At 68.4% G+C, this 56248-nt stretch carries 57 protein-coding genes (2 of these 57 only partly in view); 19 read left to right on the top strand and 38 right to left on the bottom strand.

What is annotated here, in order from left to right; genetic code table 11:
- Both pepN and AB7I40_RS17975 read right to left on the bottom strand, forming a co-directional pair.
- Positions 1–191 carry the 5' end (the start) of an aminopeptidase N gene (gene pepN, locus AB7I40_RS17980; RefSeq protein WP_428344510.1) on the bottom strand. The gene continues 2281 nt to the left of window position 1, outside the view, so the window shows 191 of its 2472 coding nt (coding positions 1–191); its start codon is at positions 189–191; its stop codon lies off the left edge, out of view.
- Positions 192–493: 302 nt separating this feature from the next.
- Positions 494–1165, bottom strand: a complete 672-nt coding sequence (locus AB7I40_RS17975; RefSeq protein WP_428344509.1) for a peptidylprolyl isomerase — start codon at positions 1163–1165, stop codon at positions 494–496.
- Between the two features lie 143 nt (positions 1166–1308).
- On the opposite strand from AB7I40_RS17975, the gene AB7I40_RS17970 reads away from it, so the two are divergent.
- The 8 genes from AB7I40_RS17970 to AB7I40_RS17935 all read left to right on the top strand — a co-directional run bounded on the left by AB7I40_RS17970 (position 1309) and on the right by AB7I40_RS17935 (position 8667).
- Positions 1309–2328, top strand: a complete 1020-nt coding sequence (locus AB7I40_RS17970) for a class I fructose-bisphosphate aldolase (protein ID WP_428344508.1) — start codon at positions 1309–1311, stop codon at positions 2326–2328.
- A 62-nt stretch (positions 2329–2390) separates the two neighbouring features.
- Entirely contained in the window at positions 2391–2735 is a 345-nt protein-coding gene (locus AB7I40_RS17965) for a spore germination protein GerW family protein (protein WP_428344507.1), read from the top strand.
- A 42-nt stretch (positions 2736–2777) separates the two neighbouring features.
- Positions 2778–3464, top strand: a complete 687-nt coding sequence (locus AB7I40_RS17960) for a phosphoribosyltransferase (protein WP_428344506.1) — start codon at positions 2778–2780, stop codon at positions 3462–3464.
- 69 nt (positions 3465–3533) lie between these two features.
- Positions 3534–4055 (top strand): flavodoxin domain-containing protein, encoded by a 522-nt coding sequence (locus tag AB7I40_RS17955; RefSeq protein ID WP_428344505.1) that lies wholly within the window; start codon positions 3534–3536, stop codon positions 4053–4055.
- Between the two features lie 123 nt (positions 4056–4178).
- On the top strand, positions 4179–4796 hold the full coding sequence (locus AB7I40_RS17950; protein ID WP_428344504.1) for a 2-oxoacid:acceptor oxidoreductase family protein: 618 nt from the start codon (positions 4179–4181) through the stop codon (positions 4794–4796).
- Positions 4789–6033 (top strand): transketolase C-terminal domain-containing protein, encoded by a 1245-nt coding sequence (locus tag AB7I40_RS17945; protein WP_428344503.1) that lies wholly within the window; start codon positions 4789–4791, stop codon positions 6031–6033. The genes AB7I40_RS17950 and AB7I40_RS17945 overlap by 8 nt, the downstream gene beginning before the upstream one ends.
- Entirely contained in the window at positions 6030–7028 is a 999-nt protein-coding gene (locus AB7I40_RS17940; RefSeq protein WP_428344502.1) for a thiamine pyrophosphate-dependent enzyme, read from the top strand. Before AB7I40_RS17945 ends, AB7I40_RS17940 begins: the two co-directional genes overlap by 4 nt.
- 1 nt (position 7029) lies before the next feature.
- Positions 7030–8667 (top strand): NAD(P)-binding protein, encoded by a 1638-nt coding sequence (locus AB7I40_RS17935; RefSeq protein ID WP_428344501.1) that lies wholly within the window; start codon positions 7030–7032, stop codon positions 8665–8667.
- Between the two features lie 4 nt (positions 8668–8671).
- On the opposite strand, the gene AB7I40_RS17930 is transcribed toward AB7I40_RS17935, so the two are convergent.
- From AB7I40_RS17930 to AB7I40_RS17900, 7 genes are all read right to left on the bottom strand, one after another.
- Entirely contained in the window at positions 8672–9466 is a 795-nt protein-coding gene (locus AB7I40_RS17930; protein WP_428344500.1) for an ABC transporter permease, read from the bottom strand.
- Entirely contained in the window at positions 9405–10364 is a 960-nt protein-coding gene (locus AB7I40_RS17925; RefSeq protein ID WP_428344499.1) for an ABC transporter ATP-binding protein, read from the bottom strand. The genes AB7I40_RS17930 and AB7I40_RS17925 overlap by 62 nt, the downstream gene beginning before the upstream one ends.
- Positions 10365–10399: 35 nt before the next feature.
- Positions 10400–11449, bottom strand: a complete 1050-nt coding sequence (locus AB7I40_RS17920) for an alcohol dehydrogenase catalytic domain-containing protein (RefSeq protein WP_428344498.1) — start codon at positions 11447–11449, stop codon at positions 10400–10402.
- 149 nt (positions 11450–11598) lie between these two features.
- Positions 11599–13713, bottom strand: a complete 2115-nt coding sequence (locus AB7I40_RS17915) for a peptidoglycan DD-metalloendopeptidase family protein (protein WP_428344497.1) — start codon at positions 13711–13713, stop codon at positions 11599–11601.
- A 154-nt stretch (positions 13714–13867) separates the two neighbouring features.
- Entirely contained in the window at positions 13868–14209 is a 342-nt protein-coding gene (locus tag AB7I40_RS17910) for a cupin domain-containing protein (RefSeq protein ID WP_428344496.1), read from the bottom strand.
- Complete coding sequence (locus tag AB7I40_RS17905) at positions 14206–14670, bottom strand: TspO/MBR family protein (protein WP_428344495.1); 465 nt, start codon at positions 14668–14670, stop codon at positions 14206–14208. Before AB7I40_RS17905 ends, AB7I40_RS17910 begins: the two co-directional genes overlap by 4 nt.
- A gap of 29 nt (positions 14671–14699) precedes the next feature.
- Positions 14700–16241 carry a gamma-glutamyltransferase gene (locus AB7I40_RS17900; RefSeq protein ID WP_428344494.1) on the bottom strand — a complete coding sequence of 514 codons (1542 nt, stop codon included), beginning with the start codon at positions 16239–16241 and terminating at the stop codon, positions 14700–14702.
- A gap of 59 nt (positions 16242–16300) precedes the next feature.
- Between AB7I40_RS17900 and AB7I40_RS17895 the strand changes: the two genes are divergently transcribed.
- Positions 16301–17008: a M50 family metallopeptidase gene (locus AB7I40_RS17895; protein ID WP_428344493.1), complete on the top strand. Its 708-nt coding sequence runs from the start codon at positions 16301–16303 to the stop codon at positions 17006–17008.
- A gap of 121 nt (positions 17009–17129) precedes the next feature.
- On the opposite strand, the gene AB7I40_RS17890 is transcribed toward AB7I40_RS17895, so the two are convergent.
- The 10 genes from AB7I40_RS17890 to AB7I40_RS17845 form a co-directional block, all read right to left on the bottom strand.
- Positions 17130–18257 carry a hypothetical protein gene (locus tag AB7I40_RS17890; RefSeq protein ID WP_428348113.1) on the bottom strand — a complete coding sequence of 376 codons (1128 nt, stop codon included), beginning with the start codon at positions 18255–18257 and terminating at the stop codon, positions 17130–17132.
- Positions 18257–18862: an ABC transporter ATP-binding protein gene (locus AB7I40_RS17885; RefSeq protein ID WP_428344491.1), complete on the bottom strand. Its 606-nt coding sequence runs from the start codon at positions 18860–18862 to the stop codon at positions 18257–18259. The genes AB7I40_RS17890 and AB7I40_RS17885 overlap by 1 nt, the downstream gene beginning before the upstream one ends.
- A gap of 32 nt (positions 18863–18894) precedes the next feature.
- Positions 18895–19791 carry a hypothetical protein gene (locus AB7I40_RS17880; RefSeq protein WP_428344490.1) on the bottom strand — a complete coding sequence of 299 codons (897 nt, stop codon included), beginning with the start codon at positions 19789–19791 and terminating at the stop codon, positions 18895–18897.
- Between the two features lie 152 nt (positions 19792–19943).
- A complete protein-coding gene (locus tag AB7I40_RS17875; RefSeq protein ID WP_428344489.1) occupies positions 19944–20438 on the bottom strand; it encodes a hypothetical protein in 495 nt (164 codons plus the stop codon).
- 121 nt (positions 20439–20559) lie between these two features.
- Entirely contained in the window at positions 20560–20856 is a 297-nt protein-coding gene (locus tag AB7I40_RS17870; RefSeq protein WP_428348112.1) for a hypothetical protein, read from the bottom strand.
- Between the two features lie 601 nt (positions 20857–21457).
- Positions 21458–21892 (bottom strand): hypothetical protein, encoded by a 435-nt coding sequence (locus AB7I40_RS17865; RefSeq protein ID WP_428344488.1) that lies wholly within the window; start codon positions 21890–21892, stop codon positions 21458–21460.
- Between the two features lie 90 nt (positions 21893–21982).
- Positions 21983–22681, bottom strand: a complete 699-nt coding sequence (locus AB7I40_RS17860) for an alpha/beta fold hydrolase (RefSeq protein WP_428344487.1) — start codon at positions 22679–22681, stop codon at positions 21983–21985.
- 30 nt (positions 22682–22711) lie between these two features.
- On the bottom strand, positions 22712–25063 hold the full coding sequence (locus tag AB7I40_RS17855; RefSeq protein ID WP_428344486.1) for an ATP-binding cassette domain-containing protein: 2352 nt from the start codon (positions 25061–25063) through the stop codon (positions 22712–22714).
- Positions 25064–25153: 90 nt separating this feature from the next.
- Complete coding sequence (locus tag AB7I40_RS17850) at positions 25154–25564, bottom strand: VOC family protein (protein ID WP_428344485.1); 411 nt, start codon at positions 25562–25564, stop codon at positions 25154–25156.
- Between the two features lie 10 nt (positions 25565–25574).
- Complete coding sequence (locus AB7I40_RS17845) at positions 25575–25946, bottom strand: helix-turn-helix transcriptional regulator (RefSeq protein ID WP_428344665.1); 372 nt, start codon at positions 25944–25946, stop codon at positions 25575–25577.
- 159 nt (positions 25947–26105) lie between these two features.
- Here AB7I40_RS17845 and AB7I40_RS17840 point away from each other — a divergent pair, with 159 nt between their 5' ends.
- Together AB7I40_RS17840 and AB7I40_RS17835 are read left to right on the top strand one after the other, a co-directional pair.
- Positions 26106–26447 (top strand): nuclear transport factor 2 family protein, encoded by a 342-nt coding sequence (locus tag AB7I40_RS17840; protein ID WP_428344484.1) that lies wholly within the window; start codon positions 26106–26108, stop codon positions 26445–26447.
- Positions 26444–27250 carry a putative protein N(5)-glutamine methyltransferase gene (locus tag AB7I40_RS17835; RefSeq protein WP_428344664.1) on the top strand — a complete coding sequence of 269 codons (807 nt, stop codon included), beginning with the start codon at positions 26444–26446 and terminating at the stop codon, positions 27248–27250. The genes AB7I40_RS17840 and AB7I40_RS17835 overlap by 4 nt, the downstream gene beginning before the upstream one ends.
- A gap of 5 nt (positions 27251–27255) precedes the next feature.
- Here the strand turns inward: AB7I40_RS17835 and AB7I40_RS17830 are convergent, their stop codons facing one another.
- Positions 27256–27777, bottom strand: coding sequence for a ferritin (locus tag AB7I40_RS17830; protein ID WP_428344483.1), 522 nt, complete (start codon positions 27775–27777; stop codon positions 27256–27258).
- A 375-nt stretch (positions 27778–28152) separates the two neighbouring features.
- A complete protein-coding gene (locus AB7I40_RS17825; RefSeq protein ID WP_428344482.1) occupies positions 28153–29169 on the bottom strand; it encodes a zinc-dependent alcohol dehydrogenase family protein in 1017 nt (338 codons plus the stop codon).
- A gap of 54 nt (positions 29170–29223) precedes the next feature.
- On the opposite strand from AB7I40_RS17825, the gene AB7I40_RS17820 reads away from it, so the two are divergent.
- Positions 29224–30753, top strand: a complete 1530-nt coding sequence (locus AB7I40_RS17820; protein ID WP_428344481.1) for a UDP-N-acetylglucosamine 1-carboxyvinyltransferase — start codon at positions 29224–29226, stop codon at positions 30751–30753.
- Positions 30754–30943: 190 nt separating this feature from the next.
- Here the strand turns inward: AB7I40_RS17820 and AB7I40_RS17815 are convergent, their stop codons facing one another.
- Together AB7I40_RS17815 and AB7I40_RS17810 are read right to left on the bottom strand one after the other, a co-directional pair.
- Entirely contained in the window at positions 30944–31225 is a 282-nt protein-coding gene (locus AB7I40_RS17815) for a GIY-YIG nuclease family protein (RefSeq protein ID WP_428344480.1), read from the bottom strand.
- Between the two features lie 381 nt (positions 31226–31606).
- Positions 31607–31873 (bottom strand): zf-TFIIB domain-containing protein, encoded by a 267-nt coding sequence (locus AB7I40_RS17810; RefSeq protein WP_428344479.1) that lies wholly within the window; start codon positions 31871–31873, stop codon positions 31607–31609.
- Between the two features lie 91 nt (positions 31874–31964).
- Here AB7I40_RS17810 and AB7I40_RS17805 point away from each other — a divergent pair, with 91 nt between their 5' ends.
- The 3 genes from AB7I40_RS17805 to AB7I40_RS17795 all read left to right on the top strand — a co-directional run bounded on the left by AB7I40_RS17805 (position 31965) and on the right by AB7I40_RS17795 (position 34703).
- The gene (locus tag AB7I40_RS17805) at positions 31965–32771 is read left to right on the top strand and encodes a glycerophosphodiester phosphodiesterase (RefSeq protein WP_428344478.1); all 807 of its coding nucleotides are present in this window, start codon (positions 31965–31967) and stop codon (positions 32769–32771) included.
- Entirely contained in the window at positions 32758–34146 is a 1389-nt protein-coding gene (locus AB7I40_RS17800) for an MFS transporter (protein ID WP_428344477.1), read from the top strand. The genes AB7I40_RS17805 and AB7I40_RS17800 overlap by 14 nt, the downstream gene beginning before the upstream one ends.
- Positions 34147–34319: 173 nt before the next feature.
- On the top strand, positions 34320–34703 hold the full coding sequence (locus AB7I40_RS17795) for an RNA polymerase-binding protein RbpA (protein ID WP_428344476.1): 384 nt from the start codon (positions 34320–34322) through the stop codon (positions 34701–34703).
- Between the two features lie 24 nt (positions 34704–34727).
- Here AB7I40_RS17795 and AB7I40_RS17790 read toward each other — a convergent pair whose 3' ends face one another.
- From AB7I40_RS17790 to AB7I40_RS17755, 8 genes are all read right to left on the bottom strand, one after another.
- Positions 34728–35225 carry an FxsA family protein gene (locus AB7I40_RS17790; protein WP_428344475.1) on the bottom strand — a complete coding sequence of 166 codons (498 nt, stop codon included), beginning with the start codon at positions 35223–35225 and terminating at the stop codon, positions 34728–34730.
- Positions 35222–35983, bottom strand: a complete 762-nt coding sequence (locus AB7I40_RS17785) for a polyprenol monophosphomannose synthase (RefSeq protein ID WP_428344474.1) — start codon at positions 35981–35983, stop codon at positions 35222–35224. The genes AB7I40_RS17790 and AB7I40_RS17785 overlap by 4 nt, the downstream gene beginning before the upstream one ends.
- Positions 35980–37509 (bottom strand): apolipoprotein N-acyltransferase, encoded by a 1530-nt coding sequence (lnt, locus tag AB7I40_RS17780; protein WP_428344473.1) that lies wholly within the window; start codon positions 37507–37509, stop codon positions 35980–35982. The genes AB7I40_RS17785 and lnt overlap by 4 nt, the downstream gene beginning before the upstream one ends.
- A gap of 433 nt (positions 37510–37942) precedes the next feature.
- Positions 37943–38344: a hotdog domain-containing protein gene (locus AB7I40_RS17775; RefSeq protein ID WP_428344472.1), complete on the bottom strand. Its 402-nt coding sequence runs from the start codon at positions 38342–38344 to the stop codon at positions 37943–37945.
- Positions 38344–39081 carry an OAM dimerization domain-containing protein gene (locus AB7I40_RS17770; RefSeq protein ID WP_428344471.1) on the bottom strand — a complete coding sequence of 246 codons (738 nt, stop codon included), beginning with the start codon at positions 39079–39081 and terminating at the stop codon, positions 38344–38346. The genes AB7I40_RS17775 and AB7I40_RS17770 overlap by 1 nt, the downstream gene beginning before the upstream one ends.
- Positions 39078–40667 carry a lysine 5,6-aminomutase subunit alpha gene (locus tag AB7I40_RS17765; RefSeq protein WP_428344470.1) on the bottom strand — a complete coding sequence of 530 codons (1590 nt, stop codon included), beginning with the start codon at positions 40665–40667 and terminating at the stop codon, positions 39078–39080. Before AB7I40_RS17765 ends, AB7I40_RS17770 begins: the two co-directional genes overlap by 4 nt.
- Entirely contained in the window at positions 40664–42211 is a 1548-nt protein-coding gene (locus tag AB7I40_RS17760; protein ID WP_428344469.1) for an amidohydrolase, read from the bottom strand. The genes AB7I40_RS17765 and AB7I40_RS17760 overlap by 4 nt, the downstream gene beginning before the upstream one ends.
- Positions 42211–43257, bottom strand: a complete 1047-nt coding sequence (locus AB7I40_RS17755; protein WP_428344468.1) for an L-erythro-3,5-diaminohexanoate dehydrogenase — start codon at positions 43255–43257, stop codon at positions 42211–42213. The genes AB7I40_RS17760 and AB7I40_RS17755 overlap by 1 nt, the downstream gene beginning before the upstream one ends.
- Positions 43258–43428: 171 nt before the next feature.
- Between AB7I40_RS17755 and AB7I40_RS17750 the strand changes: the two genes are divergently transcribed.
- The gene (locus AB7I40_RS17750; protein ID WP_428344467.1) at positions 43429–44895 is read left to right on the top strand and encodes a KamA family radical SAM protein; all 1467 of its coding nucleotides are present in this window, start codon (positions 43429–43431) and stop codon (positions 44893–44895) included.
- A 1-nt stretch (position 44896) separates the two neighbouring features.
- Here AB7I40_RS17750 and AB7I40_RS17745 read toward each other — a convergent pair whose 3' ends face one another.
- Entirely contained in the window at positions 44897–45337 is a 441-nt protein-coding gene (locus AB7I40_RS17745; RefSeq protein WP_428344466.1) for an Lrp/AsnC family transcriptional regulator, read from the bottom strand.
- A gap of 40 nt (positions 45338–45377) precedes the next feature.
- Between AB7I40_RS17745 and AB7I40_RS17740 the strand changes: the two genes are divergently transcribed.
- From AB7I40_RS17740 to AB7I40_RS17730, 3 genes are all read left to right on the top strand, one after another.
- Positions 45378–46328, top strand: a complete 951-nt coding sequence (locus AB7I40_RS17740) for a 5'-3' exonuclease (RefSeq protein ID WP_428344465.1) — start codon at positions 45378–45380, stop codon at positions 46326–46328.
- Between the two features lie 34 nt (positions 46329–46362).
- Positions 46363–47052 (top strand): SDR family oxidoreductase, encoded by a 690-nt coding sequence (locus AB7I40_RS17735; protein WP_428344464.1) that lies wholly within the window; start codon positions 46363–46365, stop codon positions 47050–47052.
- Positions 47053–47213: 161 nt separating this feature from the next.
- Complete coding sequence (locus tag AB7I40_RS17730) at positions 47214–50519, top strand: S8 family serine peptidase (protein ID WP_428344463.1); 3306 nt, start codon at positions 47214–47216, stop codon at positions 50517–50519.
- Between the two features lie 90 nt (positions 50520–50609).
- Here the strand turns inward: AB7I40_RS17730 and AB7I40_RS17725 are convergent, their stop codons facing one another.
- The 6 genes in view from AB7I40_RS17725 to AB7I40_RS17700 are tightly spaced (at most 45 nt apart) and all read right to left on the bottom strand, a layout consistent with a single transcriptional unit that may run on beyond the window.
- On the bottom strand, positions 50610–53405 hold the full coding sequence (locus tag AB7I40_RS17725) for a DEAD/DEAH box helicase (RefSeq protein ID WP_428344462.1): 2796 nt from the start codon (positions 53403–53405) through the stop codon (positions 50610–50612).
- Complete coding sequence (locus AB7I40_RS17720) at positions 53402–54283, bottom strand: diacylglycerol kinase (RefSeq protein WP_428344461.1); 882 nt, start codon at positions 54281–54283, stop codon at positions 53402–53404. Before AB7I40_RS17720 ends, AB7I40_RS17725 begins: the two co-directional genes overlap by 4 nt.
- 29 nt (positions 54284–54312) lie before the next feature.
- Complete coding sequence (locus tag AB7I40_RS17715) at positions 54313–54723, bottom strand: hypothetical protein (protein WP_428344460.1); 411 nt, start codon at positions 54721–54723, stop codon at positions 54313–54315.
- Entirely contained in the window at positions 54720–55556 is an 837-nt protein-coding gene (gene tatC / locus AB7I40_RS17710; RefSeq protein WP_428344459.1) for a twin-arginine translocase subunit TatC, read from the bottom strand. The genes AB7I40_RS17715 and tatC overlap by 4 nt, the downstream gene beginning before the upstream one ends.
- 18 nt (positions 55557–55574) lie before the next feature.
- A complete protein-coding gene (tatA, locus tag AB7I40_RS17705) occupies positions 55575–55850 on the bottom strand; it encodes a Sec-independent protein translocase subunit TatA (RefSeq protein WP_428344458.1) in 276 nt (91 codons plus the stop codon).
- 45 nt (positions 55851–55895) lie between these two features.
- Positions 55896–56248: the final stretch of a helix-turn-helix transcriptional regulator gene (locus tag AB7I40_RS17700; protein ID WP_428344456.1), read on the bottom strand. It continues 631 nt past the right edge of the window; 353 of the gene's 984 nt are visible here — the last part of the coding sequence; its start codon lies off the right edge, out of view — the gene reads right to left on this strand; the stop codon is at positions 55896–55898.

Here is a 56248-nt window from a genome sequence, read left to right as displayed (position 1 = left end):
GACACCGGCTTCAGGTCCACGAAGGTCGGACCGCCACGGCTTTCGAAGCGAATGGTCGTGACCGAGCCGAAGTGCTCGGCACTGCTCGCCAGATCCAGCCGGACGTCGTAGGAGGTGATCGAGAGCTGGTGGAAGCGGTCAATTGCCTCAGTGAGCTGAAGGCTGTGCGAGGACAGGTCGAGGGACGCCACGAATCCAGCCTAGGCCCCGGTGTGCGAGATCACGTCGGATGTGGTCGTGTGCGCATTAATTGTCATCTAGAATGTAATAGTCAGACAACCTGAAAAGACCATTACGAAACCAGTCGTTCGAGAACGACCTCGAGAGGTGTGAAACCGTCATGTACACGCAGTTGCAGCTGGCCCAGGGGATTCAGAACGGGCGAGTCCACTCGCGCCGGGACTCTGCTCAGATCCGCAACGTGGAACTCGCGCTCGAGAGTGAGCGGCGCGCCCGTCGTGCCCGCCGTTCCCAGCACAAGGGCTGACCGCGCCTACGAGACCGAGGTGATGTCGACAGGCACCTTGGGGGCGCCGTCGATGCCGCCGTCGGTGGTGCCTTGGGCGGCCGCGTCGGCGATCAGCTTGGTGCTGGCGGCATCGATCGTGCCGAAGACGGTGTACGACGGGGGCAGCGGCGAGTCGCCGTACACCATGAAGAACTGTGACCCGTTGGTGTCAGCGCCTGCGTTGGCCATCGCCAGCGTGCCCGAGGAGTAGGTCTCCTTGCCGGACAGCTCGTCGGCGAACGAGTAGCCGGGACCACCACTGCCGGTGCCCGACGGGTCGCCGCACTGGAGCACGGAGATTCCGCTGCCGGGCATCGTGAGGCGATGGCAGGTCGTGCCGTCGAAGTAGCCCTGTTCGGCCAGTGACAGGAACGAGTGCACCGTGCAGGGCGCGGATGCCTGGTCGAGCGTCGCCTTCAGGTCGCCGATGCTGGTGGCGATGGTGACCTCCACCTCGCCTTCGTCCGGGGCCTCCGAGGACGGCTTCGTGGCGTCCTTGGCGGCCGCTGCGTCGTCGGGGTAGTCGCAGGTGGTCGTGGATCCCGCGGCGGTCGACGGGTCGCTGGCCGACTCAGGGGAGTCCTCGCCCCCACCGCACGCGCTGAGACCGGTCAGGACGAGAAGCAGGGCCGTGATTGCGATGGGGCGCTTGAGCATGGTGCAGATGGTAGGCCAGCGCCGGTGGGCGCCCGGGTGGAGGTCCCACAAGGGCGGGACCAACGACCGTGGTGCCGCGTCGGGGCCGATGCTGGACTGGTCGGCATGGCGGGCGGACACCGACGAGAGGGACGAGGCGAGCCATGGACATCGAGACCATGTCAAGGACGGCAGAGGCCCTGGTCGCACCGGGCAAGGGCATCCTTGCCGCTGACGAGAGCCACCCCACCATGGCGAAGCGCCTGGCCGCGATCGGTCTCGAGTCGTCGGAGTCGGTGCGCCAGACCTACCGAGGGATGCTCCTAGGGACGCCGGGACTGTCGGAGTTCATCAGCGGGGTGATCCTGTTCGACGAGACCATTCGCCAGCGCACCCCTGACGGCACACCCATTCCCGAGCTGCTGCGTCGGCAGGGCATCATTCCCGGCATCAAGGTCGATGGGGGCATCAAGCCCCTGGCCGGGTTCCCCGGCGAGGTGGCGACCGAGGGACTCGACGGACTTCGGGCACGCCTGGCCGACTACGCGTCGCTGGGGGCGCGGTTCGCCAAGTGGCGCGCCGTCATCCGCATCGACGGTGCGCTCCCGAGTGCCACCTGTATCGAGACCCACGCCCATGCCCTGGCGCGCTATGCGGCGCTGGCCCAGGAGGCCGGGCTCACGCCCATCGTCGAACCCGAGGTGCTGATGAACGGCTCGCACACCGCGCAGCGGTGCGCCGAGGTGACCGTGACCGTGCTGCGTGCCGTGTACGAACAACTGGGCCACCAGCACGTCGTGCTGGAGGCAAGCCTGCTCAAGCCCAACATGGTGCTGCCGGGTGTCGACTGCCCGCACCAGGTCAGTGACGAGGAGGTGGGCCGGCTCACGATCAGGACGCTGCGCCAGGCCGTTCCGGCGGCGGTGCCCGGTCTCGTGTTCCTCTCCGGAGGCCAGAGCGACGAGCAGGCCACGGCGCGTCTCGCAGCGATCAACCGGCAGGGACCCCAGCCGTGGCAGTGCAGTTTCTCGTTCGGCAGGGCTCTGCAGGGTCCGGTCCTGCGCGCCTGGGCCGGCGAGGAGACCAATCGTGGCGCTGCTCAGGCGGCGCTGCTGCACCGCGCCCGGCTCAACAGCCTGGCGAGGTCCGGGGAGTACGCCCCGTCCATGGAGGCAGTTTCCTGACCAGGCGCCGTGCTCGGTCTCCGGGCAGGGATGAACCGCAAGACGAGTGAACGGAGTAGGTGATGGACGTCGATCAGCTCATGAGCACGGCCCGGGAGTCGTTGACGGCTCGCAGGGTCTACGGCGAACCCGTGGAGCGTGACGGCCTCACGCTCATTCCAGCAGCCTCGGTCGCCGGCGGCTTCGGCGGCGGCAAGGGAGCCGATGCCAGTGGGCAGGAGGGCGAGGGGGGCGGTTTCGGGATGAGCGGACGACCGGCTGGTGCCTACCTGATCCGGGACAACCAGGTCTCGTGGCGTCCCGCCGTCGATGTGAACCGCGCGGTGCTCGTGGCAGGAGTCGTGGTCGTGGCCTATCTGCTCATGCGGCCCAGGGTCGCCCGGGCCCGGTCAATGGCCAGCGACTAGGTACAGGTGCGTCGCCGGTGCGGGCGCGGCAAGGACCCGGTCGTGCGTCGTTTCCGTGATCGTGTCGACGCGGGGCACCAGGTCGCACGGCTTCTCGTGCACCTGCGCGGCCAGGACTGCGTGGTGCTCGGTCTGCCGCGCGGCGGAGTTCCAGTCGCCTCGGAGGTCGCCGAGGCGCTTCATGCCCCGCTTGACGTCCTCGTCGTACGCAAGCTCGGTGTGCCCTTCCACGAGGAACTGGCGATGGGCGCCATCGGTGAGGCGGGCTTCTTGGTCGCAAGCCAGGACGTCGTTGAACAGGTAGGCGTCACCGCACAGCAATGGCAGGCCGTGGAGAGTCGCGAGCGCGCTGAGCTGGAGCGGCGGGTCGCGCGCTATCGGCAGGGACGAGAGCCTGTGGACCTGCGGGGACGCGTCGCGGTGATCGTCGACGACGGCATCGCCACCGGATCGACGGCGCGGGTGGCCTGTGACGTCGCTCGCCACTTCGGCGCCTCTCGGGTGGTCCTCGCGGCGCCGGTCGCGCCGGCCGAGACCCTGAGGACCCTGGGCTGCGCCGACGAGGTGGTCGTCGTCGAGACACCGGACCGGTTCGGCTCAGTCGGCCAGTACTACGACGACTTCTCGGCCACCGAGGATCACGAGGTGATCAGGCTGCTGGCCTCTGGGCCGGGCCTTTCCGGAGAACCGGGAGGTCTCACACCTGACGTCCGGCCGCCGTCCGGATGACCAACGGCCCTGCCGGCCCACCGTCCCCGTAACGAGCATGGAGCAACAGGTACCGCGGAGGTGGGAGCAATGAGGATCTTGGTCACGCATGCCAGCAAGCACGGCGCTACGGCTGGCATCGCCCAGCGGATCGGGGACAACCTGCGATCGGCCGGTCACAGGGTTGACGTGTGCGCCGTGGGTGACGTCGACGACGTGGCGTCGTACGACGCGTTCGTGGTGGGAAGTGCGCTCTACCTCGGGCGCTGGATGAGGTCTGCGTCGTCCTTCGTGCGAGGCGCCCAGGAGGTCCTGGCCACGCGGCCGGTGTGGTTGTTCAGCAGCGGGCCGCTCGGTGACGAGGTCGTGGACGAGCACGGTGCCGACCTGCGCACCGTCACCCGGCCACGCGAGCTCCTCGATCTCCAGGAGGCCGTGCGACCACGGGACCACCGGGTCTTCTTCGGTGCTCTCGATCCGAGCCGGCTCACGTTCGCCGAACGATCCATGCGCCGCCTGCCCGCTGGGCGCGCGCTCATGCCGGAGGGCGATTTTCGCGACTGGTCGGACGTGGACGAGTGGACCGCCGAGATCGGGCAGGCCCTTGCCTGACATGCCGCTGGGCCGAGCAGGGGAGCTGTGACCATCGGTCACGAGACCAGGGACGAAGGGCCCCTGCCTCGCCGCGCGGACCCTGCGAGGCTCGAAGCAGGCAGTGACCAGAGAGGACCAGCCATGGCTCCGCGAGACAGCGACGACGAAACGAGCCGGATGTTCGCAGTACGCTTCCACGGCCGGGGAGGACAGGGAGTCGTCACCGCGGCGGAACTCCTGTCGGTGGCCGCCTTCGACGAGGGACGCGACGCCCAGGCCTTCCCCACGTTCGGGTCGGAACGGACCGGCGCGCCGGTCATGGCGTTCTGCAGGATCGCGGACCGACCCATCCGTGCCCACGACCCCATCACCCGACCGGACGCACTCGTGGTCCAGGACCCCACGCTGATGGGGCTGGCCTCGGTGCTGGAGGGTCGAACCGCTGAGACGTACCTGCTCGTGAACAGCTCGCGGACGCCACAGGAGCTGGGGTTGGACTCCCTGGAACCGGTCCCGGTGGCCGGGCGGGTGGTCACCGTGCCCGCGACCGAGTTGGCGCGCAAGCATCTCGGCAGACCGCTTCCCAATGCAGCCCTGCTCGGCGCCTTCGCGGCGTTGACCGGTGTCGTGTCGCTGGACGCGGTGACCACTGCCATCCGTGCCCGGTTCCCCGGGGATCTCGGGGAGGCCAATGCCGCGGCAGCGACCGAGGCCCACGCCGTGGTGCTGCGAGGCTCGGGAGCGTACGTCGATGCGTGAGCAGGTCGAGGGATCCCGGGCCGTCGCCGACGTCGTGGCCCGCTGCCGCCCGCACGTGGTGGCGGCGTACCCGATCTCACCCCAGACCCACATCGTCGAGGCGCTCTCCGACCACGTCCGGACCGGGATGCTCACCGGTTGCGAGTACCTCATGGTCGAGTCGGAGTTCGGGGCCATCAGCGCGTGTCTCGGCGCCAGCGTGGTCGGCGCCCGCAGCTACACCGCGACGGCCAGCCAAGGGCTGCTCTACATGGCCGAGGCGCTTCCCAACGTCTCGGGGCTGGGGCTGCCGATCGTCATGACGGTCGCCAACCGCGCGATCGGGGCACCCATCAACATCTGGAACGACCACTCCGACGTGATGTCTCAGCGCGACTGCGGCTGGATCCAGCTGTTCGCGGAGTCCAACCAGGAGGCCGTGGACCTCCACGTCCAGGCGTTCGCCATCGCGGAGCGCTGCTCGCTCCCGGTCATGGTGTGCATGGACGGCTTCGTGCTCACCCACGCCGTCGAGGCGATCGACGTGCCCGACCAGGACCAGGTCGACGCGTTCCTGCCTCCGTTCGTGCCACGGCAGGTGCTCGACCCGAACGACCCGGTCACCATCGGGGCCATGGTCGGGCCCGACGCGTTCTCCGAGGTCAGGTACCTCGCCGCGGCGCACCAGCTGCTGGCACTCGACGAGGTCCGCTCGGTCGGGGCGGAGTTCGAGCGCAGCTTCGGGCGCGCCTCAGGTGGGCTGACCCACCACTACCGCACCGAGGGGGCCGAGACCGTGGTGGTTGCCATGGGGTCCGTGCTGGGTGCGGTCGAGGACGTCGTGGACGACCTGCGTGACGAAGGCGTGGCGGTCGGGGCCTTGGCCGTGACCTGCTTCCGGCCCTGGCCCTTCGACGAGGTGCGCGACGCGTTGTCGACGGCCTCCCGGGTCATCGTGCTCGAGCGTGCATTCGCGGTCGGCTCCGGCGCGATCCTCGGGACCGATGTCCGGCTCTCCGTCCTGGGCCGCGTGGACCAGGTCTTCGAGGTCGTCGCAGGTCTGGGAGGACGGCCGGTGACGCGCGCCTCGGTCCGTGCCCTGCTCGACGACGTACTGGCCGACCGGGTGGACCCGCACGCCCTGCACTTCCTCGATCTCGACCGCGCCTTGGTGGAGCACGAGCTCGAGGCTGACGCCGTACCACGCTCGGTCGTCTCGGCCAGTCGTGGCCGCAACCCCGGAGGTGGTGCGCGATGAGCGAGGATCTCAAGCTCTACCAGGTCGGCACCTTCGCTGCGGGCAATCGCCTCCTGGAGGCTGACCAGCGAACGGTGCAGTCCGACAGCGCTCGTTCCAACGCCATCACCAGCGGACACCGCGCCTGCCGTGGTTGCGGCGAGGTGCTGGGTGCTCGCTACGTCCTGGACGCGACGATGCGAGCCAGCGACGGGAAGGTGGTCGTGGTCAATGCGACCGGGTGCCTGGAGGTCTTCTCCACGCCTTACCCGGAGTCGTCGTGGCAGGTCCCCTGGGTGCACTCGCTCTTCGGCAACGCGCCCGCCGTGGCGTCCGGGATGGCTGCGGGCCTGCGCGCTCTGGGCCGCGACGACATCCGAGTGGTGGGGCAGGCGGGGGACGGCGGCACGGTCGACATCGGCTTCGGTTGTCTCTCGGGGATGTTCGAGCGCAACGACGACGTCCTGTTCGTGTGCTACGACAACCAGGGCTACATGAACACCGGCGTCCAGCGGTCCGGGGCGACGCCGCCGGCGGCCAGCACCGCCAACACCAAGGCGCTCGGAGCCGACCCGGGCAACAGCTTCGGCCAGGGCAAGGACGTGCCGCGGATCGCCATGGCCCATGGCATCCCGTACGTCGCGACGGCCACGATCGCCGACCTGCACGACCTCGAGCGCAAGGTGGACAAGGCCATGTCGATGCACGGGGCGAGGTACCTGCACGTGTTGGTGCCGTGCCCGCCCGGCTGGAGGTCGGCGACCGAGGACACGGTCCGGCTCGCTCGGCTCGCCACCGAGTCGGGGTTCTTCGCGGTGTTCGAGGCCGAGCACGGGGAGGTGAGCGCGGTGTCGAGGATCCGGCGGCAGGTTCCCGTGTCGGACTACCTGAGGTTGCAGGGGCGCTTCGCCCATCTGTTCGGCGATCACCCGCGGCCCGACGTCGTCGCGAAACTGCAGGAGATCGCGGACCGCAACATCGCCCGGTACGGACTGCTCGAAGAAGGACGTGCGTGAGATGGACAGGAAGCCTTTTGCGATCACGCTGGACCCGGCGTCGAGCCGGGCGGACAAGACGGGGTCCTGGCGCACCGAACGTGCGGTGTACGCCACCAGCACCTCACCGTGCGGCAACGGCTGTCCGGCCGGCGAGGACGTGCGCTCCTGGCTGTACGACGCCGAGGAGGGCGGGCCAGGCTACCAACGGGCCTGGCATCGCATCGTGGAGGACAACCCGTTCCCGGCGGTGATGGGACGGGTCTGCTACCACCCCTGCGAGACCGCCTGCAACCGCGGACAGCTGGACGAGGCGGTCGGCATCAACTCGGTCGAGCGCTTCATCGGCGACCGCGCCATCGACCAGCACTGGGCCCTGCCCGCGAACGCCCCGGCAACCGGAAAACACGTGCTCGTGGTCGGGGCGGGTCCCAGCGGTCTGTCGGCTGCCTACCAGCTGGCCCGCCGAGGCCACCGGGTGACGGTGCGGGACTCGGCCGCGCAGGCCGGCGGCATGATGCGGTTCGGGATTCCCGCCTACCGGCTGCCCCGCGAGGTGCTCGACGCCGAGATCCGGCGCATCACCGATCTCGGCGTGGAACTGCAGTTGGGCTCAGGGGTCACCGATCTCGACGCCACGATGGCTGACGACGGGTACGACGCCGCGTTCCTCGCGGTCGGTGCCCAGATCGGCCGGCGGGCCTACGTCCCGGCGGGTTCGGCTGCCCACCTGGTCGACGCTGTCGCCCTGCTGCACGACCTCGGCGAGGGGGAGCGGCCGTTGCTGGGCCGGCAGGTCGCCGTCTACGGCGGGGGCAACACCGCGGTGGATGCCGCCCGCACCGCGAAGAGGCTGGGCGCCGACGAGGCGGTCATCATCTACCGGCGCACCCGGGACCGGATGCCGGCGCACGAGAGCGAGGTGCGTGAGGCCGAGGACGAGGGGGTGGTGTTCCGCTGGCTCTCCACCATCGACCACGTCGAGGGACGCACGGTCGTGGTCGAGCGCATGGAGCTCGACGAGACCGGCTTCCCGCAGGCCACCGGGGCGCTCGAGGAGTTGTCGGCCGACACTGTGGTCCTGGCCCTGGGGCAGGAGACCGACCTGTCTCTCCTCGACGGCCTGGACGGGGTGGAGGTGCACGAGGGCATCGTCCACGTCGACCGTACGCAGATGACGGCCCACCCGGGCATCTTCGCCGGTGGCGACATGGTGGCGGGGGAGCGGTCGGTGACCGTGGCCATCGGTCACGGACGCCGAGCGGCACAGGCCGTGGACGCGTGGCTCGCGGGCGCTTCGGTGCCGACGCCGCCACCGGTCCGGCTGGCCGACTTCGCCTCCCTGAACACGTGGTACTTCGAGGACGCCCCACGCACCCATCGGGCCCGTCTGGAGGCTGTCCGCCGCCAGACGAACTTCGAAGAGGTCGTCCAGGGCCTCGACGAGGAGAACGCGGCGTACGAGGCTCGTCGCTGCCTGTCGTGCGGCACCTGCTTCTCCTGTGACAACTGCTTCGCCGTGTGTCCCGACAACGCGATCTCCAAGACCGGGCTGCCAGGATCGCCGTACCTGATCGACCTGGACTACTGCAAGGGCTGCGGGCTGTGCGTGAGCGAGTGCCCGGCGGGGGCCATCGAGATGGTGCCCGAAGACATCTGAGAGGTCAGCTGCTGGCGCCGATGTCGCGGCGAGCCCAGAGCGGGAGCACCGCCAGGCAGGCCAGCACCGACACGACCACGAGCCACAGCATTGAGGCTGGGAGGTCCGGGGCCAAGGGGCCGGCGCTCAGTGCCTGGTCGAAGGGGGACAGCACACGCCACGGGGAGAGCGCATCCACGAACATCCCCGCGACGTAGAGCACGTACGTGGCGAGGCCGAGTGCCGAAGTGAGTCCGAGTGCCAGGCCCCGGCGACCGGTCAGGGCGCCGATGGCGAGGGCGAGCACGCCGAACTCGAGCCCGAGCAGGGTGACGGCCAAGGACCCGGAGAGGGCCGCGACGACGCTCACCTGCAGTCCGAACGCGGCGCTGCCCAGAATCGTGGCGGTGAAGACGGCAGCGCCCAGCGCAGCCAGGCTGGTGGTGAGCGCCAGGGCCTCCTCGACCAGGAATCGGGTGGTCGACAACGGAGTGACCAGCAGCAGATCCAGTGTCCCGGCCGCCTCCTCACCGGCGACCATGCGCGCTCCGTGGAGTACGCCGAAGACGACGAACATCATCGGCAGCATCAGCGTGAAGAGCTCCGCGTTGAGGAACCCCTGCCCGGTCGACATCTGGTCGATCGAGAAGACCTCCTTGAGCGCTGACGGGAAGTCGTCGAGGTAGGCGTCCAGTTCGCTCATGTCCGACAGCGAGGGCCACATGGCGGCCTCCAGGAACACCATGAGGGCCAACGCACTAGCCCAGGCGGGAAGACTTCGCCGCTGGTCCCACAGCGCTTTCGTGTAGATGCTGCGCATCGGAGACTCCACTCCTCTCGTCGTAGAAGCCGAGGAAGACGTCGGCCAGGTCCGTCTGGTGGGTGGTGGCGTCGACGACGCCGTACGGCGCCGCCACCCGGAAGAGGTCGGCCAGTGACCCGGTGACGGTGATCTGTGCGGTCGGGCCGGTGACCTCGACGCAGCGCACCCCGGCTGCGGCGCGAAGGGCCTCGGCAGGCACCCGGTCCTCGAAGGTGAGGTCCATCCGGCGTACGGCGTCGGCGTGCAGCTCGGTCATCGTGCGCGTGGCCAGCAGCCGGCCGTCGTCGAGGATCCCGACGGTGTCAGCCACGGCCTCGACCTCGGAGAGCACGTGCGAGGACAGCAGCACCGTGCGTCCCTCGTCGCGGACCTCGCGCAGGAGGGCCAGGAACTCGCGTTGCATCAGTGGGTCGAGTCCTTGGGTCGGCTCGTCGAGGATGAGCAGCTCGGGCCGCCCCATCAGAGCCTGCACGATCCCCACCTTCTGCCGGTTGCCGTGCGACAACGTGCCCATCCGGCGGTCGAGGTCGAGATCGAGGCGCCGTGCCAAGGACCCCACGTGATCCCAGTCCGCGCCACCGCGCAAGGCACCCAGCAGGCCGATGAACTGGCGTCCCGTCTGGTCCAGGTAGCCGGTGAAGTCGCCGGGGAGATAGCCGATGCGGGCCTGCACCCCGTCGCGGTCGGTCGCCACGTCCGAGCCCAGGACGACCGCGCGTCCCGACGTCGGCCGGTAGAGGCCCGCGAGCAACTTGATCGTCGTCGTCTTGCCGGCGCCGTTGGGACCCAGGTAGCCGAAGATGCTGCCCACCGGCACCTCCAGGTCGAGGTCGCTGAGGGCGACCCGGCTGCCGAAGCGCTTGGTGAGGCCGAGGGTGCTGACCGCGAGCTCCATTCGGCCTCTCCGCTCGTCTCCTCGTTCCAGGCTGCTCAGACGACGGTGTCGGGGTTGAAGAGCGCGACCTTGAGTGCTCCGGTCTCGCCGGCCTGGGAGAACACGTCGTAGGCGTCCTGCATCTCGTCGAGGCCGAAACGGTGCGTCACCAGCGACGACACGTCCAACTTGCCCTCACTGAGGAGACGAAGGAGCAAAGGCGTGGTCCGGGTGTCGACCAGTCCGGTCGTGATGGTGACGTCCTTGATCCACAGCTGCTCGAGGTGAAGGGTGGCGGGCTCGCCGTGGACGCCGACGTTCGCCACGTGACCGCAAGGACGCACCAGCGCGGTGCAGAGCTCGAAGCTGCTCGGGACTCCCACTGCTTCGACCACGACGTCCGCTCCGGCGCCACCGGTGAGCGAGGCGACCAGGGCCTCGGCGTCCTCGGGCGCCACGGCGTGATCGGCACCTGCTGCCAGGGCGCTCTCGCGACGGGAGGCAGCGGGATCGACCATGACGACCTGAGACGGGGTGAAGAGTCTGGCGGTGGCCAGAGCTGCCAGCCCGATCGGGCCTGCGCCCACCACGACCACGGTGTCGCCGGGGGACACCCGGCCGGCCAGGACGCCGACCTCGTACGACGTCGGCAGGATGTCGGCCAACATCAGTGCGTCCTCACTGCTCACGTTCTCGGGGAGGACGTGCAACGAGTGGTCGGCGAACGGGACCCGGACCAGCTCGGCCTGCGTGCCGTCGATGGTGTGGCCGAGGACCCAGCCACCTCCTCCGAGGCACTGTCCGTGGCGCCCCTCCTTGCAGTAGCGGCAGCGTCCACACGCCGAGATGCAGGAGACCAGCACACGCTGGCCGACCTGGATGTCGCGCACGTGTGAGCCGATCTGCAGCACGGTGCCCACGGCCTCGTGGCCGAGGATGCGGCCGGTCTCGACCTCGGGCACGTCACCCTTGAGGATGTGGAGGTCGGTTCCGCAGATGGTGACCGCGTCGACGCGCACGATGGCGTCCTCGGGGTCCTTGACCGACGGGTCGGGTACGTCGGTCCATGATCGGTGGTCTACGCCGCCGTACACGAGTGCCTTCATGGCTGTTGCGCCCCTCTCGATGTGGGGTGGGCAACGGACAGACCCATGGCCCACCAACTCCTCCACCCATGCTGTCAAGGGCGTTGCTGGGGCGGTGGAGGCTTGGTTCCCCGACCGGGGGGACCTTGGTCCTCACCAACGACGGGCCGTCAGGAGATGTTGCCGAACTCCCAGTGCCAGGGCTCCGGGCGTCCGCCGCCGGGCTCGGCCCACTCCGGGTGGGTCCACCCGAAGGCGGGTGCCGTGGACTGCAACCAGGCATGCTCGGCACTGGCGGGGTCCTCGATGCCGCCGCAGAGGTCGACCGCGAGTGCCCAGCCGTGGTTCGAGGTGCCGGGCACCGCGGCGAGCCCGGGCTTGTTGGCGAAGGTGGTGACCTGCGAGGCGAAGGTCCGGTAGGAGTCGGTGATGCACATCTCGCTGCCGAACTGGCCGCGGTAGGCGCGGGCCAGGGCGTCGTAGGCCCGTGCGGCGTCACAGCGGAGCAGCTGGCCGGGGGCGGACTCGAGGCCGCAGAGCTCGGTCGTGGGGATCATGCCGTTGAGGAAGCCGCCCCAGCCGGCGCTACCCTCCGGGCCACCTCCGCCGAGGAACAGCTCGGGGTCCACGGGAGTGCCCAGGATGACCACCTCGAAGTGCAGGTGCGGGCCGGTGGTGTTGCCGAGCTGCCCGACGGCGCCGATGCTCTGTCCGGCCAGGACCTCCTGGCCGGGCTTCACGAACACCGAGGACAGGTGGGCATAGGTGGTCGTGAGTCCGTTGCCGTGGTCGACGGTGACCAGGTTGCCGGCCCAGTCAGGGTGCGAGATCGAGACCGTCCCCTCGCGCGCAGCCACGACCGGCGTGCCGACCGGGGCCGCGAAGTCCAGGCCGGTGTGGAAGCCGGAGCCCCAGTGCACGCCGGGCTCACCGAACCTGCTGCTGAAGGTGAACTCACCCGGTGCGACGGGGGAGACCATGCCCGCCGTGGTGACGCCGCCGGCGATCAGCTGCGAACCACAGGTCATCTGCTCGGTTCCGTCGCCGGTGGGCGCGTCGTGAGCCTTGCCGACGGGCAGCGAGGGTCGGGTGACGGCGTACGGCTTCTCCGGCAGGGGCAGTACGGCGACCTGGCTGGCCGGCCCGTCGGCGGCGATCATCAGCTCGCCGCCGAGGTAGATGCCGACGTGGTGGATGCCTGCGCCCTCGGTGGCGAAGAAGACCAGGTCGCCGACCTGGACGGTGTCGCGCGGCACCGGACGGGTGTGCTCGAAGAGGTCGGCCGGGGTGCTGCCGCGTCCGGGGTACGCCGCGGCGACGAGGCCACCACAGTCGTAGCTCTCCGGACCGAGACCACCGGCGACGTAGGGCTTGGCCAGCTCGGCAAGTGAGGACGTCACGGCGGTGACGACGGGACGGGGCAGGACGGTCAGCGCCCGGTTGTCGGCGCTGAGAGCGACGCCGGGGATCCGTGCCTTGTGCTTGCCGGTGAGGGCCACCAGGCCCGGCGGCAGGTGACGAGGGTCGCGCAGGGCCTTCGCGCTCGGCAGCTTCACGTGATCCTCACGCAGCCGGCGCTGGTAGCCGCGCCACAGTGACCCTGCCGCCTTGTTGCGCGCGGACTGCTGGACGTCGTTGAACTCCGCCTCCTGGCTGTTGTCCTGGAAGCTGTCCTCGGCCGCCGCGGTGACCTGGTCGGCACGCTCGGAGATGTCAATGAGCACCGCCTGGACCTTGGCCTCGGCCTTGTCGGCCTCCTCCTGGCGTTTCTCGGCCTCGGCCTGCAGTGCGATCGCCGCGCTGCGGGCGATCTGGGCACGCTCGACGACGGTGGCCTGGTCGCTCGTGACCTGTTCGAACACCAGGTTCTCGCGCCACATGGTGTCGTCGTGGGTCAGTCCGGTGACGAGCACCATCAGACCGGAATCCATGCTGGGGCCCTGGGTGTAGAGCGTGTCGACGTAGGTGGCGAGGTTCTGGGATTCTCGATCGGCGGTGGCCTGGGCTCGCTCGGCGCGCACCTCGGCATCGGCAACCTCGCCCTGCGCAGCGGCCAGCTCGAGTCTTGCCTGCTCCAACTCCAGGGATGCCCGCACGAAACCTGCCTGGAGCTTGGCTGCTTCCATCTGCAGGTGGGGCAGGTCCAGGCTCTCGACCCTCGCGCCGGCACGGGACGCGCTGCGCGAGGTGTCCTCGGCGTGCGCTGGCGAGGTCAGGCTCAGGGGCGCGAGGAGGAGCGCGAGCACCGCAGTGGTCGCGACCGAGCCAAGCTTCCTGATGGACACGTCTCTCCTACCCCAGGGATGTAGACGTGTCGAGTCTTGGGCGGTGACGCGGTTGGGGAGGGGGAATGTCCTAGTTCCACCTGAAATGACACGTCTGGGTAGCCCGTTGTGACCACGTGGGTCACCCGATCATCGTGCCCGGGGCTCATCAGGGTCACTCAGGTGCGATGTAGACCTTGCGCAGCGTCTCGTGGACGGTCCAGGAGGTCTGCTCGCCAGCCGACAGTCGGACAGCCACCCCGGGGGACAGCGCGAGCTCCTCGCCGTCGTCGAAACGAACCGTGCCGCGACCGGACACGACGATGAACACCTCGTCGACCTCGGTGTCACGGGCACCACCCACGGTCATCTCCCAGATCCCGATCTCCACCCCGCCCAGGGAGTCGAGAGGGGTCGAGGCAGCCGTGGGTTCTCCGTCGATCAGGTCCTCGACCGGCAGCGGCTCGTGCTGCAGGGCAGCTGCGACCACATCGCTGCTCAACAGCCGAGCGCTCACCGGTTCCTCCGCCAGATCGAGGCGTTGAGGGTCGAGGCGAACCCCACCCAGAGGGCGTACGGCGTCAGCATGGCAGCGGCGGCCCGATCGACCTTGGCGGAGCGGCGCACCAGGTCGAGACACGACACCTCGAGGACGGCGATCTCCGCGAGGGCGAGGTCGGGGCGGTGCGCCTTGAAGAACAGCCAGTTCCAGCCGCCGTTCAGCACCAGGTTGGCACCGAAGGCAGCCTCGAATTCCCTGGCCTCGTCGGCAGGGAGTCGGTCGATGGTCCGGGCCGCGCCGACGGCCATCAGGGCGTACAGGGTCGTCCACGCAGGCCCGAAAGCCCACCCCGGGGGTTGCCAGGCCGGCTTGTCGAGCCGCGCGTACCAACCCGACCTGACATCGGTGCCGAGGCCACCGATCACGGCGGTGGTCGTCACGGCGGCAGCGGTGCGGACGAGGGTGCGAGCGGCCATGTTCGCCAACCTACCCACCCCGCGGTGACTCAGCTGACCCCGGTGGCGGCAGCACGCCGGGAGTCTCCTGCGGCGGTGAGCTGGCCATCGGGGGAGTGGTAGGCGGCGCCCACTCCGCCGAAGTACATGTGCGGTTCGGGGTACTCGTGCCCGGACAGGCCGCTCGCGGCGACCGCGGCCTCGATGTCGCGATCACGTTCGTACTCGACGCGGAAGGAGCCGTCCTCACCGAGACGCAGGTGCACTCGTGGATCCGCGATAGCGGACTGCAGGTCGGCGTGCCGCAGGCAGCCCTGGCCCAGCACGAGCATCAGCGCCGTCGTGATCCGGTCCGCGCCGGGAGAGCCGATGGCCAGGACTCGTCCGTCGTCGGTCCGGCCGGTGGTCGGAGCCATGTTGGAGGCCAGGCGGGTGCCCGGGGGAGCGGCATGCAGCCCGCGTCGGTTCAGTTCCATCTCCCCGAGACTGTTGTTGAGCAGGATCCCGGTGCCAGGGATGGTCATGCCGGCGCCGTACCCGCTGCTCACCGTGATGGCGCACGCGTTGCCCAGGGAGTCCACCGCCGAGATGTGGGCCGTGGAGGGTGAGGTCCGCAGGGCCTTCAGGCCGTCGGCGCCGACCGCTCGCAGCAGGGCCAGCCCGTCGGCTGTGAGATCGCCGGACAGGTCGTGCACGGAGGTCCGGTAGCCCAGTACGGCGCGCTGGATCTCGATGGCGTCCGCCCAGGTCCAGCCGCCGTGTTCGGCATCTCGCCGCGCCAGCTCACCGAGCATGATCGCCAGCATCGGGCCGCCGACCGACGGGGGCGGGTTGGTGGCGATGTGCCAGGCACCCACGTCGAGGCAGTACGCCGGCCGCACGACGGCCTGGTAGGCGGCGAGGTCCTCCGCGGTGATGAGACCACCGTTGGCCGCCATGTCGTTGACGAGCGCCCTGGCCACCGCACCGTGGGTGAAGAGTGACGGTCCTTCGGTGGCCAGCTGCTCGAGTGTGTCGGCGACCAACACGTTGCGGGTCCGCTCACCGCCGGCCAGCACTCCGCCATCGGGTCTGGTGACGAGCGCGTGCGCCTCGGGGTCCGAGCCGAACAGGGTGTCGGCGGTGAAGCCCAGGTAGAGGGAGGCCGCCGAGCTCATCGGGTAGCCGTCCCGACCCGCGGAGATGGCCGGAGCAACGAGCCGGGCCCAGTCCAACCGGGCGAAACGTTCGTGTGCCACGTCGAAGGCGGGCACGATGCCTGGCGTGGCCACCGAGCCGTGACCGGCGTGCATCGTGACTCCGCCCCCGTAGGTGGTGACGACTTCACGGACACCGCCGCCGCGCCGTTCGGGCGGGAGCCCGCGCCCCGGCATCTCCACGTTGCCGTCGATCACGATCGGCTCGCCGCCGGCCGGCCAGGCCGAGATGAATCCGCCCCCGCCGATGCTGACCACCCCGGGTTCGGTCACCATGGCGACCAGCGCGGCGGCCATCGCCGCGTCGAAGGCGTTGCCACCGTCGGCAGCCACCCCGAGTCCGGCCTCGAGAGACTGCTGGCCGGTGGCCGCGACGGCGACCTGGTGCGAGCTCACCGGTCCATGATGTCAGCCGGAGCGGCGTGGGGCTTCGCCTGCGCCCGTACGGTGACCCCATGATGGAGCCGATCACAGACGTCTGGCGCGAGGTGACCGGCACCCAGCCGGTGCCCGACGGGGTGGTCCTGGCGTCGTTCCTGTTCGCGCTGCTGCTCGTGGTGGTGCCGCGGCCGTGGCGGATCGCTCGGCACGCGCTGACGATCGCGCACGAGGGGAGTCACGGGGTCGCCGCTCTGGTCACGGGGCGGCAGCTGGCGGGCATCAGGCTGCACTCGGACACGTCGGGCCTCACCGTGTCCCGTGGTCGTCCGACGGGACCGGGAATGGTGGTGACGGCGGCGGCGGGTTATGTCGGGCCGGCCGTGCTCGGTCTGGGCGCCGCCTCCCTGCTCGGGGCCGGCCACGCCCTCGCAGTCCTGTGGCTGGCGGTGCTGCTGCTGGCGTTGCTGTTGCTCCAGATCCGCAACTTCTACGGCCTCTACGCCGTCCTGGTGGCCGGGCTCGGCGTCTTTGCCGTGTCGTGGTGGGGAAGCGCCGGGTGGCAGTCGCTGGCGGCGTACGCCGGCACGTGGTTCCTGCTCCTGGGGTCCCCGCGCGCTGTGATCGAGCTGCAGATCCATCGCCGGCGGGGGAGAGGGGGGTCCTCGGATGCCGATGCCCTGGCTCGGCTGACCGGGCTGCCTGGGCTCGTGTGGGTCGGCTTCTTCCTGGTCGTCACCGTGGCGTGCCTGGTGGTGGGCGCCGCGCAGCTCGTCGATCTGTGAGAGGTCAGGTCAGGCAGCGATCATGCGTTCGGCGACCGGTCAAGACCCCGTGGCGTTCGCTGAACTCACGGATGGAGGCGCCGGCCGGGCTGCAGATCACCCTGTTCGAGGAACTGGCTCCCTAGCGCTCCTTGAGAGCATCCAACGGCGACGGCCGCGGAAGGAACGCCCAGATCGAGGCCACGGCGGTCGCGGTCAGAGCGCTGACGAGGCCGTAGCGCATCATCTCGGGCCACAACACGAACCAGCTGGTACCGGATGCGGCGGCGAACGATGCCGCGGCCGCCAGCCCGATCGCCACGCCGGGGACCAGGTGGAGGGAGAACTCGACCTCCCTGATCACGAGCAAACAGACCCTGCCGGCCCCGAGCGTCGCATAGAGACCGTCGTCCGCCCGAGTGGTCCATCGCATCAGCAGCCAGGTCAGGGCCATGAGGAGGCCAGCGATCCAGGGACCCTTCCGCAACGGGCGGCTCTCCCAGAGTGCGGCATAGTCCTGGGCGTACTTTCCGCCCACGAGCCGGTCTGCCACCGTCACATGACTGTCGGCCCCATCGGCACCGACCAGGGCCGGAAGCGCATCGTGGAGACTCTCGCGAGCAGCAAGGTCGGCGCGCACGTAGCAGGCGTCCGCCAGGCCGGTGGGGGCCTGCTCGAGGACAACTCCGGAGCCGTGCTCCTCGGCCAGGACCGCGAGAGTTCGCACCGCTCCCACCTGGACGGCGCCGAGTGGCAGCGTCACATCGCGGGTGACGGGGTCGGGCGGGCCGGACCGCTGGTGCCGCGCCGGCTGCGATCCAAGCGCCACATGAGAGCCGACCCGCCATCCATACTTCCGGGCCAGATCCTCCGAGACCAAGGCACGTCCACCGAGTTCGGCGGAGCCGAGCACACGAGTGATTCCAGGGGTGACGCCGAGGATGGAAATCGGGTCGCCGGGTGCCACCGAGAGCTGAGCAGCTGGCAGCAGGGTCACGGCGCCGGCTCCCCACACGCCCTCGATCTGGTTGAGCCGCTCGCATCCCGCACGACCGACGCCTTGCTCGCTGCTGGCGACCAGGACGTCTCCACCGTCGTGCAGCCAGTCGCTTTCCTGGCTGAGCAATCCGCTGACGTGCTGGAGATCCGCACTCAAGGGGACGGCCACCACGGCCACGAAGACGACGTGGAGACCGATGGTTCGCCATCGTCCATGAAGCCAACTATGGCTCGCCTCTCGAAGGGCCGCTCCGAGGAGCCAGCCACTCATCAGCGCCTCACGGTCGCTACGTCGCTCAGGCGACCGTCGGTGAGCCGCAGGACCCGATCACACCGCTGCGCCAGCTCGGCGTCGTGGGTCACGAGCACCAGGCCACGTCGCTGGCTCGCCGCCAACAGGGCATCCATGACCAGGCGGCTGGTTGCCGAATCGAGCTGGCCGGTCGGCTCGTCGGCCAGGAGGAAGGGACGTCGGCTGGCCATCGCGCGCGCGATGACGACCCGCTGTGCCTCGCCCCCGGACAGGAGCCGCAGGGGCTCGTCGGCGCGTGCCCCGAGAGCGACCCGCTCGAGCGCCGCCCTGGCCCTACCGTCGGCCTTGCGCCAAGTCGCAGCGTCGGCGAAGCAACCGAGTCGGACGTTGGCGAGGACGGATCGATCGCGCAGCACGTTGGTCGTCTGGAGAACCCAGGAGACCCACGGCTCGGGTGGTTGCAGGCCGTCCCTCCCACGGGTCTGGACTCCGACCCGACCGGAGTCCGGTTCGATCAGGCCTCCCAGGATGGCGAGGAGGGTGGTCTTGCCCATGCCGGAGGGCCCCACGATGGCGATGCTCTCGCCTCGCCGCACGTCGAAACCGACCTCGTCGAGAACCATGCGCCCCGCGAAGGAGTGGACAAGTCCGCGACCTAGGAGCCGCACGTCAACTCATCCAGGATCTGGGCCGGGTTCGCGAGCACGCCGCGCAGGCCATCGACGGGGTCGAGGTCCACGACGCCGAGCTCCCCGGCACGAACCGTGACTGGCACCGCCGGACCGTGCCGGTCGGGGTAGACGCAGGTGGTGCCGTCGGCATCCACGATCACACTGGCTGCGGGCACGCGCATGACGGGCGCAGCGCGACGTGCCCTGACGGTTGCGGCGGCCTCGCGGTCGACGGCGAACGCAGGGGAGAGGCGCCTGACCAGCTCAGGTGTGGTGACCGACTCGGCGCCTCCTTGGTAGAACACGCTGAGCTCACCCAGTCGGAGCGTGTAGCCACCCGGTACGGCAGGTACGCCGGCAGGTGGCTCGGCGACGTCGACCCGCTGCAGTGTGGAGCGTGACCTCAGGATCACGGAGTCCAGGGCCACGCGGTCTCCCACCTCCACGACGATGGAGGAGTGCAGGAGCGGACGCGGGCCGATCCAGGCAACCGACGACGCCAGGAAGGTCGTGCCGGACGTCTCCCGCCCGGTGGCGAAGTTGTGGTCGCGAACGGCCCGGGCGGTGGAACTGCCGAATTCTGGTGAAGGTGCCGTGTGCAGGCGCCCGATCGACACCAGGAACCGGTCGAGGCGAAGGACGTCTGTGCCCATGTCACCCGGAGCCAGGTCACGGAACAGCGGAGCCGGTCCACCCATGGCGAGGATCGGGGTGTCGTCAACGGCAAGCAACTGCTCGGTTGGCCGCACCGCGCTGCCGGGCCGGACGAATATCTCGGTGACGATGCCGTCCGCGCCCGACCGGACCAGGCGTGCCGGTGCGAGCCGTGCTTTGAGGGAGACTTGATAGCTGATCCGCGAGTCCCCGAGGACAATCGGCACCACGACGGGGCGAGGCGTTGTGCCGCTGAGCGTCGGCGCAGGGGAGTGGCTGTCCACTGCGATGGTGAGTCCCGCGCCAAGTGCCAACAGGATCGGAAAGGCAACTAATGCCAGTCCCCATGTGGTCAGCGACATGACCGCGCGACGGGTCACTAGTTCACGAATCCTGCCTCGGCGAAGCAGTCCGTTCCCTGGCTTGAGAGAATCTCACGCACTTTCAGTTCAATCTCACTACGCGATGCGGATTCGGCAATATCGGTGCCTGACTTTCTCAGGCAGTCGACGATGACGGGCTTTCGCTTGGCGAATTCGGCTTCGATGGCCTCGAGTGAGGTGGGTTGGGTTTGATATTCACCTTCGACCAGGAGCGAAAATTTGGCGACGCAGGCGTCTGCCACCGCCAGCGTCTCGTCATCGGTTCGGCCCTCGGAACTGTCGGAAAAGCCGTACACGATCATGGGAAACCCGCGACTGCGATCCACGCGATCGTCACCGACGACGTCGATGCCGGCATCGCGCATGCAGGCGACGCTGCGTCGTACGGCGCCTTGGTAGTCAGCAAACGAGATATTCTCGCCGGAATCCAGAATGGCCAGTTGCGACGCATCAGCCGCCTTGCGATCACCCTGTGGATCAACGACGGCCACATTTCCTTGATTCCCGTCCGCCAGGGTCTCTCCTGGCCGACCATGAGAATCAGCGGTCGAACACCCGGACAAGATCAGCGCCACCACCAGCGTCGCAATGGGCGCGAGGCTCGCTGGACAGCTACGGCGCAATTTGGGTTTGACCCTCGTACAATTCCGCAGAGCTTGCGCTCTGAGCATAACTGGCACCCTCCTTCCACGATGTCCAGTAATTGTTGGCGCTCCACGCCGCATCGTAGTGGTGCCGAACCCGACCGTAACTGCAGCCATTGAGACTGACCCACCGATAATCGTTCGAGTAAACGTTGCCCGTGTCCCACAGACAGCCCGCCGCTTGGGCCGGCAAGGGCGCCACGGCCAGCATGGGTGTCGCGAGCGTCGCGGCCGCCAGCAATTTGGGTATGAGAAGCTTCTGCATTGCGATTCCCCTTTGCGAATCCGAGCGCCTAGGAGCAGCATAAAATGTTCAGAAGCTCGTAGTCCAAGTGGTAACCATGACACCCGGTCGGTAGCTAGTCAATAGACGTGCACCAAGTGGGAAGAATGTCACCATTGTCGGCTAACGGGAAGAATTATCCAAGAAAGTCTAGAATGCCCGTGAGCCGCCGAATGTCGCTTTCGTGCTCTTAATGGCCGCCGAGCCGACATCCCGCCCGAGGTCGGGCGACCGCGACGAGCAGGGGGCATGTGGCAGGAACTTGGGCGATGACCCTACCCGGCCGGGTCGTCCGTGACGTACTGGCTGATTTGGCGACCGTTGAGCATGAGCGTCCCCGATGGGGCTTGGCCTTCCGGACTGAGTCGGCTGTCGTTGGTCCGATCTATTGAGGAGGCACCAAGGTCGTCCGCGGGACTAGCCTGCCGACGAGGCACAACGGAGAAGGGCGCTGCAGCCTTTCTGCAGGTCAACTGCGCTTTTCCCCTGGTCCGAGGTAGGGGAGCGACGCCTATAATCTGATGCATTACGCAGACCTCTACCTGACATAATGTCCGTTATCGGCGACTTTCTAGGACGCACGTCACGACCACGGAGGATCGAACCGGTGCACATACCTTCGGGCGCGTGGCTGAGGGTCGTCGTAGTACTGGTCGGGCATGCGGTGGTCATGCTGGAGGCAGAACTCGGCAAGGTTCGTTGCGATCTCGACGCGGGCAAGCCGGTAGCCGACGAAGTCCTCGTTCACCCTGATCAGGTCTTCCTCCGAGTGCCACCCGGAGTGGTCGAACGCCCAGTCTCTCCAGGTGGCGAATGTGTGGAAGACCTGATCCTCGTCGGCGGCGCGAAGCGCGGCGATGCCGATCGACTGTGCCGGATATAGCTCCCTACAGGTCCAGGCGAGTATGTGGCAGCCCCCTGCAGCAAAGAACGCGCGATCGGTCCTCTGCCAGGACAGCAGTTGGTCGTCGCGTTCGGCTTGCGTGCGCCGATAGACGCTGGCTGCTTGAAGTCCCACGAAGAGGGACTGTATCGACCTGACGCCTGCTCCCGCTGTCACAACGGTGCAGCCTGCACGATTCTGACGCCGGATTGCGGTTGTTGGACGTCACAGTCGTGCAGCGTGCACGGATGCGGTCTCGATGAGGTGCTGGGTCAGCTCGGCTGGGTGCGCCAAGGCGATCAGGTGGCCACCCGGCAACACCGTGACGTCGAGTCCGAGGCGTTCACGAGCGACCCGCCGCTGGAACTCAGGTGGGAAGAGTCGGTCGTCGGCGCCTACAACGACCCGGGTCTCGACCTCGGGCCAGGCCTTCAAAGGCCATGGCTCGCTCAGGGGCCGATCTGCCTGGGCTGGCTCTCCGCGGGCGAAGATTTCGTCACGGACGGTCGCAGGGACGTCGTGGAAGAAGTCCTCCACCGGATCGAAAGGCGCAGCGGGGTCACGACCGGCTGCCGCAGCAGCCTCCGCCGCGGCCTGCCCCTGTCCGGTCGTGACCCACCAGTCACCGAACGTCTCCCCGTGCATGGGGATCATGGCGTTCAGCAGCACCAACTGAGCGACGTCGAGCCGTCCGACTGCCAAGGGCGCCGAGAAGCCGCCCATCGACTGGGCAACCATGGTGATGCGGCGCAGCTGTGCGCCCGCGTCGACGATGGCGTCGGCGTACTCCGCAAGCCCGGCTCCAGCATCGCCTGCCGGCAGCGTCACGGCCACCGCGCGGTGCCCCTCGGCCTCGAGCAGCGGGACAAGGGACATCCAGTACGACGCGTCGCCGCCCGCACCTGGAACAAGGAGGAAGTCCATGCCAGGACAGACTCCCCGCCACGGCCAGACTCATCGCGCGACGTACGCCGCCAAGTGTTGGCCGGTCAGAGTCGACTGGGCCGCGACCAGATCGGCGGGGGTGCCTTCGAAGACGATGGCTCCCCCGTCGTGCCCGGCACCCGGGCCGAGATCGATGATCCAATCGGCGTGCGCCATCACGGCCTGGTGGTGCTCGATGACGATCACCGACTTCCCCGAGTCGACGATCCGGTCCAGCAGACCGAGCAGGTTCTCGACGTCGGCCAGGTGCAGCCCCGTGGTCGGCTCGTCCAGGACGTAGACGCCGCCCTTGGCGCCCAGGTGCATCGCGAGCTTGATCCGTTGGCGCTCACCACCTGACAGCGTGGTCAGGGGCTGTCCGATCGTCAGGTAGCCCAACCCGACGTCCGAGAGGTGGCTCAGGATCGTGTGGGCTGCCGGCACCGATGACTCCGAGGCGCCGAAGAACTCGGTCGCCTCGCTCACCGGCATCGTCAGGACCTCACTGATGTCCTTGCCACCGAAGGTGTAGTCGAGCACCGAGGCGTCGAAGCGCCTGCCCTCGCAGTTCTCGCAGGTGGTCGCGACGCCCGCCATGATCGCCAGGTCGCTGTAGATCACCCCAGCGCCGTTGCAGGTCGGACAAGCACCCTCGGAGTTGGCGCTGAACAGGGCGGGCTTCACGCCGTTGGCCTTCGCGAAGGCCTTGCGGATCGGCTCCAGCATCCCGGTGTACGTCGCCGGGTTGCTGCGCCGTGAGCCGCGGATCGCGCTCTGGTCGACGGTGACCACACCTTCGCGTCCCGACACCGAGCCTCTGATCAAGGAGCTCTTGCCTGACCCCGCGACGCCGGTGAGCACGACCAAGACGCCGAGCGGGATGTCGACGTCGACGTTGCGGAGGTTGTTGGTGTCTGCTCCGCGCACCTCCAGTGCGCCGGCCGACGACCGCACCGAGTCCTTCAAGGTCGCGCGGTCGTCGAGGTGCCGACCGGTGATCGTGTCGCTGGCTCGCAGACCGTCGACGGTGCCTTCGAACATCACCTGGCCACCGGCGTTGCCTGCCAGCGGACCGAGGTCGATCACATGATCGGCGATGGCGATGGTCTCCGGCTTGTGCTCGACCACCAGGACCGTGTTGCCCTTGTCCCGCAGCTGCAGCAGAAGCTCGTTCATCCGTTGGATGTCGTGCGGGTGAAGCCCGATCGTCGGCTCGTCGAACACGTAGGTGACGTCGGTCAACGACGACCCGAGATGCCGGATCATCTTGGTGCGCTGGGCCTCGCCGCCCGACAGTGTTCCCGACGGACGGCTCAGGCTGAGGTATCCGAGCCCGATGTCGACGAAGGAGTCGAGGATCTCCCCCAGAGCTGTGACCAGCGGTGCCACCGACGGCTCATCCAGCTCGTGCACCCACGCGCTGAGGTCACTGATCTGCATCGCGCACAGATCAGCGATGTTGACACCCTTGATCTTCGAGGAGCGGGCAGCGGCGCTGAGCCGGGTGCCCTCGCAGTCGGGGCAGGTGGTGAAGGTGATGGCCCGCTCCACGAACGCCCGGATGTGTGGCTGCATCGCATCGACGTCCTTGGCCAGGAACGACTTCTGGATCTGCGGGATCAGCCCCGAGTAGGTCAGGTTGATCCCCTCGACCTTGATCTTGGTCGGTTCGCGGTGGAGCAGGTCGTCGAGCTCCTTGGCGGTGTACTTCTTGATCGGCTTGTCCGGGTCGAAGTAGCCGCAGCCCCGGAAGATCCGGCCGTACCACCCCTCCATGCTGTAGCCCGGGATGGTCAGGGCGCCCTCGTTGAGCGACTTCTCCTCGTCGTACAGGGCGGTCAGGTCGAAGTCGTTGACCGAGCCGCGGCCCTCGCAGCGAGAGCACATGCCGCCGAGGATCTTGAAGCTCCGCCGTTCCTTGGTCGTGCGACCAGCCTTCTCGACGGTGACCGCGCCGGCACCGCTGATCGAGGCGACGTTGAACGAGAACGCCTGGGGCGACCCGATGTGCGGTGTGCCCAACCGGCTGAACAGGATCCGCAACATGGCGTTGGCGTCGGTTGCGGTGCCGACCGTCGAACGGGGGTCGGAGCCCATCCGCTCCTGGTCGACGAGGATGGCGGTCGTCAGGCCGTCGAGGACGTCGACCTCGGGCCTGGCCATCGTCGGCATGAAGCCCTGGACGAACGAGCTGTAGGTCTCGTTGATCAGTCGCTGTGACTCGGCCGCGATCGTTCCGAACACCAGCGAGCTCTTGCCCGAGCCGGACACGCCGGTGAACGCGGTCAACCGGCGTTTCGGGATCTCGACCGAGATGTCCTTCAGGTTGTTGACCCGCGCACCCTGCACGCGGATCAGATCATGGCTGTCGGCCGTCGTCATGGAGTCTCCCTCTGTCGCACGGACCCTTCGAACGAACGGGCGCGCGGCCGAGTTCCTGCGAGCACGCAATCAGCATCATCGGCGCTCCATTCAGCGCACCTCGTTGATGCGCAGCAGGTTCCCGGCAGGGTCGCGTACGGCGCAGTCGCGGATGCCGTAGGGCTGGTCGATCGGTTCCTGGACTATCTCGGCGCCGCCGTCCGCCAGCTTCGTGAAGGTGGCATCCAGGTCGGGCGTGGACAGGCTGAGCATGGCGTAGGTGCCCTTGGCCATCATCTGCGCGATGGTGCGGCGCTCGTCGTCGGTGATGCCGGGGTCGGCGGCCGGCGGGTTCAGGACCAGGGAGACGGACGGCTGCTGTGGGTGACCCAGCGTGAGCCAGACCATGCCGTTGTAGCCGACGTCGTTGCGCACCTCGAAGCCGAGCAGGTCGCGGTAGAAGGCCAGCGAGGCCTCCTTGTCGAGGTGGGGCAGGAAGGCGTAGTGAATGCTGATGTCCATGGCGGTCAGGTTAGTTGCGGACCGTGGTGGGTGCTTCTCGATTCCTGATCGGTCTCGTCACCTGCTTGGTGACGCAGGACGGCATCTCGGTGCCGGGCCGGACCTGATCGCGGTAGGCGCTGGGGGGCATCCCGACCAACTCGGTGAACCGCGTGCTGAACGTGCCCAGCGACGAGCACCCGACCGCGAAGCACACCTCGGTGACGCTGAGGTCGCCCCGGCGCAGCAGCGCCATGGCCCGCTCGATGCGGCGCGTCATGAGATAGGCGTACGGCGACTCGCCGTAGGCCAGCTTGAACTGGCGGCTCAGGTGGCCGGCCGAGAGATTCACTCCGCGCGCCAGCGCTTCGACGTCCAACGGGTGGGTGTAGTCGCGGTCCATCCGGTCTCGCACCCGTCGCAGGAGCGCCAGGTCGCGCAGGTGCTGCGCCTCGGCGCTCGTGCTGCTCACCCCTCGATCGTGTCATGTCGGTGTGAGAGGTTCCAAGCCTCTCGGAGGCCTGCCTCTGCATTGTCGGTGGGCGTGGCTACTGTCCAGAAGGTGACCACCACTGCGGACCTCCCACTCGCCATCGAGACCTACTTGGCTGCCTCGCTCACCCGTGACGCCCCAGCCGCCGCTGCCGTGCTCTCCCCGGAGGTGCGGGTGCTGGACGACGGTGGGACCTACGTCGGTCACGCTGCGGTGATGGAGTGGTTCGAGAGGGCGGCCAGCGAGTTCACCTACACGACCACCCTCCTGGAAGCCACCAGGATCACCGACGGCACCTGGGTGGTCACCAACCGCCTCGACGGCAACTTCCCAGGCAACACGGTCACCCTCGACTACACGTTCCAGTTGGGCGCCGATGGCCGCATCGTGGACCTCGTCATCGCTCCCTGACGGCTAGACTCTCCCCCATAGCCACCGCCCTCGCTGACCTCGTCGCCCGGCTCCGGGCTGCCGGCTGCGTCTACGCCGAGGACGAGGCCGCGCTCATCCTCGAAGCTGCCAGTCGCCCTGATGACGTCGAGGTGCTGCTCCGGCGCCGCGAGTCCGGCCTCCCCCTCGAGCAGGTGCTGGGCTGGGCCGAGTTCCACGGGCTACGCATGCTCGTCGAGCCGGAGGTCTTCGTGCCGCGCCGGCGCTCCGAGGTGCTGGTCGACGAGGCGCTGAGGCTCGCGTCCCCCAGCGCGCTGATCCTGGACCTGTGCTGCGGCTCCGGCGCCCTGGCGACTGCGCTCGCCCATCGGCTGTCGGGCGCCGAGGTCTGGGCCAGCGACCTGCATCCCGCTGCCGTGCGATGCGCCCGTCGCAATCTCGCGCCGTACGCCGCACACGTGGTCGAGGGCGACCTCTACGACCCGCTCCCCCGGCGGCTGCGCGGCACGGTCGACCTGCTGGTGGTGAACGCGCCCTACGTGCCCACTGACGCAGTCGCGATGATGCCGCCCGAGGCCCGCGACCACGAGCCTCGGATGACCCTCGATGGCGGACCAGACGGACTCGACCTGCAACGACGCGTCATCGTGGAGGCCGGTGCCTGGTTGGCTCCCAACGCGCACCTGCTGATCGAGACCAGTCAGGGCCAGGCGCCGGTGACGGCGGCAGCCATGGCGGCCGCCGGGTTCAGCGTCCGCGTGGTGCGCGATGAGGAGCGAGACGGGACCGTGGTCGTCGGCTCACTCGCGGCCGGCTGCTCCTGATCCGGTCAGAGCCCGGAGGTCGCTTCGGTGGTCGAGACCGGGCGGAGGCCGAGTTCCTCGTCCAGACGCAGCAGGCCGGGGCCGTCCTCCTTGATCAGCTTGATGTTGCTGACGATGTTGCTCACGGTCGCCTCCTCCTCGATCTGCTCGTTGAGGAACCAGTTGAGCAACGGCCGGGAGTCCAGATCGCCTTCGGTCTCCGCCGTCCGGTACAGGTTGCGGATGCCCTCGGAGACTCGCTGCTCGTGCGCGAACGCGGCTTCGAAGCACTCCAGCACCGAGTCGATGCTCACGTCCGGGGCTTCGATCGCGCCGATCACCGGATGGTTGTCACGGTCCGACAGGTGGTCGATGAACTTGTTGGCGTGCACGATCTCCTCGTCTGCCTGGTGGCGTAGCCAGGTGGCCATGCCGGGCAGGTCGCGGATCTCCATCTCGATGGCGAGCTGGCGGTAGACCATCGACGACCGGAACTCCAGGGTGATCTGGGCGTTGAAGGCGGTCTCGAGCGCAGGTGTCAGCTTCATGGCTCAACTCTAGTGGGCCACGCGCTGGGGACTGATGGCCCGGTCGCCCGAGTTGGCATCGCCCATTCGGGCAGGGTTCCTAGTCCGTGCGGGTCAACGTGGACCGATGTCGATGACATCTGCGTTGCTCCGAGGTCCAATCGGTATCAGAGACGGTGACGAATGTCTCTTGAGACCAAGACCCGAACAGGAGGAAACGCCATGTGGGACACCGTTGACACCAGCAGCACGTGCTTGTCGCACGACATGCCGTGCCCTCACTGCGGGCACGGCGCACACGTCTACTTCGCCTGCTCCGACAGCTGCGACTGCGTGCCCGTCGGCCGCCGTGAGGCTTTCGCAGCCGCCTGAGCCGAGCTCTCGCCGCACACCGCGTCAGGGCTCGATGAGCACCTTGATCGCTTCACGCTGATCCATCCGGCGATAGCCCTCGGCGACGTCGTCGAGCGGCAGGCTCTGGTCGAACACCAGACCCGGGGTGATCGCGCCCGAGGTGACCAGGTCCAGGAGCTCAGGCAGGTATTTGCGGACCGGGGCCATTCCCCCGGCCAGCCCGACGTTGTTGCGGAACATCCGGCGCACCGGCAGCTCGACCCCGTGGGGCACGCCGACGAAGCCGACCGTCGCCCCGGGGCGCACGGCATCGAAGGCGGTCGTGATCGACTGTGCGGTGCCGACACACTCGAGGACCGCGTCGGCCCCCACTCCCCCGGTGAGTTCCATGATGCGCTCGGTCGCCTCGTCGCCGCGCTCGGCCACGATGTGGGTGGCCCCGAAAGCCGTGGCCACCGCCTGTCGGGGCGCGTGCCGCGACAGTGCGATCACCTGCTGCGCACCCATCGTCTGGGCGGCCAGCACTCCGCACAGTCCGACCGCGCCGTCGCCGACGACGACCGCCGTACTGCCGGGTGTGACCCCGGCTGCGACCGCGGCGTGCCAACCCGTCGCCATGACGTCAGAGAGCGCGAGCAGCGAGGGCATCAGAGCGCTGTCGGGCACTCCCCCGGTGGACACCAGGGTGCCGTCGGCCTGCGTGACCCTGGCGTACTCGGCCTGGCCGCTGAGCGTGAAGCCCAGGTTCACGCATCCGGACTGCGCACCATTCACGCAGTGGACACAGGTGTTGTCGCAGTGGTCGAAGGGAACGATCACGAAGTCGCCGGGACGGAAGGCGCGCACGTCGGCCCCCACCTCCTCGATGACACCGATGCACTCGTGGCCGATCGTCGATCCCGGATCGATGTCGTTCTCGCCGCGGTAGGGCCACAGGTCGGAGCCGCAGATGCACGCAGCGACCACCCTCACGATGGCATCGGTGGGGAGGTCGATCGTCGGGTCCGCGACGTCCGAGAGGCGAATGTCGCCGGGGGCGTGGATGGTGGTGGCTCGCATTCGTCCATGCTGCCACCAGTTGCGTTATCTCATATCTGAGATACGGTGGATTTCATGACCCAGGACTATCTCGGACGTATCGGCAACCTGATCCGCGACGCACGCAAGCACCGCGGCTGGACGCAGCAGCAGCTCGCTGACGTGCTCTCCACGAGCCAGAGCGCGGTGAACCGGATCGAGAAGGGCCACCAGAACCTCTCCCTCGAGATGCTGGCCAGGATCGGTGAGGCCCTGGACTCCGAGATCGTGACCCTGGGTCAGCCGGGCCCCACCCACCTGCGGGTCAACGGGCCCACGACGCTGTCGGGCACCATCGACGTGAAGACCTCGAAGAATGCGGGCGTGGCGCTGCTGTGCGCCTCCTTGTTGAACAAGGGTCGTACGACGCTGCGCCGGGTGGCGCGCATCGAGGAGGTCAACCGGCTTCTCGAGGTGCTCAACTCCCTCGGCGTGAAGACCCAGTGGCTCAATGAGTTCAATGACCTCGAGATCATCCCGCCGGCTCAGCTCGACCTGGCCAACATCGATCAGGAAGCCGCACGGAGGACCCGCAGCATCATCATGTTCATGGGCCCGCTGCTGCACCGCGAGGAGGTCTTCGACCTGCCGTACGCGGGTGGCTGCAACCTGGGGACCCGCACGGTCGAGCCCCATATGGCCGCGCTGCGCCCCTTCGGCCTCGAGGTGAAGGCGACTGACGGGATGTACCACGCGTCGGTCAACCGAGCCATCGAGCCCGGCCGTCCGATCGTGCTCACCGAGCGCGGCGACACGGTCACGGAGAACGCACTGATGGCTGCCGCGCTGCACCCCGGGACCACGGTCATCCGCAACGCCTCGTCCAACTACATGGTCCAGGACCTGTGCTTCTACCTCCAGAAGCTGGGAGTGCTCGTGGAGGGCATCGGCACCACCACCCTGACGGTCACCGGCCTGGCGTCGATCGACGTCGACGTGGACTACGCGCCTAGCGAGGACCCGATCGAGGCGATGTCCTTGCTCGCGGCCGCCATCGTGACCAACTCCTCGATCACCATCCGTCGGGTGCCCATCGAGTTCCTCGAGATCGAGCTGGCGCTGCTGGAGGAGATGGGCTTCAACTACAGCCGCACCGAGGAGTACGACGCCGCCAACGGGCGCACCCGGCTCGTGGACATCGATACCCGCCCGTCGCGGCTGCACGCCCCGTTGGACAAGATCCACCCGATGCCGTTCCCCGGCCTCAACATCGACAACCTGCCGTTCTTCGCCGTGATCGCGGCGGTGGCGGAGGGCCAGACGCTGCTGCACGACTGGGTGTATGAGAACCGCGCGATCTATCTGACCGAGCTCACCAAGCTGGGTGCCACCGTCAAGCTGCTGGACCCGCACCGGGTCCTCGTCGAGGGCCCGACCCACTGGTCCGGGGCCGAGATCGTCTGTCCGCCAGCACTCCGCCCTGCCGTCGTGATCCTGCTGGCCATGCTGGCCTCGAAGGGCACCTCGGTCCTGCGCTCGACGTACGTCATCCACCGCGGCTACGAGGACCTGGCCGAACGTCTCCGGGCACTGGGCGCGGACATCGAGACGTTCCGCGACTTCTGAGGCTGCCGCCCTTCGGTGGTCGGGCCGGGCTTCGGTGGTCGGGCCGGTCTTCGGTGGTCGAGCTTGTCGAGACCACGTGGTGTTTCGGTGGTCGGGCCGGTCTTCGGTGGTCGAGCTTGTCGAGACCACGTGGTGTTTGCGTGGTCGGGCCGGTCTTCGGTGGTCGAGCTTGTCGAGACCACAAGCCGCGTCATGACGACTTCGATCTCGCCAACGCCGGCAGATCTGCCAGGCGCCCCTCGATGAGTGCGATGCGCTTGGCGCGACTCCAGTTCTGGACCTGCTTCTCGAACGCGAACGCGGCCCCTACGTGCTCGAACTCGTACGTCCACCTGAGTCGGACGGGCAGCCGACACTTGGTATAGGCCGAGCCTCGGCCAACGCGATGTTGCTCGAGCCTGAGTTCCAAGTGCCTGGTGCTGCCGACGTACAAGCTGCCATCAGAGCATTCAAGGATATAGACGTGGGCCATGGCGTGAGCCTGTACTTGGCCCCGCTCGGTCGCAACCAGTGTTCAGCGGCCCTGTGGACAGTGTGGTCTCGACAGGCTCGACCACCGACGGGGCTCGGTCGTGGGGTGGTCTCGACAGGCTCGACCACCGACGGGGCTTGGTCGTGGGGTGGTCTCGACAGGCTCGACCACCGACGGGTGGGCTCGACCACCGACGGGGCTTGGTCGTGGGGTGGTCTCGACAGGCTCGACCACCGACGGGTGGGTTCGACCACCGACGGGTGGGCTCGACCACCGACGGGTGGGCTCGACCACCGACGGGTGGGCTCGATCACCGACGGGTGGGCTGGACCACCGACGGGTGGGCTCGAGCACCGACAGGGTGGGCTCGAAGGACGAGGGTCAGCCGAAGAGGGTCTCGACGAATGAGCGCGAGCGGGTGGCCATCGGGGGCGGCATCTCCATGTCGGCGGTGATCCGCGGCAACGGCTGGGTGTGTTGTCCCGAGCTGCGGTGCCACTCGTTCTCGGCCTCGCTCAGGGCACCGAGCTCCATGCGCTCGAGGAAGATGCCGTGACCTTCGGGGCACTGGTGAACCGAGACGCCACTGACGACGCGTTCTGCGAACTCGGCTGAGCAACGGGGGCACGTCAAGGATTCCGACTCCATGAGGGTCACCGTACGCCGACCAGCGAAACCTCGCCGCGCGACCCGCGGCTCGTACGACGGGGATCCGCCTTGCACGGTGTTGAATGCACGGGTGACTCCCCCGCTGACCGGGTGCGCCTACCTCGATGAGCCCGGCACCGTCCTGGCGTTCGCCCACCGTGGTGGCGCGCACCATCCCGACATCGCCGGCCTCGAGAACACTCTCACTGCGTTCAAGCACGCTGTCGGGCTGGGCTACCGCTATCTGGAGACCGATGTCCACACGAGCAGCGACGGAGTGCTCATGGCCTTCCATGACACCGTGCTCGACCGGGTCACCGACCAGGTCGGTGCAGTCGCCTCAGCCAGCTTCGATGAGCTGCGCGCTGTCCGGATCGGAGGTCGGGAACAGATCCCCACCCTGGCCGAGCTCTTCGACGCCTGTCCCGACGCCAGGTTCAACATCGACCTCAAGTCCGACTCCGCTGGCCCGGCCCTCGTGGCGTTCCTCTCCGAGCGGCAGGCCGAGAGCCGGGTGCTGATCGGGTCATGGTCTTGGCGCCGGCTGCGTGCCTTCCGTCGCCAGACCGGCGGCCGCGTGGCGACCTCGGCCAGCCCGCTCGAGACCGTGCTGTTCCTGCTGCTGCCCGTCCGGGTCGCCGACCTGGTCACCGGTCGTCAGGTCAGGGCCTTCCAGATCCCCCACCGCTACGGCCGGCTCACCCTCGCCTCGCCGTGGTTCATCCGCAGACTCCACTCGGTCGGCAAGCATGTCCACATCTGGACGATCGATGACGCGGCCGAGATGGACCTGCTCCTCGATCGCGGTGTCGATGGCCTGATGACCGATCGCACCGACATACTCAAGGCCGTGTTGCAGCGCCGCAGCCTGTGGAGGGGCACCCATGACGCATTCTGAGCCCGACGGCATCGCCGACCTGCGCCCCGTCGTCGCGTCGATGCATCGCCAGCAGAAGGCCTGGAACTGGTACGACTGGGCCAACTCGGCGTTCTACACGACCGTCCTGTCGGTCATGTTCGCGCCCTACATGATCACGGTGGCCGGCAGGGCGGCCGGATGCGTGGATGCCGATGAGACCTGCAGCAGGACCGTCAACCTGCTCGGTCTGCACCTGGCGGCCGGCTCCCTGCCCAGCTACCTCACCAGCTTCGCCACGATCGTCAGCGCCCTGATCCTGCCGATCGTCGGCGCGTTCGTGGACCGCTCGGGGCGCAAGAAGTGGCACATGGCCGGCTATGCCTACGCGGGCGCCTTCTTCGCGGGCCTCCTGTTCTTCCTCAAGGACGACAACTGGCAGCTCGGCGCCGTGGCGGTCGTGCTGAGCAGCATCCTGGCCGGGTGCTCCCTGGTGAGCTACTACGCGATCCTGGTCGACATCTCCACCGAGGACGAGCGCGACCGGGTGTCGTCTCGAGGCTGGGCCTGGGGCTACCTCGGTGGCGGGGTCCTGCTGGCCGTCAACCTGACGATGTTCCTGCTGCACGACACGTTCGGACTGACCGAGGCGATGGCGGTGCGGCTCTCCCTGCTGTCGGCGGCGCTCTGGTGGGCCGGCTTCACCCTGATTCCGCTCGTCCGGTTGCGCAACTATGCCCCGCGCAACGTCGTACCGGTCCAGGGCACGATCCTGCAGCGCAGCTTCGGTCAGCTGTTCATGACGCTGAGGGACCTGCGCAACTACCCGATGACCCTGACGTTCCTGCTGGCCTATCTGTTCTACAACGACGGCATCCAGACGGTGATCTACGCGGCCTCCACCTACGGTTCCAAGCAGCTGAAGTTCGACCAGAGCGTGCTGATCGCCACCATCTTGCTGATCCAGTTCGTGGCGTTCGGGGGTGCGCTGTGGTTCGGTCGGCTGGCCGGGAAGTACGGCGCCTACCGATCGATCCTCTGGGGGACCTTCGCCTGGATGGCCATCGTGGTGCTGGCGCTCTTCCTCCCTGAGCGCGACGTCGCCCTCTTCGTCACCCTGGCCATCGCCATCGGGATCGTGCTGGGTGGCACCCAGGCCCTGTCCCGCTCGTTCTTCAGCCTGCTGATCCCACGCGGGCGCGAAGGCGAGTACTTCAGCCTGTACGGCGCCGCGGAGCGTGGCACGTCATGGTTCGGGACCCTGCTGTTCGGGGTGATCTTCCAGATCACCGGGTCCTACCGGCCCGCCATCTTCGCCCTGATCATCTTCTTCGTGCTGGGTGCGATCTTCCTGCTCCGACTCGATCCCCGTCGCGGGATCGAGGAGGCCGGGAACCGGGTCCCGGCGGTCGTCTGAGTCGCTGCAACGGCTCGCGTGTGGCGTTGGACACACTTCGCCGAATTGGAATCCTCGCGGACCGGAGTACGTTGGAGTGGGTGTAGCCGCAATTCGGTGCGGACACGTCATGAAGTGCGGGGGGATCCGTCTCCTTCATGACGTCGGGGAACAACAACTTTTGGAGGTGGCACATGGCGGAGCGCACTTTGCGTGGTGCTCGGCTGGGCGGCCAGAGCTTTGAGGACGAGCGTGGCATTGAGTTCGCTGCTCGTCAGCAGGTCGGCTACGACTGTCCGCAGGGACACCTGTTCGACATCACCATGTCGGTCGAGGCCGACATTCCCGCAGTGTGGGAGTGCCCGCGTTGCGGCGCCGAAGCGGTCAGCCGCGACGGCATCGAGCGCGAGGTCAAGGCTGAGAAGCCGGCTCGCACCCACTGGGACATGCTTCTGGAGCGTCGCTCCATCAAGGAGCTCGAAGACATCCTGAGTGAGCGGCTCGCGTTGCTGCGCGGCGGCGAAATCGGCCCGGCGCACCTGCACCGCGCCACCAGGAACAAGAAGGCATCAGCCTGAGCTGACGCCTTCGGCGCACGAGGGTCAGTCGCCCTCGTCGACCACCTCGCCCTGGACCACGGATCCGCTTTGCGATCCAGGTCCGGGGCGTTGTGCGTCCTGGCCTGGGAATCCGACACCCGGGAACCCGCTGGCGAGCAGCTTTCGCGTGACGACACCGGTGAGCAGGGCCCGGAACACCGGTCGGGTGAACGGCAGGATGATGAGGATGCCGAAGGCGTCGGTGACGAAGCCCGGCGCGAGCATCAGGGTCCCGCCGATCAGGATGAGCGCTCCGTCGGCGAGCTCACGGGCCGGCATCTTCCCACTGCTGAGTGCGGTGTTCAGCGATCTCCAGGCGCGCGAGCCCTCACGCTTGATCAGCCACGCCCCGAAGATGCTGTCGGCTATCAGCAGGAGGATCGTCCACCATGCTCCAATGACCTGGCCGACCTGGATCAGCACCCAGATCTCCAGCAGGGGCACCGCCAGGAACAGCAGGAACGCGACCCACAACGGGATCCGGCGTCGCCGGGTGCTCATCTTCCCCGCCAGCGATCCAGGGTGCGGCGCACCTGGCTGCGTCGCTCGTGCAGCCCCCAGCGCGTGATCCGCTTGATCGATTCGGTGGCGACATCACCACTCATCTTCGAGTCGCCGCGCACCCGCTCGATGAACTCGATGGGGACCTCGGTGATCGTGAGTCCTGCCTGCTGTGTGCGCCACGCGAGATCGGCCTGGAAGACGTAGCCAGCTGATTCCACTGAGCCCAGGTCGATCTTCTCCAGGGTCCCCGAGCGAAAGAGCCGGAAGCCCGCTGTGGCGTCGCGGACCCGTGATCCGAGCAGGATCCGCACGTAGAGGTTGCCACCACGAGAGAGGAACTCGCGTGACTTGGGCCAGTTCACCACCGAGCCGCCAGGCACCCAGCGAGACCCGATCACGAGGTCAGCGTGCTCCAGGGCCGTGAGCAGCAGGTGCAGCTGCTCGGGCTGGTGGGAACCATCGGCGTCCATCTCGCCGATGACGTCGTAGCCGGCCGCGAGGGCCTCCTTGAAGCCGTGCAGGTACGCCGCCCCCAGGCCGGCCTTCTCGGTGCGGTGCACCACGCGGATCTGCGGATCCGCAGCTGCCAGACGGTCGGCTATGTCACCGGTGCCGTCCGGGCTGTTGTCGTCGACGATCATCACGTCGACGTCGGGCTGGGCGGTGCGCAGGCGTCCCACGATCCACTCGAGATTGAGGGCTTCGTCGTAGGTCGGGATGACCATGATGATGCGGCCCAGGGCCGGGTTGCTCACGTGAGGACCTCGATGTCGTGCGGCTGGGTGGCGATCCGGGTTTTGCGACCTCGACGATACGGGACCAGGGAGAACGCAGTGGCCAGAAGAGCCGTCAGGATGGCCGCCCGTCCGATCCAGGGCCCCAGGATGACCCCCGGGGGCACTTCGTCGTGCAAGGCCACCTCCTCGAGGAGCACTTTCTGGGTCCGCGGTGCGGCCTGCGAGACGACGCTGCCGTCGGGGGCGATCACCCCGGAGATGCCGTTCGTGGCGGCGACCACGACGTAGCGGCCGGTCTCGATGGCACGCAGCCGGGTGATGGCGAACTGCTGCTCGATCTGGGTGGTGTGGATGAAGGTCGCGTTGCTGGTCTGCACGACGATCATGCGCGCCCCGTTGCGGACCTGGTGGTAGAGCCCGTCGTCGTAGGCCACATCGAAGCAGATCGCATCGGCCACCGGGGTGCCCGCGATCTGGAGCGGCTCGGTCCTGGTGCCCGCCACCATGTCCCGGGGCACCAGCGCCAGCCTCCCGACCATGCTGGTCAGAAGCCCGTTGCGATAGGGGATGTATTCGCCCATCGCCACCGGGTGCCTCTTGGTGTAGCGATCTCCGCCGCCGACACCGGGGTTCCAGACGATGCCTTGGTTGAGCACCTGCGAGTTGCCGGGGGCATCTGCGATCGCACCCACGAGGATCGGAACGCCGATCGCGTTGGAGGCCGCCCAGATCCCCGCGTTGGTCTCTGCGTCGGTGAACGGGTCGACAGCCGTGGAGTTCTCCGGCCAGATCACGAAGTCGGGCCGCGGTTGGCGGCCGGCGGCAACGTCGTCGGCCAGTTGCACCGTGGAGTCGACGTGGTTCTGGGTCACCTGCCGGAAGTCCAGCAGGATGTCGGACCCGTCGCCGGGCACGTTGCCCTGGACCGCGGCGACCGTGACGCTGCCGTCGCTCGCGCTGTGCCAGGTCATGAGGGACGGAGCCAGGAGCAGCACCAGGGACGCGGCCACCGCCAGCGCGACGGCACGAGGACTCGCCCGGAACCGTAGGACGCCCCAGGCGAGCGTCGAGCCCAGCAGCGCCAGCAGGAGCGAGGTGCCGTTGCCGCCCACCCACGGGAACGCGGCCGCGACGGGGGTGTCGACCATGGCGTAGGACACTCGCCCCCAGGGCATCCATCCGGTCGTACCGCTGGACCGGAAGACTTCACAGGCGACCCAGGCGGCCGCCGTCCACAGGGGCCACCATCGAAGTCGGGTGACCAGCGCGGTGACCGAACCGAGGACGGCGTAGAACGCGGCCTCGAGCGTGGCCAGCGCGATCCAGGCATCGGGCCCGACGACCCGCATCCAGAAGATCAGCACGTACATGAAGCCGACCCCGAACATGAAGCCCGGGACCAGCGCCCTGCCGACACCGAGTCCCCGCACGCAGAGCACGAAGGCGGCGATGCAGAAGGGGACGACGACCGGTTGGTTGAACGGCTCGAAGGCCAGCGCCAACACCACGCCGGCCACGAGGGCGGCGAACGTCCGGAGCAGCACGTGGGAAACAGTAGTGGCCCGCAGAAATCCGTCGGTGAACCGGACCTGCAGGCCAACTGGATGCAGTCACGGAAGGGGACCCGAACCCTTCGGACCAACCCTGGGCCGACTGGCTGTCGGCATCGGGAAGTTGTCTACGGAGTCCGGGCCCCTTCCGCATCCACCCTCATGGAGCGGAACCGACCTCCGCGAACCGTGCGGACGGGTTCGTGGAACTCGACCCGTCGCCACGGCCACCTGGACGTCGGTCCGCCGGCCACGATCTGCACAGGCGAACGAGAAGAACCTTCACAGGGACGGGCTGCCAAGTCAACATGGCGCTGACCAGCACAAACGCGCAAAAACGCAGGTCAGGGAGGGGGTCGTCAGCGTCAAAAAGACCGAGCAAATTTGCGTGCCCTCGGCGTGTCGCAGAATGACACGCCGAGGCCTGTTACTGGTGGGTTGAACGGGACGGAACGACAACCGTTCCCGCGGCCGTGGTGGCCACGATGGGCTCCTCCAGCAGGTGCGCCGCACCAGGATCCTCGGAGGTCGCAGCGCCCCTGGCCAGCACCTTCAGGGTGAAGACCATGCCCCGCGAACGGGTGCCGACCCGGACCAGCTCGCAGGTCACCTCGACGACATCGCCGGCGCGCACGGCCTCGCGGAACTGGACCTCGGAGTACGAAGCGAACAGGCCCTCGTCGCCGTCCGTGCGGATGCACATCTCGGTCGCCACGTCGCCGAAGAGACCGAGCGAGTAGGCGCCGTCGACCAGGTTTCCGGCGTAGTGGGCGTGGGAGTACGGCACGTAGCGGCGGTGGGTCACCACCAGTCCGGGCTGCAGGGTCATCAGGAGGCCTTTCTCTGCACGAGTCGATGGACGATGAAGCTGGCAACCTCGCCCGGCGTCGTACCCCGGGAGAACACCCGGTCGACCCCCAGCTCGGCAGCCATGTTCTCGTCGAAACGAGGTCCGCCGACGACCAGGAGCGGCCGCTTGTCCGAGGGGTAGGACTCACGGAACGCGGCCGACATCTCCCGGGTGTTGAGGAGGTGGGCGTCGCGCTGCGTGACGACCTGCGAGACGAGGACCGCGTCCGCCTTCTCGACCCGGGCTCGGTCCACGAGCTGGGGCACCGACACCTGCGCGCCGAGGTTCACGACCTTGAGCTCTCGGTAGTACTCAAGACCCTTCTCGCCCGCGAACCCCTTGATGTTGAGGATGGCGTCGATGCCGACCGTGTGCGCGTCGCTCCCGATGCACGCCCCGACGACCGTCAGGCGACGGCGCAACGCCTTCTTGACGGTGGCGTTGACCTCCTTGGGCGTCAGCAACGGGTAGTCGCGCTCGACGACCTCCACCTTGCTGATGTCCACCAGATGGTGGACGCGCCCATAGACCACGAAGAAGGTGAATCCCTCGCCCATGGGCTTGGCGTGCACGACGAGCGCGGGGTCCATGCCCATCTTGTTCGCCAGCTGGGCCGCGGCACCCTCGGCGACCTTCGAGTGTGGGATCGGCAGCGTGAACGACAGTTGCACCATCCCGTCGCCGGTGGTGTCGCCGTACGGCCTGACGATGCTCATGACTGCTCCTCCAGGATCTCACTGGCCGGGTTGTAGTAGGCCCGCGACTTCTTCGCCACGCCCTCCAGTCCACGGCCGGCGTCCGCGGGCCGTTTCATCAGCCCGAACGTGCCGTCGGCGATGGCGTCGAGCAGCCCGTTGTCGTGATCGATGATGCGCTCCAGCAGGTCGATGGACTCCCCCAGGACCTGGCGGGCCCGGTTGGCGATGAAGCCGTCGGGAGCAGGGCGGAAGTCCTCGTGCAGGTTGCCCGCCGCGTTCATCACGTAGCGGACGTTCTGCAGGGCCAGGTCGCGGTCGGAGAGCCAGGGCGTCACGACGGCCTCGGTCATCATGCCGACCAGCAGGATGCCCTGGCCGGTCATGGCGCCGACCAGGTTGAAGAACCCGTCGAGCAGGAAGCCCTGGAAGACGTCGCCGGTCATGTGCCGGGTCGGTGGCATCCACTTCAGCGGTGCGTCGGGGAACAGGGTGCGCGCCAGCATGGCGTGGGCGAGTTCCAGCCGGAAGGAGTCCGGCACGTTCGGGTCGATCTCGAACGCATGGCCCAGCCCGAGCTGCCAGTCCTCCAGTCCCGCCTCCTTGGCGAAGTACTCGTTGAGCAACTGGCTGGTGGTGACGGTGTTGGCCGCCTCGATGCCGTCGGCGGTGGTGAGGTAGTTGTCCTCGCCGGTGTTGATGATGATCCCGGCGCGCGCGTGGATCTGGCGGCTCAACCGCTGGTCGACGAACGTGCGGATCGGGTTGATGTCGCGAAAGAGGATGCCGTACATCGAGTCGTTCAGCATCATGTCCAGGCGCTCCATGCCCGCGAGGGCCGCGATCTCCGGCATGCACAGACCCGAGGCGTAGTTCGTCAACCGGATGTAGCGCCCGAGCTCCTTGCTGGTCTCGTCCAGTGCGGCGCGCATCAGCCGGAAGTTCTCCTGGGTGGCATACGTGCCCGCGAAGCCTTCCCGCGTCGCACCCTCGGGGACGTAGTCCAACAGCGACTGCCCCGTGGAGCGGATCACTGCGATCACGTCGGCACCGGCGCGGGCCGCCGCCTGAGCCTGCGGGATGTCCTCGTAGATGTCACCGGTGGCCACGATCAGGTAGATCCAGGGCTTGCGTGGGGCGTCGCCGACCCGCTTGATAAGCCGCTCACGCTCGCGTCGGCGCACGTCGATGCGCCGGATACCGGTGCCCACCTGCTTGCGGGAGGCGGCGCTGGCCCGAGCGGCGTCGCGTCCCTGCGGCAGGCGGAACGAGACCGAGCCGGCTGAAGCCTTCTGGGCCAGGGTCGCCAGGTCGTCCGCCTCGCCGCGCAGCAACGCGTCCCAGACGGGCAGGGCCACACCGTGCGCCAGACCGCCGTCCGCATCGAGATCGGCACGCACACAGTCCAGCAGCCGGTTCACCCACGGGATGCCGTCGGCATCGGCACCCTCGAGACCGGCGAGTCGCAGCGTGGCCCGTTCCACGGCCACGGTGGTGTGCTTCTTCGCGATCGTGACGATCGGTCGTCCGGCCTTGCGAGCCAACGACCGGGCCCGGCGGATGGTGGCCGGGTCGAGTTCGAGCGTTCCGACAGGTCGGGCTTTCATGCGTCTACCTCTGCATCGTGGATGGTTCGTCCGGCGCCGATGGTGCGGCGCAGGACGGGAAGATCGGCGTCAAGGTCGGGGAGTCCGTGCCTGCCCAGTCCACCGGGCACGTCCCAGACCGCGAGGTCCGCGCGCAGTCCCGGCCGCAGGTGGCCGGAGTCGTCGTCGCGCCCGGCCGCCCAGCCCCCACGGCTGTGCGCCTCGAAGGCCGAGCGTACGTCGACACGCTGGTCGGGGTCCTGGTGCTGTACGGCGGCGCGCACCGCTGCCCAGGGTCCGATCGGGGTGACCGGGGAGTCCGAGCCGAAGGCCAGCTGGACCCCGGCCGCGGCCAGGGCACGGAACGGGTTCATGCCCTTCCACCGCTCCCCCAGGCGCTCGGCGTACATCCCCTCGGGGCCACCCCACAGCGCGTCGAACACCGGCTGCACGCTGGCGGTGACGCCGCAGCGGTCGAGGACCGCAATGGCCTGCGGGGACGGCATCTCGACATGCTCGAGGCGATGGCGTGCGGCTCGGAGGCGCTGCAACCCCACCCGGGTGGCTGCCAGGTCGAAGCCCTCGGCGATCGCATCCATCGCGGCGTCGCCGATGCAGTGGAAGCCCGCCTGCAGCCCGTGCTCGGTGCACAGGACGACGTGCTCGGCGATCTCCGCCGCGCTCAGGTAGCCGTGACCGCAGTGGTGCTCACGGTCTGCGTAGGCGGTGTGCATGGCGGCAGTGCGTGAACCGACGGCGCCGTCGGCGTTGAGGTCGCCGGCCAGACCGGCTACCCCCAGTCGCTGTGCGGCGTCGAGGGCGCCGAGCTCGCCCCAGTAGACGGTGGCGCGCAGCCCGGTCTCGGTGGCGGCTTGGCGGACCAGGTCGACTTCGTACTCGGGGCCGATGTGGGGTGCGGCGTTCTCGTGGAAGCCGGCGACCCCGTTGGCCGCCATCGCCCGCGCCGCGATCCGGGCAGCATCGAGCCGCTGTTCGGGCCCGACCAGGCCGGCCAGCACGGCGCGTACGGCGTGGTGGGCGTCGCGCTCGACGCGACCGTCCGGGGTCCACCCGTCCTGGGCCGGGAGACCTGGCACCGCGTCGGCCAGCGCCGACGACACGACCGCGGAGTGGCCGTCGATGCGCGAGAGGAACGTACGGAGGCCGCCCGTGGCGCGGTCGACCTCCTCCGCGGTCGGCGGGCGACCTTCCGGCCACAGGGTCTCGTCCCAGCCCTGGCCGAGCACCACGCTGCCTGCCGCCTGCAGTGCGGCGTACGCCGACAGGCGGTCCAACAGGTCTGTCAGCGACGGCGCCCCGTGCAGGTCGAGCTCGGTGAGCCGGAAGCCGGCCTGCACGGTGTGGACGTGGGCGTCCACGAACGCCGGTGCGAGGAAGCCACCGCGTAGGTCGAGCACCTCGTAGGCTCCCGCATAGGCCTCGGCGCCGGCCTCGTCACCCAGCCAGACGATCCGGTCCCCGTCGACTGCCAGGGCGGTTGCTGCCGGTGCGGAGTCCTGGCACAGGATCACGGCGTTGCGCAGCAGCATCCTGGCCGGCTGCACTACAGCCTCCGCTCGAAGAGTGACCTCACACCGGCATTGTCGCGCAGCAAGCCCATGGCGTACGCCGCGTGCCCCGGCGCGTAGCCGTTGCCGACCAGCATCCGCACGTCGGCGGCGAGCCCCTCAGCGCCGAGTGCGGCGGCACTGAAGGAGGTGGCCATCGAGAAGAAGATGATGGTGCCCCGATCTGCGGTCGCCAGGATCGCGCCGCCCTCGCAGCCGGGGACGTCGACGCAGACCACGGTGACATCGGCCGGTCCACCCGCGGTGGCGACCGCCGCGCGCAGGGCCAAGGGATCGCGAGCATCGGCGATCACCACCTCGTCGGCGATGCCGGAGGACCGCAGCAGCTGGGCCTCGGCCTCATGGGGGACGACGCCGATGACCTGCCGGGCACCGGCGGCTCGGGCCGCGGCCAGGCTGAGCGAACCGGACTTCCCAGCACCTCCGATGACGACGACGCAGGGCTGGTCGTACTCGGAGACGACGCGGTGCGTGAGGGCGGGAGCCCCGCACACGTCCATCACCGAGAGGCTCAGCTCGGGTTGCAGGTCGTCGGGGATGACCGCCGCGATGGAGCGGCCGAACAGGATCGCGTAGCCGTCGCAGGGGACGCGCTCGTTGTGGCCGTCCCAGTTGACCAGGGCGTCCTCGATCACGAGGGGGGTCAGGGTCAGCGAGACCAGCGTGGCCACCCGATCGCCCACCTTGAGATCGAGTGGCGATTGCGGACCGACCTCCTCCACGACCCCGACCAGCATCCCGCCCGAGCCGGTCTCGGGGTTCTGCATCTTGCCCCGCTGGCCGACGATGTCCAGCACGGCAGCCCGGATGGCGTCACCGTCGCCGGCGTGGGCGTCCTCGAGCTGGCGGAACGAGGCAGCGTCGAGGTTCAGGATCTGCACACGGATCCGGACCTCGTCGGGCCAGAGCTCGCGACGAGTGTCCAGACGTTGTGCGGACTGCGGCAGGGCACCGTCGGGTTCGAGCACCCGGTGGATGCCGATCGGATCGCTGGTGAGCCCCATGACAGTCTGTTCCTCCATCAGGTTGTGCCTTCAACGGGAAAATATCCGGCGCGGCATTGGACGAACCGGATAATATCCTCGTACTCTGACAGAGGAGCGACGCGCCACACAACTGGCGCGCCCTTCGTGCCGCCCAGCAGCGCAACACCACCGACCTCTCATCACCCACTCACCACCAGGGAGCCCGCCTTGAGCATCGACACCGCGATCGGCTCAGTCGCCCGCGAAGCGGCTGGCCAGCCCTACCCCTACCGCGCCGTCGAGCTCGTGGAGCCCGACTGGACGAGGTTCCCCGGCTGGCGCGACGTGACCGCGACCGACTGGGCGTCAGTGCAGTGGCAGCGTGCCCACTGCATCAAGAACGTCCGTCAGCTGCGTGAGCTGATGGGCGACCTCGTCGACGAACGCTTCTACGTCGATCTGGAGCGCGACCAGGCGGAGCGGGCCACCATGTCGATGCTGGTGCCGCCGCAGATGATGAACACGATGGTCCCCCACGTCAGCCCGGCGGGACCCGGCTCGCTCACCGAGGCGCTCTATGCCGACCCGATCCGGCACTACATGATCCCGGTGTTCAGCGACCGTCGCACGGACTGGTCCTCGCACCCGCACGCCACCCGCGACTCGCTGCACGAGCACGACATGTGGGTGGCCGAGGGGCTCACCCACCGCTACCCCACCAAGGTGCTGGCCGAGCTCCTGCCGACCTGCCCTCAGTACTGCGGGCACTGCACCCGCATGGACCTGGTCGGCAACTCCACGCCGGTGATCGAGAAGCTCAAGTTCGCCGGCAAGCCCAATGACCGCATCGGCGACATGATCGACTACCTGCGTCGGACCCCTTCGGTGCGCGACGTGGTCGTGTCCGGCGGCGATGTGGCCAACATGCCTTGGGCCCGGCTGGAGGACTTCCTCACCCGCGTGCTCGAGGTCGAGAACATCCGCGACATCCGTCTGGCCACGAAAGCCCTGATCGGGCTGCCCCAGCACTGGCTGCAGGACGACGTCCGCGCCGGCATGGAACGCGTGGCCACCCTGGCGCGCAAGCGCGGCGTGTCAGTGGCCATCCACACCCACACCAACCACGCCAACTCGGTGACCCCGATCGTTGCCGAGGCGACCCGCGCGATGTTGGACACCGGCATCCGCGACGTCCGCAACCAGGGAGTGCTGCTCAACGGCGTCAACGCCGACCCGCACGCCCTGCTCGACCTGTGCTTCGCCCTGCTCGACGGCGCCCAGATCATGCCCTACTACTTCTACATGTGCGACATGATCCCCTACTCCGAGCACTGGCGGGTCTCGGTCGCGGACGCTCAGCGTCTCCAGCACCACATCATGGGCTACCTGCCCGGGTTCGCCACCCCACGGATCGTCTGCGACGTACCGTTCGTCGGCAAGCGCTGGGTGCACCAGCTGGCTGACTACGACCACGAGCGCGGCATCTCCTACTGGACCAAGAACTACCGGACCTCCATCGAGGCCGCCGACGCCGAGGCGTTGGAGCGCACCTACGAGTACTACGACCCGATCCACACCCTGCCGGCAGCAGGTCAGCAGTGGTGGGCCGAGTACGGTCGGCTCGACGAGTCCGCACTGAAGGCAGCCGAGATGGCGGAGGCCTCGCGCCGTACTGCCGCGCTCCAGGCCTACTGAGTCACCCGTCGAGCGTCCGGTTCTCGTAGGGCGTCGACAGCACGATCGTGGTCCGGGTCGAGACGTTGGCGGCGGCCCGGATCCGCGCGAGCAGGTCCTCGAGGTCGGCGGGGGTGGGCACGCGGACCTTCAGGATGTAGGACTCCTCCCCCGCGACCGACCAGCACGACTCGATGGCCGCGATGCCGCGCAGCAGATCCGGGTAGTTGTCCGGCTGCGAGGCGTCGATCGGCGTGATCGAGACGAACGCTGTCAGGGGCAGGCCCATCTGCACGTGGTCGATCGTGGCGCCGTACCCCTTGATGAGCCCGCGCTGCTCCAGGCGCTTGACCCGCTGGTGGACCGCGGAGGTGGACAGCCCGGTGGCCTTGCCGAGATCGGTGAACGACATCCTGCCATCGGCAGCCAGCAGCATCAGGATCTTGCGATCGGTCTCTTCCACAGGCGACAGAGTAGCGACATCGGCATGCGAGGATGCCGAGGTGACCACGCCTGAAGCAAAGTCCGATTCCGGACAGCGGCTCATGTTGCTCGACACCGCCTCGATGTACTTCCGGGCGTTCTACGGGGTGCCCGACAGCATGCGCGCCCCCGACGGCACTCCGGTGAACGCCGTGCGCGGGCTGATGGACTTCATCAGTCGGCTCGTGAACGACTACCGGCCCACCCACCTGGCCTGCTGCTGGGACAACGACTGGCGCCCGCAGTGGCGGGTCGACCTCATTCCCTCCTACAAGGCACACCGGGTGGTCGCCGAGCGCCCCGGGGATGCGGTGGACATCGAGGAGGTGCCCGACCCGCTGGGCCAGCAGGTGCCGATCATCCTCGACGTGCTCGCGGCCTACGGGATCGCCGTGGTCGGTGCCGACCACATGGAGGCCGACGACGTCATCGGCACCCTCGCCACGGGTGCGGGGATGCCGGTGGACGTGGTGACGGGAGACCGGGACCTGTTCCAGCTGGTCGATGACGAGGCGGAGGTGCGCATCCTCTACATCGCGCGCGGGGTGAGCCGGCACGAGAGGGTCACCAACGCGGTCGTGCGGGAGAAGTACGGCATCGATGCCCACCAGTACGCCGACTTCGCCACGCTGCGCGGAGACGCCTCCGACGGGCTGCCCGGGGTGGCCGGGGTGGGTGACAAGACGGCCGCCACCCTCCTCAACCGGTTCCGGGAGATCCCCGCGATCATCGCGGCCGCGCATGACCCGGACAGCGACATGGGGCCGGGACCCCGGGGCAAGGTCAAGGCCGCAGCCGACTACCTGGCCGTCGCACCCCAGGTCGTCGCGGTGGTGCGCGACCTCGACCTCGGCAACCCCGACCTGACGCTGCCCCGGACACCCGCCCGGCCGGATCGGGTGCTCGAGCTCGACGAGCGCTGGGACCTCGGCAGCTCAGCCGTGAGGCTGGTGCAGGCGCTCCAGGGCTGAGCCTTCTCATGGCCCCTGCTCGTACGGTGGGGCCATGAGTCGCATTGCAGTCGTCGGTGGACACGGGCAGATAGCGCAACACCTCCATCCCCTGCTGGTGGCGGCCGGAGACGTCCCCGTCGCCCTGGTGCGCCGCGAGGAGCAACGGGCGGAACTGGAGGCGATGGGTGCCCAGGTGCGCATCCTGGACCTCGAGAAGGACGACGAGGCCGCGTTCGGCCGGGCCTTCCAGGGCTGCGACGCGGTGGTGTTCGCCGCAGGCGGCGGTCCGGACGGCAACATCGAGCGCAAGCGGACCGTCGACCTCGGCGGGTCCCTGAAGTCGATCGCGGGAGCCCGCGATGCAGGGATCCGGCGGTTCGTGCAGATCTCCGCGATCGGGGTCGACGACCCGGTGGCGGCAGAGGCCGGTGACGTATGGGCGGCGTACGTCGCTGCGAAGCGGGATGCCGATCTGGCCTTGAGGGCCACCGAGCTGGACTGGACCATCCTGCGCCCGGGACGACTGACTGATGAGCCACCCAGCGGCACGGTAGCGCTGGGCCGGGACGTCCAGCGCGGCGATATCCCCCGAGCCGATGTGGCCGCGGTGGTGGCCGCAGTGCTCGCCTCACCGCAGTCGGTGGGCGCGGTCTGGAACCTGGTGGGCGGGTCTGACCCCGTCGAGGAAGCCGTGGCGGCTGCAGGTGCCGATCAGCAGGGGCGCACCAGCGAGCCTGGGTGAAACGCATGCGGGTGGATTGACTATGCAGCAATCTGGGGGTGCGAAAGGCTTGCCGTGGGGCCGGGGCAGCAATACGTTGCGAAGAGTCTCCGGGAGCACGGACAATTTGCGGCCTTGATCCGCGGAGGCAGCGTCCTGTCACTCGCAGCGAAGGGCACGTCATGCGCGTCAAGCACACCCGTCAATCAGCAATCAGGCTGGGGGCGGCCGTCACGACCGTCGCCCTGGCTGTTGCCGGACTCGGCTCGATCAGCGCCGCCGCGTCCGCCGACGACACCGGAGGACTCTCGCTGGGCAGCTCGCAGCCGACGCGAGGCACCACCTACTCCGCCGACAAGTCCCCGACCAGCGCACTCGCGAAGACCCCCGCGGGACTCAAGAAGATCACCAGCTCCAAGCCCATCCCGGTGATGATCAAGTACGACTACGACGCCGTTGCAAGCTACGCCGGGAGCGTCCGCGGCTACGCCGCGACGAGCCCCAGTGTCACCAAGAGGTCGCTGGACACCAAGAGCGGCGCCAAGGCCCGCTACCTCGGCTACCTGCGCTCCCAGGAGAGCAGGATCAGCGCCGGCATCAGGGCCGCCGTACCGTCGGCCAAGGTCACCGGCAGCTACCGGATCGTGTACGGCGGCGTGGCAGCCACGATCCCGGGCAACTCCGTGAGCGAACTGCTCAAGGTGCCCGGAGTCGTCGCGGTGCAGCGAGACAGCCTGAACCAGGTGCTGACCGACTCCAGCACCACCTTCGTGAACGCCGACGCCGCCTACCGCGAGCTCAGGACCACGCGCAACGCCGGCAAGGGCATCCTCTACGGCAACCTCGACTCGGGTGTCTGGCCGGAGCACCCCTCCTTCGCCGACCAGGGCAACCTGCCCGACTACACCGGCCCCGCTCTGCCGTGTGACTTCGGTGAGGACCCGACGACGCCGGCCGACGACCCGTTCGTCTGCAACAACAAGCTGGTCGGTGGTGCGGCCTTCATGGACACCTACGACGCAGCCAACGGCACGGACTACGAGTACCAGGGCACCGCTCGCGACCCCGAGGGTCACGGCTCCCACACCGCCTCGACCTCGGCGGGCAACGTGGTGAACGACGTCCACACCATGGGACCGGTCCTGTCGCGCATCAACGGCATGGCGCCTGGCGCCCAGGTCATGGAGTACAAGGTCTGTGGACCGGCCGGCTGCTACGGCTCCGACTCCGCCGCCGCGGTCCAGCAGGCCATCCTCGACGGCGTCAAGGTCATCAACTTCTCGATCAGCGGCGGCACCTCGCCCATGACCGACCCGGTCGAACTGGCCTTCCTCGACGCCTACAACGCCGGTGTCTTCGTCGCCGCCTCGGCCGGCAACGACGGTCCCGGTGCTGGCACCGCCAACCACCTCAGCCCGTGGGTGACCACGGTGGCAGCGTCCACGCAGACGCGCGAGTTCGCCTCCGACCTGACCCTGACCGCTGACGATGCCAGCACCTTCAAGGTGTCGGGCGCGTCGATCACCGCAGGCGCGGGACCCCTGCCGATCGCGGTTGCCGCGGATGAGGGCGACCCGTTCTGCCTCGACGACGCCCCAGCGGCAGACCTCTACACCGGCAAGATCGTCGTGTGTGAACGTGGCGGGGGCGGTCTGGGCCGCATCAGCAAGGGCTACAACGTGCTGCAGGGTGGTGCGGCCGGCATGATCCTCTACAACCCCGTCCAGGCCGACACCGAGACCGACAACCACTGGCTGCCTGCGGTGCACGTCGCCGACGGCACCGACATGGTGGCGTTCATCGGCTCCCACACCGGGATCACCGCGTCCTTCACGGCCGGCGCTGCACGCTCGGGCAAGGGTGACGTGATGGCTGCATTCTCCTCACGCGGGCCTGCGGGTGCGTTCGTCAAGCCGGACATCACGGCTCCCGGCGTCCAGATCCTGGCCGCCATGACGCCGACCCCCGACTCGATCGTCAACGGTCCGCCCGGGGAGTACTACCAGGCCATCGCCGGCACCTCGATGTCGTCCCCGCACGTTGCGGGCGCGGCGATCCTGGTGGCTGCGGTGCACCCGAACTGGACACCTGGCCAGATCAAGTCCGCTCTGATGACGCAGTCCATCACCTCCGTGGTGAAGGAGGACGAGGTCACTCCGGCCGACGCCTTCGACATGGGTGCAGGTCGCCTCGACGTCGGTCGCGCCAACAAGGCGCCGCTGACCATCTCGGAGACCGCGGCGAACTTCGCCCTGCTCACCGGTGACCCGCTACACACGGTCGACCTCAACATCCCGTCGATCAACGCGCCCACGATGCCGGGCCGCCTCACCACCACCCGGACCGTCAAGAACGTCTCGGGCAAGTCGATCTGGGTGACTCCGAGCGCTGAGGCGCCGGCGGGCACCTCGATCACCTTCAGCCCGAAGTCGCGCAAGCTGGCTCCCGGTGGCAGCTTCGGGTTCAAGATCACCATCGACTCGACGGCACCCGTCGGCGAGCAGCAGTTCGCGACCGTCCAGTTCAAGACCCCTCGGGGCAACCTGCACCTGCCGGTCGCCTTCGTGCCCGGTCAGGGTGCGGTCGGGCTCGAGCAGGCCTGCGACGCGACCACGATCCCGCGCAACTCGACCACCACCTGCACGGTGACGGCGACTAACACGGGCTTCACCGAGCAGGAGGTCGACCTGACCACCTCGGTCAACTCGAACCTGAAGGTCGTCGGTGCTGACGGGGCAACCGTCTCCGGTGGCAAGGCGTCGACCTCGGCAACGCTCAGTGCAGCCGCGGAGGGCGTCCCCTCGGTGGCCGCCGGAGCCTCGCCGGCCGGCTTCATCCCGCTGTCGGCGTTCGGCATCCAGCCGTCCCCGATCGGGGACGAGGACATCATCAACTACAACGTCCCGGCCTTCGTCTACAACGGCATCGCCTACGGTCGGATCGGCATCGACTCGAACGGTTATGCCGTGGTCGGTGGTGGGTCCTCGGAGGACAACGAGTGCTGCACGCTGCCGACGGGACCGTCGCCGGCACCGCCGAACAATGTGCTGGCTCCGTTCTGGACCGACCTGGACGGCTCGACCTCACCGGGGATCAGTGCAGGCACGCTCACCGATGGTGTGAACACCTGGCTCGTGATCCAGTGGGACATCAATGTGTGGGGCACCACCGACCTGCGGTCCTTCCAGACGTGGATCGGCGTCAACGGCACCCAGGACATCTCCTACACCTACTCGCAGGCGCAGACCGATCCTGGTCAGCCCTTCCTGGTGGGTGCGGAGAACGCGTCGGGCGCCGGTGACATGGAGGCCGTCCTGCCGACCGGGGACCTGGTGGTCACCTCGAGCGATCCCACCCCCGGTGGCTCGCTCAGCTACGAGGTGACGGTGAAGGGCGTCAAGAGGGGTGCCGGCAACGTGCACACCGACATGGATGCCTCAGGCGTCTCGGGCACCACTACGGCGAACACCCCGGTGGCCGTCGAGTAGCCGTACGCGACACCCGTGTGGCCCGTTCCGCCTCGGCGGGACGGGCCACTGGTGTCTATCGGGCCGGCGCCTGGCCCATTGTTGTCGGCTTTAGCTGTTGACCGAGGAGTAGGCCACCACGCCATGCCGGATCCGGCGCGAGGTCTCCCGGGCCACCGCGCGCAGCGGGTCGTCGCCCGCAGCGTCGGCGACCTGGTCGGCGAGGTCGAGGAGCTGCTTCATCCAGCGAACGAAATCGCCTGCGGCCAGACCGGTGATGCCGAGGACATCGTCGAGCGGATCGCCCTCGGCCCACCGGTAGGCGGCCCAGGCGAAGCCGAGATCCGGCTCCCGCAGGAAGTCCAGCTTGTTCTCCCGCTCCAGGGCATCGAGCTCGCTCCACAGGTGCACCATGTCCGCGATGACCTGCTTGACGCGCCCGCCGGGCAACCGTGGCGAGGAGGCATCGTCGGCCCGCCTGGCCTCGAAGACCAGGATGGAGAGGGCGGCGGCGAGCTCCGAGGCGTTGAGCCCCTTCCAGAGGCCGTGGCGCAGGGATTCGGCGGCCACCAGGTCCATGTCGGTGTAGATGCGCATGAGGTGCCGGCCACGGTCGGTGACCTGGAGGTCGTCGTCCTCGGCGGTGAGGTAGTCCAGCGCCAGCAGTACGTCGCAGACCCGGTCGAACTGTCGGGCGATGGTGTTCGTCCGTTGCTCGACGCGGCGCTTGAGGGTGGCGGCGTCCCGGTCCAGCTTGAACCACCGCTCGCCCCAGCGGGCGTGCTCCTCCCGGTCCGGGCACTGATGACAGGGGTGGGCACGCAGGGCGGCCCTGAGGCGGTCGATCTCATCGTCCGCACCGCCGGAGGGTGTGGCTCCGCGCGCGAGCCTGGAGGGAGGCGGTGGGGTGAGGTTGTGGGTGCGTGATCGCAGCGCCGAGGCGAGGTCACGGCGCATCTGCGGGTCGCGACCGTTGAAGTTGCGGGGCACCTTGACGGTCGTGATCGCAGCCACCGGCGTCGGGAAGTCGATGATGGCCAGTCGGCGGGCCTGTCGGTCCGCCGTCACCACGTACGGCCGCGGCGCGTCGCCGGCCAGACCGGGATCGATGACCACCGCGAAGCCGGCGAACTTCCCCGCCGGGACCTGGATGACGTCACCGGGCCTGAGTCGTTGCAGGGAGCTCAGGGCCTCCTCGCGCCGGTCCTGGCGACGGTTGCGCGCCGAGCCCTTCTCGGCGTCCGACAGGGACCGTCGCAGAGCGGCGTACTCCATGAAGTCCCCCAGGTGGCAGGTCGCCGCCTCGGCATAGCCATCCAGGGCGTCCTGGCTCTTGCGCAGCTGCCGGGCCAGGCCCACCACGGCCTTGTCGGCCTGGAACTGCGCGAACGACGACTCCAGGAGCTCCCTGGAGCGTTCGCGCCCGAACTGATGGACGAGGTTGACCGCCATGTTGTACGACGCCCGGAACGACGAGCGCAACGGGTAGGTCCGGGTCGAGGCAAGGCCCGCGACCTCCTTGGGGTTCATCCCGGGCTGCCACAGGACGACGCCGTGCCCCTCGACGTCGAGACCGCGCCGCCCGGCTCGCCCGGTCAGCTGGGTGTACTCCCCCGGCGTGATGTCGGCGTGGGTCTCCCCGTTCCACTTGCTGAGCTTCTCGATGACGACGGTCCGCGCGGGCATGTTGATGCCCAGGGCGAGGGTCTCGGTGGCGAAGACCACCTTGCACAGCCCCCGCAGGTAGAGCTCCTCGACGCACTCCTTGAAGCGTGGCAGCATCCCGGCGTGGTGGGAGGCGACGCCGCGGGTCAGGCCGTCGAGGAACTCGTGGTAGCCCAGCACCTGCAGGTCCTCGTCCGGCAGAGAGCGGCACTTGTCCTCGACGAAGGCGAAGATCTCGTCGCGCTCCTCCGGGGTGGTCAACCGCAGGTTGCCGTTGAGGCACTGCGTCACGGCCGCGTCACACCCCACCCGCGAGAAGATGAACACGATGGCCGGCAGCAGGCCCTCGCGGTCCAACCGCTCGATCACGTCGTAGCGGCTGGGCAGGTACATCCGGCGCCCTTGGGGCCGCTGCCCCCGTCCGCGCTGCCCCTTCTTGTCGCGCCGGTCCTTGAACCGCTGACCCACGAAGTCGTCGCGCGCCACCCGGAGCAGCTCCGGATTGACCTGGGCGCCCTCCTGGACGAAACCCGCCCGTGCGTTGTCGTCCTTGTCCGAGAACAGGTCGTGCAGGCGTTTGCCGACCATCACGTGCTGGAAGAGCGGCACCGGGCGCTTCTCCTCCACGATGGTCGTGGTGTCTCCACGGACCGTCTCCAGCCACTCGCCGAACTCCTCGGCGTTGGAGACGGTCGCGCTCAGACTCACCAGGGACACCGACTCCGGCAGGTGGATGATCACCTCTTCCCAGACCGCACCGCGGTTGCGGTCGGCCAGGTAGTGCACCTCGTCCATCACCACGTAGCCCAGACCCATCAGCGTGTGGGAGCCGGCGTACAACATGTTGCGGAGGACCTCGGTGGTCATCACCACGATGGGAGCCTCGCCGTTGACACTGTTGTCACCGGTGAGCAGCCCCACCTGCTCGCTGCCGTAGCGACGGACGAGGTCGGCGTACTTCTGGTTGGACAGCGCCTTGATCGGGGTGGTGTAGAAGCACTTGCGCCCGGTCTCCAGGGCGAGGTGTACGGCGAACTCTCCGACGATCGTCTTGCCTGAACCCGTGGGTGCCGCGACCAGGACCCCGCGCCCGTCCTCGAGTTCACGGCAGGCGTCGAGCTGGAAGGGATCGAGGGGGAAGTCGTAGAGCCCGGTGAAGTCGCGCAGGATCGGGTGCTTGCGGCCGGCGCGGAAGTCGGCGTAACGCTGCGACGGGCTGGGCTCGGACTCGGGTGTGGTCATGCGATCACCGTCAACGCGGCGGGAGCGATCTTGATCGTCAGGGGCAGCGGGGCGATCCGCTCACCGTCGGCGTAGGCGACGATCCCCGGTGTGTCCACGGTGACCGCGCTGACGCGGTGGTGCTCGTACTCCGCGATCGTCGTGTGAGTGCCCTTGAAGAGCTTCGGATAGGTGCGCACCAGACGCGGCTTCGACATCGGGCGGATCACGACCACGTCGAGCAGCCCGTCGTCGATCAGGGCCCCTTCGGTGATCCGCAGTCCACCACCGAACGAAGGGCCGTTGCCGACCGCGACCAGCATGGCGTCCACCTGGTGCCGCTGCCCGTCGAGGTGCAGCTCATAGTCGAGTGGGTTGAAGGTGCGAAGCTCCAGCAGGGTGGCGAGGTTGTAGCGCATTTGTCCTTTCGGCCAGGTCATCTGGTTGGCGCGCTCGTTGACGACGGCGTCGAAGCCGGCGGCGAGCACCGTGACGAAGTAGCGGTCCCCACAGCGGGCCAGGTCGATCACCCGGGTGTCTCCGCGATTGACGATGCGGGCGGCCGCGCCGGGGTCCGTGCGGGGAAGGCCGAGGTAGCGGGCCACGTCATTGCCGGTGCCGGCCGGGATGATCCCGAGCGGCACCCCGGAGCCGGCGGTGGCCTGAGCCCCCAGGTGCACCATTCCGTCGCCGCCGCACACGACGAGCGCCTCGATGCCGTCAGCCACGCACTGGTGCGCGAGCGCAAGGGCCCCGGTGCTGTCGGCGCCCTGGAGATCGCGGACCCGGAGACCCGCTTCGTCGAACGTGGCCAGGGCCGCCTCGCGAGCCCGACGCCCCCTGCCCCGGCCTGCCGTGGGGTTGGTCAGAAGGGCGATCTCGCGAGCGGGGACAGGCACGCGCCCCAGACTAGATGAGGGATCCTCACTCAGCGCGCGGACCGGCCGACGGAGCCGAGTCGCAGTGCGGCGACGAAGTTCTCGGGTTGTCCGCCCACCGCCTTGGAGAAGCGGAACATCGCAGCCAGGACCAGGTCCGCGGTGAACTCGTGGCCAGGGACGGCCAATGTCAGCCGGCCGCCGTAGTCGACCAGCAGGACCTGGTCGTTGTGCCACGCCTGGTGAGCCTGTCGACGCCACCCGGAGTCGGCCACCTGCCGCGGGTAGGCCTGGTCGATCGCGAGCAGGTCGCACGGAAGGTCGGCCTGGCCGTCGGCAGTGACGCGGCCCTGGATGTGGTGGCCGAACCGGGCACCCGAGTCGGCGTACCAGGTGACCTGCTTCTCCCCCACCCAACTCGGCAGGTCGAAAGGATCGGCCTCGGAGATGGCCGGCGTCACAGGGGCGAGATCTCGTCGTCCGCGAGCCCGGCCAGCTTCTGGTTGCTGCGCACCCGATCCATGACTCTGGCGATCACCTCGGAGATCGCGAAGAGGACCAGCATCGGGATGGCGAGCATCAACATGGAGAAGGGATCGGTCGAGGGGGTGGCGACCGCGGCGAAGATCATCGTGCCGAGGACGATCCAGGGCCGAGCCTTGCCGATCGACTTGCCGGAGATGATCCCTGCCAGGTTGAGCAGGACGACGAAGAGCGGGATCATCATCGCCACTCCGAAGACCAGCAGCATCCGGGTCACGAAAGTGAAGTAGGACGTGAACTCCACGAGGTTCTGCACATTGTCGGGCGTGAACTGGATCAGGACCGCGATGCCTTTGGGCAGCACGTAGTAGCCCAGGGCGACTCCGCCGATGAACAGTGGCCCGGCCACCGCGGCGAACACCCGCGACCACTTGCGTTCCTGCGGATGGAGCCCGGGCATGATGAAGGCCCAGATCTGGTAGAGCCAGAACGGACTCGCTGCCACGATTGCGGCGATCCCTGCCAACTTCAACTGCAGCATGAGACCGGCGGTGATGTTGTTGAGCACCAGTTCGGTCTTGGTGCCGTCATTGATCTTCGCCGCGGCATCCTCGTAGGGCCGCGCGACGAGTTCAAGGAGCTGGTCGTAGAAGAACAGCGCTATGCAGAACGCGACGATCAGGACCACGATCGACTTCAGGACGCGCGCGCGCAACTCCCGCAGGTGGTCGGACAAGGCCATCCGGCCGTCGGCGCCGACCGGGTGCAGGGGATTGATCCGGAAGAGTCCGAAGACTCCGGCTATGGACACGGTGAAGGACTTCCGAGGTCAGTTGTTGAGATCGCCCTGTTCGCGGGCGATCCGCTCGGCGTCGGCCTGGGCCTTGGCGCGCGCCTGGATCTCCCGTTCCTCGATGGTCTTGGTCTCTTCTTCTTCGTCGTCATCCATCAGGCCCTTGGTCTCGGCCTTGAAGATGCGCAGCGCCCGACCGCTGCCCCGAGCCAGCTCGGGCAGCTTGGAGGCACCGAAGAGCAGAATGATGACGGCAAAGATCAAGACGAGCTCGGTGGTGCCGAGGCCGCCGATCAGCAGGGGCGAAGTCATGGGTTCCTCACATTGTCAGGTGGTTCGCGATCATCGTACGCCTGGTCAGGTGTAGAGACTGAGGGCTTGCTGTGCAGCCGCCGTGAAACTTTGTGCCAGAACCCGGGGTTCCAGCAGCGTCGCATCGGGAGCCAGGCGGAGCAACAGCCGCTGGAGCCACCGCGGATCGGCAATCTGCAGCTCCACGATAAGCGCTCCGTCGGCTGCCTCCGTGGCACTGGTCACGGGGTAGTACTCCGCCACCCAGCGGGCACCGGGTTCCAGACGGATGACCGCCGTGTCGTGGTCGGGACTGGCCTGGAACAGGCCCGCGGACAGGTCCCGGGGGGCCATGTCGGGGTGTGCATCGGCGCGAGTGTCCAGCACCTCGAGCGCCTCGACGCGGTCCAGCCGGAACA

Source organism: Nocardioides sp., assembly GCF_050246775.1.
GTDB lineage: Bacteria > Actinomycetota > Actinomycetes > Propionibacteriales > Nocardioidaceae > Nocardioides.
This window is presented reverse-complemented; position numbering and strand designations above follow the sequence as displayed.

Coding starts and splice junctions, on each gene's coding strand:
- AB7I40_RS17810 (WP_428344479.1), bottom strand. CDS start 31,873: ATGGAGTCGGAATCCTTGACGTGCCCCCGTTGCTCAGCCGAGTTCGCA.
- tatA (WP_428344458.1), bottom strand. CDS start 55,850: ATGACTTCGCCCCTGCTGATCGGCGGCCTCGGCACCACCGAGCTCGTC.
- AB7I40_RS17975 (WP_428344509.1), bottom strand. CDS start 1,165: ATGCTCAAGCGCCCCATCGCAATCACGGCCCTGCTTCTCGTCCTGACC.
- AB7I40_RS17935 (WP_428344501.1), top strand. CDS start 7,030: ATGGACAGGAAGCCTTTTGCGATCACGCTGGACCCGGCGTCGAGCCGG.
- AB7I40_RS17815 (WP_428344480.1), bottom strand. CDS start 31,225: ATGGCCCACGTCTATATCCTTGAATGCTCTGATGGCAGCTTGTACGTC.
- AB7I40_RS17770 (WP_428344471.1), bottom strand. CDS start 39,081: ATGAGCATCGTCAGGCCGTACGGCGACACCACCGGCGACGGGATGGTG.
- AB7I40_RS17890 (WP_428348113.1), bottom strand. CDS start 18,257: ATGAGTGGCTGGCTCCTCGGAGCGGCCCTTCGAGAGGCGAGCCATAGT.
- AB7I40_RS17930 (WP_428344500.1), bottom strand. CDS start 9,466: ATGCGCAGCATCTACACGAAAGCGCTGTGGGACCAGCGGCGAAGTCTT.
- AB7I40_RS17730 (WP_428344463.1), top strand. CDS start 47,214: ATGCGCGTCAAGCACACCCGTCAATCAGCAATCAGGCTGGGGGCGGCC.
- AB7I40_RS17775 (WP_428344472.1), bottom strand. CDS start 38,344: ATGACCCTGCAGCCCGGACTGGTGGTGACCCACCGCCGCTACGTGCCG.
- AB7I40_RS17845 (WP_428344665.1), bottom strand. CDS start 25,946: ATGGACCGCGACTACACCCACCCGTTGGACGTCGAAGCGCTGGCGCGC.
- AB7I40_RS17860 (WP_428344487.1), bottom strand. CDS start 22,681: ATGGACTTCCTCCTTGTTCCAGGTGCGGGCGGCGACGCGTCGTACTGG.
- AB7I40_RS17950 (WP_428344504.1), top strand. CDS start 4,179: ATGGCTCCGCGAGACAGCGACGACGAAACGAGCCGGATGTTCGCAGTA.
- AB7I40_RS17965 (WP_428344507.1), top strand. CDS start 2,391: ATGGACGTCGATCAGCTCATGAGCACGGCCCGGGAGTCGTTGACGGCT.
- AB7I40_RS17970 (WP_428344508.1), top strand. CDS start 1,309: ATGGACATCGAGACCATGTCAAGGACGGCAGAGGCCCTGGTCGCACCG.
- AB7I40_RS17870 (WP_428348112.1), bottom strand. CDS start 20,856: ATGCAGAAGCTTCTCATACCCAAATTGCTGGCGGCCGCGACGCTCGCG.
- AB7I40_RS17755 (WP_428344468.1), bottom strand. CDS start 43,257: ATGGAGGAACAGACTGTCATGGGGCTCACCAGCGATCCGATCGGCATC.
- AB7I40_RS17895 (WP_428344493.1), top strand. CDS start 16,301: ATGATGGAGCCGATCACAGACGTCTGGCGCGAGGTGACCGGCACCCAG.
- AB7I40_RS17850 (WP_428344485.1), bottom strand. CDS start 25,564: ATGGACATCAGCATTCACTACGCCTTCCTGCCCCACCTCGACAAGGAG.
- AB7I40_RS17925 (WP_428344499.1), bottom strand. CDS start 10,364: ATGGAGCTCGCGGTCAGCACCCTCGGCCTCACCAAGCGCTTCGGCAGC.
- AB7I40_RS17735 (WP_428344464.1), top strand. CDS start 46,363: ATGAGTCGCATTGCAGTCGTCGGTGGACACGGGCAGATAGCGCAACAC.
- AB7I40_RS17820 (WP_428344481.1), top strand. CDS start 29,224: ATGACCCAGGACTATCTCGGACGTATCGGCAACCTGATCCGCGACGCA.
- AB7I40_RS17825 (WP_428344482.1), bottom strand. CDS start 29,169: ATGCGAGCCACCACCATCCACGCCCCCGGCGACATTCGCCTCTCGGAC.
- AB7I40_RS17855 (WP_428344486.1), bottom strand. CDS start 25,063: ATGACGACGGCCGACAGCCATGATCTGATCCGCGTGCAGGGTGCGCGG.
- AB7I40_RS17905 (WP_428344495.1), bottom strand. CDS start 14,670: ATGGCCGCTCGCACCCTCGTCCGCACCGCTGCCGCCGTGACGACCACC.
- AB7I40_RS17920 (WP_428344498.1), bottom strand. CDS start 11,449: ATGAAGGCACTCGTGTACGGCGGCGTAGACCACCGATCATGGACCGAC.
- AB7I40_RS17885 (WP_428344491.1), bottom strand. CDS start 18,862: ATGGTTCTCGACGAGGTCGGTTTCGACGTGCGGCGAGGCGAGAGCATC.
- AB7I40_RS17955 (WP_428344505.1), top strand. CDS start 3,534: ATGAGGATCTTGGTCACGCATGCCAGCAAGCACGGCGCTACGGCTGGC.
- AB7I40_RS17725 (WP_428344462.1), bottom strand. CDS start 53,405: ATGACCACACCCGAGTCCGAGCCCAGCCCGTCGCAGCGTTACGCCGAC.
- AB7I40_RS17790 (WP_428344475.1), bottom strand. CDS start 35,225: ATGAGCACCCGGCGACGCCGGATCCCGTTGTGGGTCGCGTTCCTGCTG.
- AB7I40_RS17940 (WP_428344502.1), top strand. CDS start 6,030: ATGAGCGAGGATCTCAAGCTCTACCAGGTCGGCACCTTCGCTGCGGGC.
- AB7I40_RS17765 (WP_428344470.1), bottom strand. CDS start 40,667: ATGAAAGCCCGACCTGTCGGAACGCTCGAACTCGACCCGGCCACCATC.
- AB7I40_RS17795 (WP_428344476.1), top strand. CDS start 34,320: ATGGCGGAGCGCACTTTGCGTGGTGCTCGGCTGGGCGGCCAGAGCTTT.
- AB7I40_RS17800 (WP_428344477.1), top strand. CDS start 32,758: ATGACGCATTCTGAGCCCGACGGCATCGCCGACCTGCGCCCCGTCGTC.
- AB7I40_RS17830 (WP_428344483.1), bottom strand. CDS start 27,777: ATGAAGCTGACACCTGCGCTCGAGACCGCCTTCAACGCCCAGATCACC.
- AB7I40_RS17945 (WP_428344503.1), top strand. CDS start 4,789: ATGCGTGAGCAGGTCGAGGGATCCCGGGCCGTCGCCGACGTCGTGGCC.